At 69.7% G+C, this 57,671-nt stretch carries 39 protein-coding genes, 1 tRNA gene and 5 pseudogenes (1 of these 45 running past the window's edge); 26 read left to right on the top strand and 19 right to left on the bottom strand.

The features are described 5' to 3' along the window. The 8 genes in view from AB0J12_RS34940 to AB0J12_RS34905 are tightly spaced (at most 36 nt apart) and all read left to right on the top strand, a layout consistent with a single transcriptional unit that may run on beyond the window. A protein-coding gene (locus tag AB0J12_RS34940; RefSeq protein WP_363268681.1) for a hypothetical protein crosses the window boundary here: on the top strand, window positions 1–243 show its 3' end. It extends 930 nt beyond the left edge of the window; the window shows 243 of its 1,173 coding nt (coding positions 931–1,173); its start codon lies off the left edge, out of view; it ends in the stop codon at window positions 241–243. Further along, window positions 240–1,121, top strand: coding sequence for an LLM class flavin-dependent oxidoreductase (locus AB0J12_RS34935; RefSeq protein WP_363268680.1), 882 nt, complete (start codon window positions 240–242; stop codon window positions 1,119–1,121). Before AB0J12_RS34940 ends, AB0J12_RS34935 begins: the two co-directional genes overlap by 4 nt. 6 nt (window positions 1,122–1,127) lie before the next feature. Beyond that, window positions 1,128–2,945 (top strand): asparagine synthase (glutamine-hydrolyzing), encoded by a 1,818-nt coding sequence (gene asnB / locus AB0J12_RS34930; protein WP_363268679.1) that lies wholly within the window; start codon window positions 1,128–1,130, stop codon window positions 2,943–2,945. A gap of 29 nt (window positions 2,946–2,974) precedes the next feature. Continuing rightward, on the top strand, window positions 2,975–3,172 hold the full coding sequence (locus AB0J12_RS34925; protein ID WP_363268678.1) for an MbtH family NRPS accessory protein: 198 nt from the start codon (window positions 2,975–2,977) through the stop codon (window positions 3,170–3,172). A 36-nt stretch (window positions 3,173–3,208) separates the two neighbouring features. Further along, complete coding sequence (locus tag AB0J12_RS34920) at window positions 3,209–9,433, top strand: amino acid adenylation domain-containing protein (RefSeq protein ID WP_363268677.1); 6,225 nt, start codon at window positions 3,209–3,211, stop codon at window positions 9,431–9,433. After that, entirely contained in the window at window positions 9,430–12,669 is a 3,240-nt protein-coding gene (locus AB0J12_RS34915; RefSeq protein ID WP_363268676.1) for an amino acid adenylation domain-containing protein, read from the top strand. Before AB0J12_RS34920 ends, AB0J12_RS34915 begins: the two co-directional genes overlap by 4 nt. A 14-nt stretch (window positions 12,670–12,683) precedes the next feature. After that, window positions 12,684–13,949, top strand: a complete 1,266-nt coding sequence (locus tag AB0J12_RS34910) for an aminotransferase class I/II-fold pyridoxal phosphate-dependent enzyme (RefSeq protein ID WP_363268675.1) — start codon at window positions 12,684–12,686, stop codon at window positions 13,947–13,949. Then, window positions 13,939–15,561, top strand: coding sequence for an alpha-isopropylmalate synthase regulatory domain-containing protein (locus AB0J12_RS34905; protein WP_363268674.1), 1,623 nt, complete (start codon window positions 13,939–13,941; stop codon window positions 15,559–15,561). Before AB0J12_RS34910 ends, AB0J12_RS34905 begins: the two co-directional genes overlap by 11 nt. A 23-nt stretch (window positions 15,562–15,584) precedes the next feature. Here the strand turns inward: AB0J12_RS34905 and AB0J12_RS34900 are convergent, their stop codons facing one another. Then, window positions 15,585–16,340, bottom strand: coding sequence for an alpha/beta fold hydrolase (locus AB0J12_RS34900; RefSeq protein ID WP_363268673.1), 756 nt, complete (start codon window positions 16,338–16,340; stop codon window positions 15,585–15,587). A gap of 203 nt (window positions 16,341–16,543) precedes the next feature. On the opposite strand from AB0J12_RS34900, the gene AB0J12_RS34895 reads away from it, so the two are divergent. From AB0J12_RS34895 to AB0J12_RS34880, 4 genes are read left to right on the top strand one after another with little or no spacing between them, the layout of a single operon-like run. Next, complete coding sequence (locus tag AB0J12_RS34895) at window positions 16,544–17,410, top strand: hypothetical protein (RefSeq protein WP_363268671.1); 867 nt, start codon at window positions 16,544–16,546, stop codon at window positions 17,408–17,410. Between the two features lie 44 nt (window positions 17,411–17,454). After that, the gene (locus AB0J12_RS34890; protein WP_363268670.1) at window positions 17,455–21,492 is read left to right on the top strand and encodes an amino acid adenylation domain-containing protein; all 4,038 of its coding nucleotides are present in this window, start codon (window positions 17,455–17,457) and stop codon (window positions 21,490–21,492) included. A 53-nt stretch (window positions 21,493–21,545) separates the two neighbouring features. After that, a complete protein-coding gene (locus tag AB0J12_RS34885; RefSeq protein ID WP_363268669.1) occupies window positions 21,546–22,685 on the top strand; it encodes a Zn-dependent hydrolase in 1,140 nt (379 codons plus the stop codon). Further along, entirely contained in the window at window positions 22,672–24,327 is a 1,656-nt protein-coding gene (locus tag AB0J12_RS34880) for a DUF885 family protein (protein ID WP_363268668.1), read from the top strand. Before AB0J12_RS34885 ends, AB0J12_RS34880 begins: the two co-directional genes overlap by 14 nt. Here AB0J12_RS34880 and AB0J12_RS34875 read toward each other — a convergent pair. After that, complete coding sequence (locus AB0J12_RS34875; RefSeq protein ID WP_363268667.1) at window positions 24,311–25,528, bottom strand: MFS transporter; 1,218 nt, start codon at window positions 25,526–25,528, stop codon at window positions 24,311–24,313. The two genes, AB0J12_RS34880 and AB0J12_RS34875, sit on opposite strands and share 17 nt — an antisense overlap. A gap of 193 nt (window positions 25,529–25,721) precedes the next feature. Here AB0J12_RS34875 and AB0J12_RS34870 point away from each other — a divergent pair, with 193 nt between their 5' ends. The 4 genes and pseudogenes from AB0J12_RS34870 to AB0J12_RS34855 all read left to right on the top strand — a co-directional run. Further along, window positions 25,722–26,651, top strand: coding sequence for a DUF5937 family protein (locus AB0J12_RS34870; protein ID WP_363268666.1), 930 nt, complete (start codon window positions 25,722–25,724; stop codon window positions 26,649–26,651). Window positions 26,652–26,742: 91 nt separating this feature from the next. After that, window positions 26,743–28,137 (top strand): DUF6421 family protein, encoded by a 1,395-nt coding sequence (locus AB0J12_RS34865; RefSeq protein ID WP_363268664.1) that lies wholly within the window; start codon window positions 26,743–26,745, stop codon window positions 28,135–28,137. Between the two features lie 28 nt (window positions 28,138–28,165). Continuing rightward, entirely contained in the window at window positions 28,166–30,532 is a 2,367-nt protein-coding gene (locus AB0J12_RS34860; protein ID WP_363268663.1) for an amino acid adenylation domain-containing protein, read from the top strand. Window positions 30,533–30,570: 38 nt separating this feature from the next. Further along, window positions 30,571–31,071, top strand: a pseudogene (locus tag AB0J12_RS34855) (transposase family protein); the annotation flags it as partial. Between the two features lie 443 nt (window positions 31,072–31,514). Here the strand turns inward: AB0J12_RS34855 and AB0J12_RS34850 are convergent. The 5 genes from AB0J12_RS34850 to AB0J12_RS34830 all read right to left on the bottom strand — a co-directional run bounded on the left by AB0J12_RS34850 (window position 31,515) and on the right by AB0J12_RS34830 (window position 35,508). Further along, window positions 31,515–31,643, bottom strand: coding sequence for a hypothetical protein (locus tag AB0J12_RS34850; RefSeq protein ID WP_363268662.1), 129 nt, complete (start codon window positions 31,641–31,643; stop codon window positions 31,515–31,517). Between the two features lie 137 nt (window positions 31,644–31,780). Beyond that, the gene (locus tag AB0J12_RS34845) at window positions 31,781–33,178 is read right to left on the bottom strand and encodes an FAD-dependent monooxygenase (RefSeq protein ID WP_363268661.1); all 1,398 of its coding nucleotides are present in this window, start codon (window positions 33,176–33,178) and stop codon (window positions 31,781–31,783) included. Next, entirely contained in the window at window positions 33,171–34,364 is a 1,194-nt protein-coding gene (locus AB0J12_RS34840; RefSeq protein ID WP_363268660.1) for an MAB_1171c family putative transporter, read from the bottom strand. The genes AB0J12_RS34845 and AB0J12_RS34840 overlap by 8 nt, the downstream gene beginning before the upstream one ends. Further along, window positions 34,361–34,972, bottom strand: coding sequence for a toxin (locus tag AB0J12_RS34835; protein WP_363268659.1), 612 nt, complete (start codon window positions 34,970–34,972; stop codon window positions 34,361–34,363). The genes AB0J12_RS34840 and AB0J12_RS34835 overlap by 4 nt, the downstream gene beginning before the upstream one ends. Next, entirely contained in the window at window positions 34,969–35,508 is a 540-nt protein-coding gene (locus tag AB0J12_RS34830; protein ID WP_363268658.1) for a hypothetical protein, read from the bottom strand. The genes AB0J12_RS34835 and AB0J12_RS34830 overlap by 4 nt, the downstream gene beginning before the upstream one ends. A gap of 1,225 nt (window positions 35,509–36,733) precedes the next feature. Here AB0J12_RS34830 and AB0J12_RS34825 point away from each other — a divergent pair. Together AB0J12_RS34825 and AB0J12_RS34820 are read left to right on the top strand one after the other, a co-directional pair. Then, a complete protein-coding gene (locus tag AB0J12_RS34825; RefSeq protein ID WP_363268657.1) occupies window positions 36,734–37,381 on the top strand; it encodes a hypothetical protein in 648 nt (215 codons plus the stop codon). 192 nt (window positions 37,382–37,573) lie between these two features. Continuing rightward, the gene (locus tag AB0J12_RS34820; RefSeq protein ID WP_363268656.1) at window positions 37,574–38,095 is read left to right on the top strand and encodes an HAD domain-containing protein; all 522 of its coding nucleotides are present in this window, start codon (window positions 37,574–37,576) and stop codon (window positions 38,093–38,095) included. A gap of 234 nt (window positions 38,096–38,329) precedes the next feature. Here AB0J12_RS34820 and AB0J12_RS34815 read toward each other — a convergent pair whose 3' ends face one another. The 4 genes from AB0J12_RS34815 to AB0J12_RS34800 form a co-directional block, all read right to left on the bottom strand. Then, window positions 38,330–38,725: a DUF6009 family protein gene (locus AB0J12_RS34815; protein WP_363268655.1), complete on the bottom strand. Its 396-nt coding sequence runs from the start codon at window positions 38,723–38,725 to the stop codon at window positions 38,330–38,332. Beyond that, window positions 38,725–40,227 carry a phage/plasmid primase, P4 family gene (locus AB0J12_RS34810; protein ID WP_363268698.1) on the bottom strand — a complete coding sequence of 501 codons (1,503 nt, stop codon included), beginning with the start codon at window positions 40,225–40,227 and terminating at the stop codon, window positions 38,725–38,727. The genes AB0J12_RS34815 and AB0J12_RS34810 overlap by 1 nt, the downstream gene beginning before the upstream one ends. Before the next feature lie 23 nt (window positions 40,228–40,250). Beyond that, the gene (locus tag AB0J12_RS34805; protein WP_363268654.1) at window positions 40,251–41,366 is read right to left on the bottom strand and encodes a bifunctional DNA primase/polymerase; all 1,116 of its coding nucleotides are present in this window, start codon (window positions 41,364–41,366) and stop codon (window positions 40,251–40,253) included. A gap of 688 nt (window positions 41,367–42,054) precedes the next feature. Next, window positions 42,055–42,447 carry a DUF5701 family protein gene (locus tag AB0J12_RS34800; protein WP_363268653.1) on the bottom strand — a complete coding sequence of 131 codons (393 nt, stop codon included), beginning with the start codon at window positions 42,445–42,447 and terminating at the stop codon, window positions 42,055–42,057. 382 nt (window positions 42,448–42,829) lie between these two features. Between AB0J12_RS34800 and AB0J12_RS34795 the strand changes: the two are divergent. Together AB0J12_RS34795 and AB0J12_RS34790 are read left to right on the top strand one after the other, a co-directional pair. Further along, a pseudogene (locus AB0J12_RS34795) lies at window positions 42,830–43,016 on the top strand (UDP-glucose 6-dehydrogenase); the annotation flags it as partial. Window positions 43,017–43,134: 118 nt separating this feature from the next. Next, window positions 43,135–43,338: pseudogene (locus tag AB0J12_RS34790) on the top strand (NlpC/P60 family protein); the annotation flags it as partial. A gap of 193 nt (window positions 43,339–43,531) precedes the next feature. On the opposite strand, the gene AB0J12_RS34785 reads toward AB0J12_RS34790, so the two are convergent. Beyond that, window positions 43,532–44,263: an effector-associated domain EAD1-containing protein gene (locus AB0J12_RS34785; RefSeq protein WP_363268651.1), complete on the bottom strand. Its 732-nt coding sequence runs from the start codon at window positions 44,261–44,263 to the stop codon at window positions 43,532–43,534. Between the two features lie 208 nt (window positions 44,264–44,471). On the opposite strand from AB0J12_RS34785, the gene AB0J12_RS34780 reads away from it, so the two are divergent. Further along, complete coding sequence (locus tag AB0J12_RS34780) at window positions 44,472–44,687, top strand: hypothetical protein (RefSeq protein WP_363268649.1); 216 nt, start codon at window positions 44,472–44,474, stop codon at window positions 44,685–44,687. A gap of 110 nt (window positions 44,688–44,797) precedes the next feature. Here AB0J12_RS34780 and AB0J12_RS34775 read toward each other — a convergent pair whose 3' ends face one another. Together AB0J12_RS34775 and AB0J12_RS34770 are read right to left on the bottom strand one after the other, a co-directional pair. After that, the gene (locus tag AB0J12_RS34775; RefSeq protein ID WP_363268648.1) at window positions 44,798–45,835 is read right to left on the bottom strand and encodes a hypothetical protein; all 1,038 of its coding nucleotides are present in this window, start codon (window positions 45,833–45,835) and stop codon (window positions 44,798–44,800) included. Between the two features lie 176 nt (window positions 45,836–46,011). After that, a pseudogene (locus tag AB0J12_RS34770) lies at window positions 46,012–46,566 on the bottom strand (transposase); the annotation flags it as partial. A gap of 346 nt (window positions 46,567–46,912) precedes the next feature. On the opposite strand from AB0J12_RS34770, the pseudogene AB0J12_RS34765 reads away from it, so the two are divergent. Next, window positions 46,913–47,350: pseudogene (locus AB0J12_RS34765) on the top strand (DUF6233 domain-containing protein); the annotation flags it as partial. A 1,448-nt stretch (window positions 47,351–48,798) separates the two neighbouring features. Here the strand turns inward: AB0J12_RS34765 and AB0J12_RS34760 are convergent. After that, on the bottom strand, window positions 48,799–49,512 hold the full coding sequence (locus tag AB0J12_RS34760; RefSeq protein ID WP_363268647.1) for a TIGR02391 family protein: 714 nt from the start codon (window positions 49,510–49,512) through the stop codon (window positions 48,799–48,801). A 204-nt stretch (window positions 49,513–49,716) separates the two neighbouring features. Here AB0J12_RS34760 and AB0J12_RS34755 point away from each other — a divergent pair, with 204 nt between their 5' ends. Beyond that, window positions 49,717–50,490: a hypothetical protein gene (locus AB0J12_RS34755; protein WP_363268646.1), complete on the top strand. Its 774-nt coding sequence runs from the start codon at window positions 49,717–49,719 to the stop codon at window positions 50,488–50,490. Between the two features lie 78 nt (window positions 50,491–50,568). Here AB0J12_RS34755 and AB0J12_RS34750 read toward each other — a convergent pair whose 3' ends face one another. Both AB0J12_RS34750 and AB0J12_RS34745 read right to left on the bottom strand, forming a co-directional pair. Continuing rightward, window positions 50,569–51,126: an XRE family transcriptional regulator gene (locus AB0J12_RS34750; RefSeq protein WP_363268645.1), complete on the bottom strand. Its 558-nt coding sequence runs from the start codon at window positions 51,124–51,126 to the stop codon at window positions 50,569–50,571. A 12-nt stretch (window positions 51,127–51,138) separates the two neighbouring features. Next, the gene (locus AB0J12_RS34745; RefSeq protein WP_363268643.1) at window positions 51,139–53,370 is read right to left on the bottom strand and encodes a transcriptional regulator; all 2,232 of its coding nucleotides are present in this window, start codon (window positions 53,368–53,370) and stop codon (window positions 51,139–51,141) included. A 196-nt stretch (window positions 53,371–53,566) separates the two neighbouring features. Here AB0J12_RS34745 and AB0J12_RS34740 point away from each other — a divergent pair, with 196 nt between their 5' ends. Beyond that, window positions 53,567–54,520: a hypothetical protein gene (locus tag AB0J12_RS34740; protein WP_363268642.1), complete on the top strand. Its 954-nt coding sequence runs from the start codon at window positions 53,567–53,569 to the stop codon at window positions 54,518–54,520. A 302-nt stretch (window positions 54,521–54,822) separates the two neighbouring features. On the opposite strand, the gene AB0J12_RS34735 is transcribed toward AB0J12_RS34740, so the two are convergent. Together AB0J12_RS34735 and AB0J12_RS34730 are read right to left on the bottom strand one after the other, a co-directional pair. Next, window positions 54,823–54,896: transfer RNA gene (locus tag AB0J12_RS34735), tRNA-Met, on the bottom strand. Window positions 54,897–55,093: 197 nt separating this feature from the next. Continuing rightward, complete coding sequence (locus tag AB0J12_RS34730; protein WP_363268641.1) at window positions 55,094–55,582, bottom strand: hypothetical protein; 489 nt, start codon at window positions 55,580–55,582, stop codon at window positions 55,094–55,096. 132 nt (window positions 55,583–55,714) lie between these two features. Between AB0J12_RS34730 and AB0J12_RS34725 the strand changes: the two genes are divergently transcribed. Next, on the top strand, window positions 55,715–56,236 hold the full coding sequence (locus AB0J12_RS34725; RefSeq protein ID WP_363268640.1) for a hypothetical protein: 522 nt from the start codon (window positions 55,715–55,717) through the stop codon (window positions 56,234–56,236). Between the two features lie 55 nt (window positions 56,237–56,291). Further along, window positions 56,292–57,032 carry an SUKH-3 domain-containing protein gene (locus AB0J12_RS34720; protein WP_363268639.1) on the top strand — a complete coding sequence of 247 codons (741 nt, stop codon included), beginning with the start codon at window positions 56,292–56,294 and terminating at the stop codon, window positions 57,030–57,032. Window positions 57,033–57,671: the final 639 nt, after the last annotated feature.

Genomic DNA, 57,671 nt, shown 5'->3' with positions numbered 1-57,671 from the left:
TCGGTGCGCCGCGATACCCCCGCCGTACGGAACTTCCTGGTCGCCAACCCGGTGCTGGCCGAGGACCCGGCCGCGCCCGGCCGCTGGCAGGCCTTGTACTTCCACGACGCCGAGCGGCCCCCGCGCCGGTCGCTGCCCTGGCAGTGCCCCAACGTCACGGCCGCCCGGGACATCGACCTCGACGTTTTCCTGCACGGCGCCCGCCCCGTCGGCGCTCGCCGCACGCTCCGGGAGACGCGATGAGGACCGGCCTCGTCATCCTGCCCGACATGCCCTGGGACCAGGCCGCCAAGCAGTGGCGTCTGGCGGACGAACTCGGCTTCGACCACGCCTGGACCTACGACCACCTCACCTGGCGCGAACGCGTCGGGCAGCCCTGGTACGCGGCCGTGCCGACGCTCACCGCAGCCGCTCTGCACACCCGCCGCATCCGGCTCGGCCCCTTGGTCACGGGGCCCAACTTCCGTCATCCCGTCCCGCTCGCCCAGGAGTTCATGACCCTGGACGACCTGTCCGGGGGCCGTATGGTCCTTGGGCTGGGCGCCGGCACGGCCGGCATCGACGCGTCCGCCCTGGGAAAACCGCCGGACCCACCAGGCCGGATGCGCCGCTTCGCCGAGTTCACCGAGATCGTGGACCGGCTCCTGCGGGGACAACGAAGCACCCATCACGGCGAGTTCTACGACGTCGAGGACGCTCGAGTCGTCCCCGGCTGCATCCAGCACCCACGTGCCCCAATCGCCGTCGCGGCCACGGGTCCTCGGGGCATCGCGGTCGCGGCCCGGCACGCCGACATCTGGGTGACCAACGGGGCCGCCCCCTTCCCCCACCGGGCGCCGCACATCGACGACGCGGCCCTGGCGAAGCAGATCCGGACCCTGGACCGGGCCTGCAGCGGCCTCGGACGCGACCCCGGCACCATTCGCCGCATGGTGGTCGACACCGGGCGCGAGCACCCCGTCCTGTCCTCCGCGGACTGCTTCGCCGCCGCGGTCGAGCGCTACACCCGGCTCGGCTTCACCGACCTGGTCCTCCCCTTCCCCACGCCGGACGGCCCCTACCGAGGAGATCCGACAGTGCTCCACGACATCGCCGAGCGCCACCTCACCGAGGAGCGGTAGACCAGGATGTGCGGCATCACCGGCTGGCTCGACTTCCGGCGGGACCTACGCGCGCAGACACCCACCCTGGACCGGATGACGGCGTCCTTGGCGTCCCGGGGCCCCGACGGCTGCGGGACGTGGACCGCACCGCACGTGGCGCTCGGCCACCGCAGGCTCGCGGTGATGGACCCGCAGGGCGGGGCGCAGCCCATGACGGCCCGGCGCTCACCGGACGGTGAGCCGGTCGTCCTGATCTACAACGGCGAGATCTACAACACCCCCGAACTTCGCGCCCGGCTCACCGCTCGGGGACACCTCTTCGCTACCCGCTGCGACACCGAGGTGGTGCTGCGTGCGTACCTGGAGTGGGGGGCCGACTGCGCCGAGCGCCTCAACGGCATCTTCGCCTTCGCGGTTTGGGACGGCGACCGGGAGACCCTGACCCTGGTCCGCGACCGGCTCGGCGTCAAACCGCTATATGTGCACGCCTACCCGGGCGGGCTGCTGTTCGGCTCGGAGCCCAAGGCGATACTCGCCCACCCTCTCTTCAGCCCGGTCCTGGAGGCCGAACGGCTGCCGGTGGTGCTCAACCCCCGGCTGAAGGAGCCGGGCGGCTCCGTGCTGCGCGGACTGCGCGAGGTCTCCCCGGCCTCCACCCTGGTCGCCGACCGCTCCGGCACTTACGAGTTCCCGTACTGGCGTCTGGTCAGCCGACCGCACACCGACGACTGGGACACCACCGTCGCGACCGTCCGCGGCCTGCTGGAGGACATCGTGCTGCGGCAGCTGGTGGCCGACGTGCCGCTCTGCTCGCTGCTGTCGGGCGGACTGGACTCCAGCGCACTGAGCGCGCTGGCCGCCGCCCGGACCGGCCGCCCGCTCACCACGTTCGCGGTGGACTTCTCCGAGGCGGATCGACACTTCCACTCCACGGCCCTGCGTCCCGACCGCGACGCGCCCTATGCCCGCGAGGCCGCCCGGCATCTGGGCACCCGGCACACCGAGGTGGTGCTGGACTCCGCGGCCGTCGCCGCCGGCACGGCCGAGGCGCTGCGGGCCCGCGACCTGCCGAGCCTGGGCCAGTTCGACTCCTCAATGCTCCAACTGTTCTCCGCGGTCCGCCGGACCTCCACCGTCGCCCTGTCCGGGGAGGGCGCCGACGAGGTCTTCGGCGGCTACCCCTGGTTCCACACCCCGTCCCTGGTCGGCGCGGACACCTACCCCTGGCTGGGCGAGGGTCCCCGCCTGGTCGAGTGCCTGGCCCCCGACGTCCTGGAACGGGTCCGCCCCGAGGAACAGGAGCGCGACGGCTACGCCGCTCTGCTGGCTCGGGTCCCCCGTCTGGAGGGCGAGAGCGGCCTCCAGGCACGGATGCGCGAGGTGCTGTACCTGAGCCTGCAGGGCCCACTGCATCTCCTGCTGGACCGCACGGACCGGATGAGCATGGCCGTGGGTCTGGAGGTCCGGGTCCCGTTCTGCGACCACCGGCTGGTGGAGTACCTGTGGAACGTGCCGTGGTCCATGAAGTGCGCCGACGGCCGGGAGAAGAGCCTGCTGCGTGCGGCCGTCGCCGACCTGCTCCCGCCGGGCCTGCTCAACCGCCGCAAGAGCGCCTACCCCGCGACCCATGCGCCCGACTACACCGAGCGGGTCGTCGCCGGGGTGCTGCGGCTGCTGGACGACTCCGACTCGCCGCTGCGGGAGCTGCTCGACGCCGACCGGGTGCGCAAGTTCGCCGAGGGCGCGGGCGTCTCTGTCGCCTGGGCCAACACCGCGCACCTGCTCACCCCACTGCTGGAGACCGACGCCTGGCTGCGCGCGTACAACGTGCGGATCGTGTGACACCCGACGCCCCCACTCGAGGAGGAGACATGAGCGACACCTACCGCGTCGTCCTGAATGACGAGGAGCAGTACTCGATCTGGTGGACCGACCGCGACCTGCCGCTGGGCTGGCACGAGGAAGGCACGGTCGGCTCCCGCGAGGACTGCCTCCAGCACATCGAACGGGTGTGGACCGACATGCGCCCCCGCTCGGTGCGCGAGGCGCGGCGGACCGTCGGCCACTGAAGCAGATCCCCAGGACCGACGGACCAGGAGACGAACGTGGCGCAGCGTCTGGACCAGCTGTTCGCGAGGGCAGTGCGCGGACACGGTGATCGGACCGCCGTGACCTGCGGTACCGAGACGATGACCTACCGGCAGCTGGACGCGGCGTCCGCCCGTCTGGCTCGGCGGTTGCAGGACCAGGGGATCGGACCGGGCAGCCGGGTCGCGGTGTGCATGGACCGAAGCACGGGCCTGCTCGTCGCCCTGCTCGGGGTGGTGCGTGCCGGGGCCGCCTACGTGCCGCTGGACCCCGCGCATCCCGAGGAGCGGCGCGCCCACATCCTCGACGACAGTGCGGCGACCCTGGTCCTCACGGACACCGGCGTCGCCGAGGGCGCAGGCGGCCCCGGCGCCCCGCGTCCCGTCCTTCTGGTGGACGGCGACGCCGTCTACACCATCTACACCTCCGGTTCCACCGGCCGCCCCAAGGGCGTCACCGTCACCCACGGCGCCCTCGCCAACTTCCTGTGCTCCATGGCACAGCGGCCCGGTCTCCCGGACGGGGCCACGCTGGTGGCGGTCACCACGGTCGCCTTCGACATCGCGGCCCTGGAGTTGTTCCTGCCTCTGACCCTGGGCGGTCATGTCGTCATCGCCACCCCCGAAGAGAGCCGCGACCCGCGCGCGCTGGCCGGGCTGATCCAGTCGACCCGGGCAAGTGCTCTGCAGGCCACCCCGGCGACCTGGCGGATGCTACGGAGCGACGGCTGGCGACCGCCGGACGACTTCACCCTGTTGTGCGGGGGCGAGCCTCTTCCCCCCGACCTGGCATGCTGGTTCGGCGACTGCGGCGGGCGCGCCTGGGACCTGTACGGACCCACGGAGACCACCATCTGGTCCAGCACGGCCCTGCTGGACGGCACCGGGACCGTCGCGCGGTGGTGGCCGGTGGCCCGCACCACGTTCCACGTCCTGGACGAGGCCCTGCGTCCCGTGCCCGCCGGACAGCTCGGGGAGGTGTTCATCGGCGGGGCCGGACTGGCCGCCGGCTACCACGGCCAGCCCGCGCTGACCGCGGAACGGTTCCTGCCGGATCCGTACGACGCCGGCGCCCGTCTGTACCGCACCGGTGACCTCGGTCGGTTCCGGCCGGACGGCAGCCTGGAGATCGCCGGCCGGACCGATCACCAGGTCAAGATCCGTGGCCATCGTGTCGAACTGGGCGAGATCGAAGCGGCGGCCGTCGCGGTGCCGGGCGTCCGCATGGCCGTCGCCCATCCCTGGCCCGACCCGGCGGGGGGCGTGCGCCTGGTGATGTACGTCGTTCCCGGGGGATCGGCCGTGCCGTCGGCGGGGGAGCTGCGTGCCGCACTGGCCCGTACCCTGCCGTCGTACATGCTGCCCTCCCAGTTCGTTACGGTGGAGACGTTCCCTCTCACCCCGAACGGAAAGGTCGACCGGGCGCGGCTGCCCGAACCCGGCCACGGTGGCGACGACGGCGCCGGCGGCTTGCAGGCGCCCGCCACAGAGACCGAACGCTTCCTCGCGGACGCCTGGTCCGCGGTGCTCGGGGTGTCCGGCGTCGGGCGCCACGACGACTTCCTGGACCTGGGTGGTCACTCGCTTGCCGCTGTCGCGCTGAGCGCCCGCGTCCGCACCACCCTCGGCCGCGACATCAGCGTCGGAGAACTGCTGCGGCACCCGACCCTGGCCGCGCAGGCGAGCCTGCTCGAACAGGCCTCCCGCGTCACCGACGAAACCGCCGCGCCGGAGGAAGGGAGCGCCGGTGACCTTCCTCTGACGTCGGCCCAGCAGCGGGTCCTGTTCGCCGAATCGGTACGCACCGGTGGATCGTCCTACGCCACGTCCGTCGCCTACCGGGTCACCGGACCGCTGGACACCGACGCCCTCGACGACGCCGTTCAGACCGTCGCCGCCCGCCATGACGCCCTGCGCTGCCGCTTCCCCGTGCCGCCGCCCGGCGCTCCGCCGGTCCAGCGCATCGACGACACGGTACGCATCCCGGTGACCGTGCTGCCCGGCGGCCTCGCTCGCCCGGAGGCGGACCGGCTTTTGGAGGAGGCGGCCCGCGCCCCCTTCGACCTGGGGCACGACCCCCTGCTGCGCGTCGTGGTGGCGCGGACCGCAGGGCGGGAGGCGCTGATCCTGTTCTGCTGGCACCACCTGGTATTCGACGGCTGGTCTCTGGGCCTGTTCCTCGACGACCTGGACACCGCCTACACCGCCGCCCTGGTCGACGGGTCGCCGCCGAGGCCGCCCGCCGCCCGCTACGCGCGGGCCGTCGCCCTGCAGCGGGCCGTGCACGAGTCCCCGGCCACCGCCGCGCAACTCAGCCACTGGACTGAGCAGCTGGCCGGACTTCCCGAGCTGTGCACCGTGCCCGAAGACCGACCCCGGCCCGCCGTGCAGTCCGCGCGCGGCGCGCTCGCGACCGCCGAGGTGGAGGCACAGACCGGCCGGGCGTTCCTCCGGTTGTGCAGGTCCGGCCACGTCACCCCGTACACCGGACTGCTGACGGTGTTCCTAACCCTGCTCGGGCGGTACGCCAACAGCTCCGACGTGGTCGTCGGCACCCCCTCCGCGGGGCGCTCGCACGTCGAGTCCCAGCAGGTCGTCGGACTGTTCGCGAACACGCTCGCGCTGCGCGCGGATCTCGCCGGAGCACCGACGTTCGCCGCGCTGTCCGCGCGGGTCAAGGACGTCGTCTACGAGGCCCTAGAGCACCAGGACATACCGTTCGAACGCGTGGTGGAGGCACTGCGCCCTGAGCGCAGCCTCGGTCACAACCCGGTGTTCCAGGTCCTGTTCACGCTGGAAGGGCAGGAGGTGGGTCGCCTGCGGCTGGCCGGGACGCGCACCGAGCCCGTGCACATCGACGGCGGCGGGTCGCGCTATGACCTCGCGGTCACCGTCCGCGACGAGGAGGACGGCCGCCTCGGGCTCGCGATCGAGTACACCACCGACCTGTACGACCGGGAGACCGTCGAGGGCGTGCTCCGCCAGTACACCGGGCTGATCACGTACGTCTGCGCGGCGGGCGCGGAGGCCGACCTCTCGGCCGCGCTCGCCGCCGGTGTGGACCGCACGGCGACGGACGGCTGGAACAGCACGGCGATGCCGCCGCCCGCTGCCGACACCGTGCACGGACTGGTACGCCAGCAGGTCCGTACAGCCGCGGACCGGGTCGCTGTACGGTGCGGGGACCGCACCCTGACCTACGGCGGGCTGGGGGCGGACGCCGACGCCCTAGCCAGTGAGCTGGTCCGGCGCGGAATCGGCCCCGGCGACGTGGTGGGCGTCTACGCGGAGCGCGACCTGGCCCTGCCCGTCGCCCTGCTCGCCGTGCTGACCGCCGGTGCGGCCTATCTTCCCCTGGACCCCGGGTATCCGCCCGGCAGGCTGACCGCGATCCTCGACGAGGCCCGGCCGCCGCTGGTGCTCACCACCCACGCCACCGCCGGACTCCTGCCGGACGGCGGCCCCGAGCAGCTGCGCGTCGACGCCCTCGCCTCGGCGCCGGGCCCAGCGCCCGCCCTGCCGGTGGTGGTGCCGGACGACACCGCCTACGTCATCCACACCTCCGGCTCGACAGGCACCCCCAAGGGCGTGTGTCTGCCCCACCGGGCGTTGGTCGACCTGACCCAGTGGCAGCTGCGGGACCAGTTGGGCGGGGTGCGTACGGCGCAGCTGGCCTCGATCGGGTTCGACGTCCACTTCCAGGAGATCTTCATCCCACTGGCCTCCGGCGGCACGGTGCTCCTGGCCCCGGAGGCGGCCCGGCGCGACCCGGAGGCGCTGTTCGACTGGCTCTCGGACACCGGCGCCGAGCAAGTGATCTGCACGCCCACCCTGTTCGCCGGCTTCGCCGCCGAGGCCCGTCGGCGCGGGCACGTGCCCGCCGGGTTGCGGGAGGTCACCACGGCCGGGGAGCAGCTGCGGCTGACGGACGACGTGCTGTGGGTGCTGCGGCACGGCACATTCCACCTGCACAACCAGTACGGGCCGTCGGAGACGCACGCCGCGACCGCGCTGCCCGTCCCGGAGCCGGAGGACGAGGCCGCGATCCTGCCCCCGCCGATCGGGCGGCCCGTGGGCAACAAACGCGTCTACGTGCTGGACGAGCACGGACGGGAGCTGCCGGTGGGCGTGCCGGGGGAGCTCTATATCGCGAGCGACGGCATCGCCCACGGCTATCTGGGCCTGCCCCGGCAGACGGCGGAGCGCTTCCTCCCGGACCCCTTCGGTACCGTCCCCGGCGGGCGTATGTACCGCACGGGCGACCTGGGGCGCTGGCTGCACCGAGGAGTGCTGGAGCACCGCGGCCGGGTGGACGACCAGATCAAGCTACGAGGCGTCCGCATCGAGCCCGGCGAGATCGAGGTGCTACTGCACCGGCATCCGGCAGTGCGCAGCGCAGCGGTGGCCGTACGCGAGCCGCTGCCGGGCGAGCCGGTGCTGACCGCGTACGTCGTCCCTGAGCGCGACGCGGGGGAACCGAACGCGGGGCAGCTCCGCCGCTATCTCACTGAGCGGCTGCCCGTCTTCGCGGTGCCCACACGCTACGTCACGCTGGCCGAGCTGCCGCTGACCTCCAGCGGCAAGGTGCACCGGGCGGCACTGCCCATGCCCCCGCACTCCGGCGCCGTGGCGGAGCGGGTCGCGCCGCGGACTCCCGTCGAACGCGAGATCGCCCAGGTGTGGGCGGAGGCTCTGGGAGTCACCGACGTCGGGGCGCACGACGACTTCTTCATGCTGGGCGGCCACTCCCTGCTGGCCGCCCGGCTGGTGACGAGCCTCAACCGCGCCCTGGACACCGGCTTTCACCTGCGGGACCTGCTGGCCGCACCGACCGTGGCCGGTCTGGCCGCTACCATGGAACGGCGGCAGACGGCGCGGGACGCCGGACCCGGCACTCTCCTGCCGCTCGACGGCGATGACCACGAGGGGCCCGACCCGCTGTCGTTCGCCCAGCAGCGGCTGCTGTTCCTGGACCGGATGCACCCCGGCGACACCGAGTTCCTGCTCCCGCTGACGCTACGGCTGTGCGGCGATCTCGACCCGGATGCACTGCGGTGTGCGCTGGACGCGCTTAGCGCCCGCCACGACATCCTGCGCACCCGCTATCCCCTCGAACGGGGTGAGCCCGTACCGCGGGTCGATCCGCCCGGCAGCGTCCCCGTCACACGGGAGGACCTGTCGCACCTGGGCGGCGAGGACCGGGAGCGGCTCCTCGGCGACATCGCCGCCGCGGAACGCGACACCCCCTTCGACCTGGCGCGGCAGCACCCGCTGCGGGTGCGGCTCGTACGGCTAGCCGCCGAGGATCACCTCCTTCTCCTGACCTTCCATCACATTGGCGGTGACGGCAGATCGCTGAGCATCCTGCAGCGCGAACTGCTCGAGCTCTACGCGGCGCACGGCACCCCGGCCGGCGTGCCCGCCCGCGTCCCCCAGTACGCCGACTTCGCCCGCTGGCAACTCCGGTACCGCGACGAGGAGTTCCTGGCCCCGCTGGTGACGCACTGGCTGCAGGTCATGAACGGCTGGAAACCCCTGGACCTACCCACCGACCGTCCGCGGCCCGAGGTCTGGCAACCCGAGGGCGACACCCTGCACTTCGCACTGCCGGAGGGGGTTTGGCCGCGGCTGACCGACGCGGCCCGGCGGAGCGCGGCCACCCCGTACACGGTGCTGCTGACCGCCTTCGTCTCGGTGCTCGCCGAGTTCTCCGGACAGGACGACCTCGTGCTCGGCACACCAGTCTCGGGACGCGCGCACCCCCAGACCGCGACGATGGCCGGGTCCTTCGTCGATCTCGTGGTCATCCGCGCGGACGCCTCCGGCGCGCCCTCCCCCGGCGAGCTACTCGCCCGGGTGCGGCGGACCGTGCTGGACGCCTTCGCCCACCAGGAGCTGCCGTTCGACCGCCTGGTGCGGGAACTGCGTCCGTCACGCGATCTGTCCCGCTCCCCTGTCGTCGACGTCGTGTTCAACTTCGTCGAGGACACCGAGCCACTGCCCGCACCCGCCGGTCTGACCGTCACGGCCCGTCTCGCCCAGAGCCTCACCACCAGCCAGGACCTGGAGATGATCGTGCGCCGCGGCCCCGACGACGGCCTCAGCGCGGAGATCCAGTACGCCGCGGCCCTGTTCACCCCCGCGTCCGTCAGGCGGATCGCCGACGCGTTCCTCGGCGCGCTCGACGACCTCGCACCGGAGACGGAACGCCGCGCCACCCCCGCCGAAGGGAGCCCCGAGTGAACCCCGCAACGAACGACAACACCGTGGAAGACCGTCTGATCGCCCGCATGCGGGCCGTAAGGGCGGACACGGCCGCAGCGGCGGGCGGCGGGCTGCGGCAGGCACCGCTCTCCTTCGCCCAGCGCCGGCTGTGGTTCCTGGATCAGCTGGACCAGGAGGGCGTCGACTACATCCTCCCGGTGGCCTACCGGCTGCGCGGGACGCTGGACGTGAGGGCGCTGGAGCAGGCCCTGTCCGCGCTGGTGCGCCGCCACCACACGCTGCGCACCCGTTTCGCCTCCAGCCCGGACGGTGAGCCCGTGCAGATTGTCGAGGACCCCTGGCCGGTGCGCATCGACACGGCGGACCTGCGCCAGGTTCCCGACACCGAACGCGACGCTCAGGTGCAAGCGCTGGCGGCCCGGCAGGCGGACACCCCTTTCACGCTGACGTCGGGACAGCTGATGCGCGTGGCGCTCGCCCGCACCGCGGACGAGGAGCACATACTGCTGCTCGCCCTGCACCACATCGTCTCCGACGGCTGGTCGGTCGAGGTGCTGCTGCGTGACCTGGGCGCGCTGTACGCCGTTGCGTCAGGCATGCCGTCTGCGGCCGCGCTGCCAGAACTTCCCATGCAGTACGCCGACTTCGCCGTCGATCAGCTCCAACGCCTGACCGGGCCCGTGTTGGAGCGCCAGCTCGGTTATTGGCGGGAGAACCTGGACGGGCTGGAGCCGCTGGAGCTGCCCAGGGACCGGCCGCGTCCGGAGATCCGCTCCGGCGCAGGAGGCGAGGTACGGTTCTCGGTCCCGGCCGAGGTGACAGCCGCGCTGCGGGAGTTGGCGTCCCGGCACGACGTGTCGCTGTTCATGGTGGGGCTGGCCGCGTTCCAGGTGGTGCTGGCCCGCTGGAGCGGTCAGTCGGAGGTGACGGTCGGCTCCCCGATCGCCGGCCGCAACCGGGCCGAGATCGAGAACCTGATCGGATTCTTCGTCAACGCACTGGTGCTGCGCACCGATCTGAGCGGCAACCCCACCGTGGCCGAGCTGCTGGAGCGGGTCCGCACGACCTGTCTGGGGGCGTACGCGCACCAGGATCTGCCCTTCGAACGGCTAGTGGAGGAGCTGGCGCCGGAGCGGGACCTTAGCCGCAATCCGCTCTTCCAGGTCGTGTTCATGCTGGAGACGTCCTCCGAGCATGAGCAGTGGCCGCTGCCGGACTTCCGGGTGAAGCCCTTCACTCTCGACGGCGCCCGTTCCAAGTTCGACTTCTCGTGCGCGCTTACGGAGACCGTCGACGGCGCGTTCAGCGGTGAACTTGTCTACTCTGCCGAACTCTTCGAGCCCGCGACCGCCCGACGTATGGCCGACCACCTCGTGCTGGCCCTGCGCGCCATGGCCGCGGACTCGGGGCAGCGGATCGGCGAACTCGATCTGCTGTCCCCCCAGGACCGCGACCTCGTCCTCGGGGCCTTCACCGACACCCGCGTGCCCTACCGCGACGACGTGCCAGTGCACCGGCTGGTGGAGGAGCGGGCCGCGAGGACACCCGAAGCCGTCGCGGTGATGGACGGCACCGCACGCCTCACCTACGAGCAGCTGGACGAGCGCGCTGACCGGCTCGCGGCCTTGCTGTACACGCGCGGGGTCCGCCTCCAGGATCGGGTGGCGGTCTGCGCCGAACGCGGCCTGGACACCGTGGTGGCGCTGCTCGGGATCTGCAAGGCGGGCGGGGTCTACGTACCGATGGATCCCGACTATCCCGACGAGCGGCTGGCGTTCATGCTGCGGGACACCGACGCGAGCCTCCTGCTGACCCACGAACGCCACCGCGCCCGCCTTGAGCAGTTGGGCGGCGTACCGGCCGTGCTCCTCGACTCGGCCGACCGGGAGTGCGACGCCGGGGAGGTACCCGCCTCCGAGGTGGGGCCGGACGACCTCGCGTACATCCTCTACACGTCGGGCTCCACCGGCGAGCCCAAGGGCGTCATGATCGAGCACCGGTCGATCTGCCGGCTGGTCGACTCCACCGCCTTCGCCGAGGTGACCACGGCGGACGTGGTCGGCCAGACCAGCAACTTCTGCTTCGACGTCTACACCTACGAGTGCTGGGGCGCGCTCACCTCGGGCGCCACGCTGGCCGTCGTGCCCAAGGACGCGCTGGTCGACAGCGGTAGGCTCGCCGACACCGTGCGCGCGCTCGGCATCACCACCCTGTGGCTGACCGCGCCCCTGTTCAACCGCCACCTCACCGAACGCCCCGATCTGCTGGACGGGTTGAAGACCGTGCTGTACGGCGGGGAGGCGGTGGAGCGCTCGGTGGCGGACGCGGTCATGAGCGGGCCGTGGGCACCCGGCCGGCTCGTCAACTGCTACGGGCCGACCGAGACCACCGTATACGCCGTGTGCCACGCGGTGCGTGCCTCGGAGGAGCCCCGGCCCACCATGCCGATCGGCCGCCCCATCGACAACACCGAGGCGTACGTGATGGACCGGACGGGCCGACTGACACCCGTCGGGCTGCCCGGGGAGCTATGGATCGCCGGTCCCGCCGTCGGGCGCGGCTACTGGAACCGGCCGGAGCTGACGGCACGGCGTTTCGTCCGGCATCCCTTCTCGGACGATCCGGAGGCCCGGGCCTACCGCACGGGCGACCTGGTCCGCTGGCTGCCCGACGGGCGCCTGGAGTTCCTGGGGCGGCTGGACGACCAGGTGAAGCTGCGCGGGCTGCGTATCGAGCTGGGTGAGATCGAGTCGGTCGTGGTGGCCCACGAGGAAGTCGCCTCAGCAGTGGTCGTACTGCGGACCGTGGGCGGGGAGCCGCATCTGGTCGCGTACGTGGTGCCAGTATCGGACAGCAACGGCACCGGGCCGAAGCTGCGCGAGCACTGCCGCCGCAGCCTGCCGTCGTACATGGTGCCGACCTGGTTCGTCACGCTGGAGAGCGTGCCGCTGACACCCAACGGGAAGGTGGACCGCCGCCGACTGCCGCCGCCAGAGGCCGCCGAGGCCGACGACTACACCCCGCCCCGGGACGACGTGGAACGCGTCATGGCGGACGTCTGGTGCCAGGTGCTGGGGGTGGAACGTGTCGGCATCCACGACAACTTCTTCGACCTCGGCGGCCATTCGCTCCAGGTCGTGCGGATCACCAACCGGCTGCACGAGGCGGGCATCGACGTGACCTCCCGACATGTGATGGCTCATCAGACCATTGCCCGCCTGGCCGAGGCCATCGACCGCAAGCCCGCCGAGTAGGAGGCACCACTCTCATGCACCTCTCGCATTGCGGTACGAAGATGGCCGGGGCATCCGGACTGCGCAGCATCATGGAGGACGTCGCCCTCAGCGGCGCCGACACCTCGGCGGGGCCGTGGCTGAACCTCAGCGTCGGCAATCCGGCCGCCATCCCCGAGGTCACGGCCCTGTGGCGGGAGCTGGCGGGGCAGGCCCTGGCCGAGGACTTCGAGCGGAGCAGCGCCGTATACGGGCCCTCCCGGGGCAGCCGGGTGCTGGTCGACGCCGTGGTGGAGTACTTCCGTACCGGCCACGGCTGGGACATCGGCCCGGAGAACGTCGTCGTCGGCCCGGGCAGCCAGATGCTGTGCTTCGCGGCCGCCGCCCTGTTCACCGGCCCCGGCCGCGGCGGCGACCGCCGCCTGCTGCTGCCCCTAGTCCCCGACTACACGGGCTACCAGGGGCTGTGTCTGCACGAGGGCGGTGTCGAGGGCTTGGCGCCGCTGGTGCGCAGGGAGGAGGGGCACCGCTTCCGCTACGCCATGGACCTCGACGCGCTGCGCCGCCGGCGGGACATGGGCATGCTGCTGGTCTCCAGCCCCGGCAACCCCACCGGGCGGCCGGTGGAGCGCGCCGAACTGGACGCCTTGACGGAGGTGGCGACGGAGCTCGACGTGCCCTTGCTGATCGATCACGCCTACGGAGCCCCGTTCCCACGCATCGCCGATGTGCGCAGCGAGCCGGCCCCGCACCCCCAAGTGATCAACAGCTTCACGGTCTCCAAGGCCGGACTGCCCGGGGAACGCATCGGGTTCGCCGTCGGCGCTCCGCACCACATCTCCGCGCTGACCGGATTCCTCGCCAACTCAGTACTTCACGCCCCCCAGTTGTCCCAGGCGATGGTCGCCCGTGCCCTGGCCACGGGGCGGCTGGATCACGTCACGGCCACCGTCATCGGGCCGTACTACCAGAACAAGCGCCGGTTCGCGGAGAAGATGCTTCACGAGTACCTGCCGGAGGACCTGCAGTGGCGGCTGCACTCCGGCACCGGTGGGATGTTCTGCTGGGTGTGGGTGGACCACGACTGGTTCGACGACCTGGAGCTGTATCGCAGGCTCAAGGACAAGCGGGTGTTCGCGGTGCCCGGCCGTCACTTCTTCACCGACGCGTCCGACCCCGCGCTGGACGGGCACGGGCGCCGCTGCTTCCGCATTAGCCTCAGCGGTGAGGAGCCCGTGATCGCCGAGGGCGTGCACCGCATCGCCGAGGCGCTGCGGGAGATGGCGGCCGATGGAGCCTGACTCCCCTGAGACGACCGAGGGCTTCCACCTCCTCGACGCCACACCCCGCCTGGGCGCGCTGCACCCGGACATCGAACTGACCGTCGCGGACAAGCTGGCCCTCGCCCGGCAGCTGGACGGCTTCGGGGTGGGGTTCATCGACGGCGGCCGTCCCGGGGTCAGCGCGCGCGACACCGAGTTCTTCGCCCGCTGTGCCACCGAACCCGTCCTACGGCACGCCCGGCTCGTCGCGCACTGCTCCCCGCGCTCGGCCGACCGCGGCGCCGGTGACGACCTGCTGCTGAAGGCCGTACTAGACTGCGGCGCACCTGTCGTCAGCGTGGCGGTCACCGCCGACATCCGCCAGATCCCGCTCGCACTGCGCACCACACCGGACGAGAACGTGGCGGCGCTCCGCGAAACCGTCGCACATCTGTGTGCCCACGGCCGCAGGGTCTTCGTGGCCTGCGAGCACTTCTTCGACGGCCACCGAGCGGACCCGGGGTACGCGAGGGAGGTGGCGGCCACGGCGCACACGGCCGGAGCGGAAGTGGTCGTGCTGTGCGACACCAACGGCGGCACCCTCCCCGCTCCGACGGGCGCCGTGGTCGGGGACGTCCGGGCGCGGACCGGCGCCCGCCTCGGCATCCGGGCCCACGACGACAGCGGCTGCGCGGTGGCCTGCACCCTGGCCGCCGTCGAGGCCGGCGCCACGCATTTGGAGTGCACCGCCAACGGCTACGGCGAACGGGCGGGCTGCGCGGACCTGTTCCCGGTCGTGGCCGCGCTGGAGCTGAAACTGGGCCGGACCGTGCTGCCCGAGGGCTCGCTCGGCCGGATGACTGCGGTGTCCCGTGCCGTCGCCAGGACCGTCCGTCTGCCGCCCGCCGACCACCAGCCGTACGTCGGGGCCTCGGTCTTCGCCCGCCGCGTCGAGCTGCATCCCCCGGTCGCCGAGGCCTCTCCCGAGCTCTACCGGCACATCGCGCCCGAACGCGTCGGCAACGGCGGACGTACGGTCGTCGACGAGTTCGCCGGGCCCGCCGCGCTCGCCCTCAAGGCCCACGAGCTCGGCATCGACCTCGGCCAGGACGGCACGCTGCCCGACCGCGCGCTGCTCCGGGTGCGGGAGGAACAAGCTCGGGGCCGGTGCTTCGCGTTCGCCGACGCCTCCCTGGAGTTGCTGCTGCGTGAGGTGACCGCGCCCGAGGCGACCGAGGAGACCCGCCCCTTCACGGTCGAGGCGTGGCGGTCCCTGGTGGACCAGCGTGCCGACGGCAGCGTCCTGAGCGAGGTCACCGTCAAGGTGTGGGCCAAGGGCGAGCGGACCATCAGCACCGCGGAGGGGTCCAGTGCCGTGGACGCCCTGGACCGGGCGCTGCGTACCGCGCTGGAGCGGATCCACCCGGCTCTGGCGGCGCGCGTCACGCTGGTGGATTGGCGGGCCGTCACCGTCCGGCCGTCCATCGGCGCCGAGCCGGCCGGCGCGCTCACCCGGGTCCTGGCGACCTTCCGCGCGGATGACATCGACTGGGTGACGGTCGGCGCAGCGGGCGACGCCGTCGGCGCGTCGTGCCAGGCGCTCGCCGAGGGATACGCGTACGGACTGATGTGTCTCAGCGCCGGGCGGTGACGCCGGCCGCGCAACCGCTCGGGCTACGGCGCCACGGCCGCGCCGAGCCCCCGGTGCAGCACGTCCATCACCTCGTGCTCACGTGGCCGCAGGAAGAAGTGATCCCCCTCCAGCACCGTCATATGGAAGGCGCCCCGTGTGTGGTCGCGCCAACGGCGCACCGCGTCCACCGGCACCCGCAGATCCCGGTCCCCCACCAGCGCGGTCACGCCCGCCCGCAGTACCGGCCCGTCAGGTGAGCGATACGAGTCGATGAGTAAGTAGTCGTTGCGCAGCACGGGGAGGACGAGGGCGCGCAGATCGGGGTCGTCAAAGATCTCCTGGGCCGCCCCACCGTGCCGCTCCCCCTCAGCGACGATCTCCTCGTCGCTCATGAGGCGGGCGGGGACCACCGGGTCGGCGCTCGGCGCCGGACGCCCGGAGACGAACACATGCGCCGGATCCATGCCGCGGCCCTCCATGATGCGCGCCACCTCGTAGGCGGCGGCCGCACCCATGCTGTGTCCGAACAGCGCGGTGTCGCGTCCCGGTACCTCCGTCCGCGCAACGCCATCCGCGAACTCGGCTGCGAGGACGTCCATGCTGCTGATCATCGGCTCGTCGAAGCGGTTCTCACGGCCCGGGTACTGTGCGATCCACAGTTCGACGGACTCGTCCAGGAGCCGGCTCCACCGCCGGTAGTAGCCGGCCCCGCTCCCGGCGTGCGGCATGCAGACGAGGCGTCGGAGGGCGTGAGGGCGTGCCAGCGGGACCACGAACAACTCTGCGGGATCGGTCACTGGCTGCTCCAGTCAGGCGGAAGGAGGGGGCGCCCCAGCGTCCGCCCCGCTGGTTTCGACGCCCTATCGAAGGGCTATCACGCCCGCTCACCCGCGTCCTCGAAAGCCACAGGATCGTCGTGCGATACGCGGGCGATAGCGCAGCCCCGACACTCGGCCCGAGGAACAGACCGACCGGACGGACGAGGTGGAGGTCGGCGGAGGTGGGCAAGCCTGGTGTCGCCGTACCGCGGCGCTCGTACCGCAGCCCGACCGGGGCGCCCCCGTGCGGTGTCGTCCGCCTCGGCATGCGGGCTGGGGCCGGCTGGCGCCACGAGCCGTCGCCCTGCCGCGATGACCACCACATCGCCACCGCGTTCCGGCCCGAAGCCGGGGTGCATGTGTGTCTGCGGCCCGACGGGGCGCTTGCGGCGCTGCGGGCCGACTTCTTCGCCGACCGCTTCGCCCGCGCCGTCCGCCACCGCGGGTTCCCCGACTTCCCTCCGGCGCAGTTCCTCGAAGCGGTCGCGCACCTGGCGCACCGCTGCCGACCGCTGCTGCGCGGACCGGAGTCCGGCGTCTATCTGCGCCCGGACCTGATGGTCGAGGGCGGTCACGACCACTGGGTCTTCCGGCTCCGGGCGTATCTCCTGCCCTCCGCGTTCGGGATGGGTTTCCTGCCCCTGCACCTGCGCTGGGATCCGGGGGCCCGCGGTGGGCTGCATCTGTGCTGGGTCGACAGCGTCGGCCGGCGCCTGGTGCTCGCCCCCACCCCGGCGGACGACGTGTCGGCGCTCGCCCGGGCCAGCGTCACCGCCCTCGCCCCGCGCTGGGGACTGCGGGTGAGCGAGCGCAGCCTATCGGCGGCGCAGTGGTACCGGCTCAGCCGACAGGGACGGGTCGTGGAGGCCTTCGTGTGCGGCGGCCCCGCACTGGTGCAGCCGGTGGGGCGGATCGGACTGGGCGACGTGAGCTGGCCGGTGGGCGACGGGCAGCCCGGTCCCACCGTGATCAGTGCGCGCCGCCATCTCTTCCGTCTCCAGCGGGGCCAGACCGCGGACCCAGACCACTGGACGCTGCTGCTGCGGTGACACCCGGTCAGACCCAGTTGCCCTACCGACAAGGAAGACGCGTCATGGACGGATCGGCTCAGCGGACCGTGCCCCCTCGGGGCGCCCGCACGTACCCCCTCTCCCCCGCCCAGACACGGCTGTGGCTGCTGTCGATGGTCAACGAGGGCTCACCGGAGTTCAACGTCACCCTCGCCTGGCGGCTGCGTGGCACGCTGGACACCACGCTGCTGCGCCGGGCGCTGGAGGCGGTGACCGCACGGCACGAACCGCTGCGGACCCGTTTCCCCTTGACCGATGACGGCGCCGTTCAGCTGGTGGAGCCGGACGTCGCCGTGCCCTGGCGCACCGACGACGTGCGGGCGCTGCCGGCCGACGCGCGCGAGGAGGCCCTCCTGGAGGCGGTCCGCGCGGAAGCGCTGATCCCCTTCGGCCTCGCCTCGGCCCCGCTGCTGCGCTGTCTTGAGATCCGCCTCGCCGACGACGACCTCGCGGTGGTCCTCACGCTCCATCATCTGATTACAGACGGATGGTCCATGGGCATCCTAGTGAACGAATGGAGCGCGGCCTACGCCGCGCTGTCTGCGGGCAGGTCCCCACGTTTCAAACCGCTCGCCGAACACTTCGGCGACGATGCCGCACGGCGGCGAGAGCGGATCGACAGCGGCGCCCTCGGCGAGTCCCTGGCCTGGTGGAGGAAGCGGCTCGCCGGCGTGGAGCCGCTGGAGCTGCCCGCGGATCTGCCGCGAGCCAGGCAGCGGGACTGGCGCGGCGGCACCGTCGACGCGGTGTGGCGGGGCCGGCGGTACGAAGCGCTGACGGCCTTCGCCCGTGCCCGCCGGACCACCCTGTTCACGGTACTCGTGGCAGCGTTCACGACCGTCCTGTCGCGCTATGCGGGCAGCCGGGACATCGCTGTCGGGCTCCCCGTGGCGGGGCGGGACCGCACCGAGACGGAGGACCTGATCGGCCTTTTCTTCGACACCGTCGTGCTGCGCACCGACCTGTCCGGCGAGGTGACCTTCGCGGGTCTGCTGGAACGCGTCCAGGAGGGGCTGCTCGACGCCTATGAACATCAGGACGTGCCCTTCGAGAAGGTCGTCGAGGCGCTGGCGCCGGAGCGGGACGCCGGCCGCACGCCGGTGTTCCAGGTGTGGTGCGAGATGGACAACACCGACCGGCAGGAACTCGCGCTGCCCGGTGTCCGCGTCGACGAGATCGACGTACCGACCGACACCGCCAAGTTCGACGTGTCCCTGTCGGTACGCCAGCGCCCCAACCGGCTGGAACTGTCGCTGGGGTACCGCAAGGACCTGTTCACCCGAAAGACCGCCGAGCGCTGGCAGCAGTCCCTCGACCACGTCCTCGCCCAGGCCATGGCCCACGCCGAACGACCCGTGGAGCGGCTGGCCGTCCTCCCCGAGGAGGAGATCCGCAGGGTGGTCGACATGGGCCGGGGCCCACACATACCGCCCGCCGACGACGTGCTCACCCGCTTCGAGCAGCGCGCCGGGGCCTGCCCCGACTCCCCCGCCGTGGTCAGCGCGGGACGGACACTGTCGTACGCCGAACTCGACGCCCTCGCCGAACGGATCGCTCACGTGCTGCGCCGCTCGGGGACGGGCACCGAGGACCGGGTCGCGGTGTGCCTGGAGCGCGGGCCCCAACTCGTCGCGGCCTTCCTCGGTACCTGGAAGGCCGGCGCAGCCTACGTCCCGCTGGAGCCGGCCCACCCGGCCGAGCGGGCAGCCTACGTACTGCAGGACACCGGGGCACGGGTGGTCCTGACCCAGCGCGCGTTCGCCGACCGTTTCACAGACCTGGCCGCCGAGGTAGTATGCCTGGACACACTGGACCGGGACGACGCCGTACCCGAGCCCTCGACGCGGACGTCCCAGCCGCCGATCGGTCCGGCCACTCTGGCCTACGTCATCTACACCTCCGGATCGACCGGACGCCCCAAGGGCGTCATGGTTGAGCACGGGCCGCTGGCCAACTTCGTACAGTCGTGCGTGGACCGCTACGCCCTGCTCCCCACCGGCGGCGCGGCCCTCTTCGCCTCCGTCGCCTTCGACGCGGTCGTGCCGAACATCCTCACCCCGCTCGTCCTCGGGCAGCCCCTGCACGTGCTTCCTGAGAGCCTCGACCTGGCCGACCTCGGGACGGCACTCGCCGCGCACGGACCGTACTCCTTCCTCAAGCTCACCCCGTCCCACCTCAACCTGCTCGCCGAGCAGTTGACTCCGGAGCAGGCCGGGACACTGGCGGGCGTAATGGTGGTGGGAGCGGAAGCGTTCCCGGCCCGTACGCTACGTGCCTGGCGGAAGCTGGACCGGCAGTCGGTGGTGCTCAACGAGTACGGGCCGACCGAGGCGACCGTCGCCAACTCCCTCTACACCGCCCTACCCTGCGACGAGGAGCGGGAGGGGACGAGCCTGCTGCCGATCGGCAAGCCGATCGCCAACACGACCATGCATGTCCTGGACGACCGGATGCGGCCCGTGCCGGTCGGCGTCGTTGGCGAGGTCCACATCGGCGGCGGCTGCCTGGCGCGCGGCTACCGCAACATGCCCGCGCAGACGGCCGCACGGTTCCGGCCCGACCCGTTCTCCCGGGTGCCGGGTGCCCGTCTGTACGCGACCGGCGACCTCGGCCGTCTCCTGCCGGACGGTGACGTCGACTTCCTGGGGCGGGCCGACGATCAGATCAAGATCCGCGGCTTCCGCATCGAGCCCGGCGAGATCGAGCACGCGGCGACCCGACACCCGGACGTGATCGACGCCCATGTGGCGGCCGTGCCCACTGCGCACGGCCCGGAACTGGCCGCCTGGGTGGTGCTGCGGGACGGCCACGCCGAGGACTGGCGGGCGAACCTGCGCGCCCACCTGAGCCGTCTGCTGCCCGACCATATGCGCCCGGCCCACCACCTGTCCGTGACCGCCATCCCCCTGACACCACACGGCAAGACCGACCGCAAGGCGCTGCCCGCCCCAGAGCCCACGGCACGCATCGCCTCCCGGCCTCCCACCGGGCCGCGCGAGGAAGCGGTGGCCGCCGTCTGGCGGGACCTGCTGCGCGTGCAGTCGATCGGAGCCGACGACAACCTCTTCGCCCTGGGAGCCTCTTCGCTCATCGCCCTGCACGCCGTAGCCCAGCTGCGCCGCGAACTGGACCTCCGCATCGGGATGCAGGACCTGTTCGCCCGTCCCACCATCGCCGCCCTCGCCCAACTCCCCACCGGATTCGCCGCCGAGAAGGACCGGGCCGCGGCCTCGCCACTGGTGACGCTGCGGCCGGGCACCGGCGGCGTCCCGCTTTTCTGTGTCCATCCCAGCGGCGGCAGCGTCCACTGGTACACCACCCTGGCGGACGTCATGCACCCGGACGAGGGCCTGTTGGCCTTCCACGCCCTGGATCTGCACCGCTCGGCGAACCCGCCCGGCACGGTGACGGCCTTGGCCGAGTCCTACCTCAAGGAGCTCCGGGCCGCCCGGCCCCACGGACCGTACCGGCTGCTCGGCTGGTCCTATAGCGGGATGCTCGTGCTGGAGATGGCCACCAGGCTGCGCGCCGCCGGAGAACGGGTCGAGCCGCTAATCCTGCTGGAGCCCACCCTGCCCGATCCGCACACCGTCCGTGTGCTCACCTCCATCGCCCGCACCAACCGCCAGGCCGCCGCCCTCGTCGACGCCATAGGGAGAGCCGGCGCCCAGAACGACGACACCGGCCCGCTCCGCGCCGAACTGCGCCGCGTACTCACCGAGTCGGACCTGCCGGAGGAAGCCAGGGAGGAGGACTCCGCCGACGTGCTCCGCAACGCGGCCCTGCTGCTAGAGGCGTTCGTGGCGCACCATCCCAAACCCTACGACGGCGACGTGAAACTCCTGGTGACGCCCGAGTGCATGACTGCCGACACCCGTACGCCCTCCCAAGCCTCGGGCGTCTCCTACTCGCGCTACCTGGCTGACTGGCGGCGGCTGGTGCGCGGCTCCCTCAGCGTGCACGAGACACCTGGGGACCACATGACGATGCTCCACGCATCACAGGTCGGCGTCGTCGCGGACGTGCTCTACGGCCGTCGTACGGCCACGGCCCGGTACTGACGTATCCCGCAGCTCTCCGGCCACAGGCCGTTCAGAAAGGTTGGGACACCTTGATGACACCGAGGATCTCCGGCGCTCGCCTCCTGGAGACGCTGGAGCGTCTGGCAGCCTTCGGCGGTCGCCCCGACGGCGGCGTCGACCGTGTGGCGGGCTCCGTCGAGGACCTGCGCGCCCGCGCCTGGCTAGCCGGGCAACTGCGCGCCCGCGGCCTCGTCTCCTGGACCGACGAGACCGGCAACGTCTTCGGCCACACCCCCAATGTCCGCGGTGGCCGGCTGCTGGTTGGGTCACACACGGACACCGTTCCCGCCGGTGGCCGACTGGACGGGGCCTACGGGGTGATGGCCGCTCTGGAGGCGCTGACCACCCTGCACGAACAGGGACATCCTGCCGCCGACTCCCTGGAGATCGTAAGCTTCTGGGACGAGGAGGGCGCCCAGCCGGAGTCCTCGGGTGGCATGGTCGGATCCACCGCGCTGTGCGCCGGCCCGCACCTGGCCGACCTGTCCGCCTTCGTGGAACTGCACATCGAGCAGGGGCCGCGCATGGAACTGGCGGGCCAGGAACTGTGCGTGGTGGACGGCATCGTCGGCGTGGACCGCCATCTCATCCGGGTGGTGGGCGAAGCCAATCACGCGGGCACCACACCCTTCTCGCTACGCAGGGACGCCGGGCGGGTCCTGGCGCGCGCCACGGCCGGCGCTCACGACCTGATGCGGTCGGTCAGCGACACGCTGGTGGGGAACATCGGCTCGCTCACGCTCGACCCGGGAGCCCCCAACGTCATACCGGGAGCGGCCCAGTTGGTGCTCGAACTGCGTTCTCCTGACGAGGACGTCCTCACGCGCTGCGCCGACCTGGTCCTGCAGCATGCGCGGGCTGTCGCCGCCGAGGACGGCTGCACGATCGAGCACTGGATGCTCTCGCACAAACCCGTGGTCGCCTTCGACGAGGGCATACGCACTCTGCTGGAGAAGGTGTGCCGCAGTACCGGACGGCCCGCGGGATCGCTCTACAGTTACGCGGGCCACGACGCCGGCGTCCTGAGCGCGCACGTCCCGACCGCCATGGTGTTCGTGCCCAGCACCAGGGGCGTGAGTCACTCCCCGCACGAGCACACGGACGACCGGCTGCTGACGCAGGGCGCCCAGGTGCTCCTTGAAGCGGTGATCGCCCACCATGACAGTCGCTGATCATCCCGCGGGCCGGGCCGTCGCCCACCTCGCACGGGAGTTCTGGGCCTGGCGCGCCGCCCAGCGTCCGCACTCCCGGGACGACATCCCGCGGCTAGCGAGGCCGGCCGGCTGGACTCCGGACTGGAGCGCGGAGGGCGTGGCCGGACACCTGCGCATGCTGGCCGAGTTCCGCAAGGCCGTGGCGATCCGCACCCCCGGCTCGGCGCCGGTGCCGGTGAGGGTGGACCACCGGTTGATCGCCTCGGCCGTCGCCCGCGCCGGCTGGGAACTGGAGACCCTGCGGCTGTGGCAGCGTCATCCCGGCTTCTACGTGGATCAGGCACTCGGCGCCGTGTACGACCTGCTGCTGCCCCCGCCGCCGTTCGGCCCGGTCCGGGCGGAGGCCGTGCTCCGGCATCTGCGCGACGTGCCCAGGGTGCTGGGCTGGGCCGAGCGCAACACCCGGGACCTGGCCGAGGCGGAGTTCGCCGCTCTCACCGTCCGGGAGCTGGAGGAGATCGAGACGCGCTTGACGCGGGCCGCCCGGGATCTGGCCGCGCACCTCCCCCGGACGGCCCCGCAGCTGCTGTCGGCCGCCGACTCGGCCGCGCATGCCCTGGGCGCCTTCCGGGAGCGCTGGCGCAGGCGGGTCAACGGCCTGCCGCCCCACCAACCCGTGGGCGAACACGCCTTCCAGCGCTATCTGGCCGAGGTCGCCCTGCTGCCGTGGACCGTGGCCGAGGTGCGCGCGCTCGGCCGACGCGAGGACGACCGCGCGACGATGGCGGATCTGGCCGGGAGGCGCCACGGCTCCCCGGCCGCTGAGCCCGCGCTTCCCCCGGACACGGCGACGCAGTGCGCCCGGCACGCGGACGCGGAGAAGCAGATGCGGGCCTTCTACCGCGATCGGGCCCTGCTCGACTTGCCTGCCGACCTGCCCCGTTACCGCACCGCCCCGATGCCGGACTATCTCGCGGAACTGTGCTGGCTCGGCATCACCGACGACCTGACCGGCCCGGCCCGGCTCACCGAGGACGCGGTCAGCTATGTGCCGCCTCCCGGTCCGGATCTCCCCTACTTCGACCGGGCCAACGCGCAGGATCCCCGGCTCGGCATCATCCACGAGGGCGTGCATCACCATCAGTTGGCGATGTCCTGGCGCCATCCCGATCCGGTCCGCCGTCACTTCCACGACTCCGCCGTCAACGAGGGCATCGCCTTCTACCACGAGGAACTGGTGCTGCTGGCGGGCCTCTTCGACGACAGTCCCGTCTCCCGTCGCACCGTGCACAACTTTATGCGTCTGCGCAGCGCCCGGGTGGGGGTCGACATCGGCCTCGCGGTGGGTGACCTGACCGTACCCGAGGCGGCGGAGTCGCTGGTCCGCGAAGTCCCGCTGGACCGCGCGACCGCGCACCATGAGGCCGTCTTCTTCGCTCTGATGCCCGGTCAGGGTCTTTCCTACCAGGTCGGCAAGACGCAGGTGCTGGCCCTTCTGGCGGACGTCCGCCGCGCGTTCGGGGACCGCTTCGACCTGCGGCGCTTCCACAACCATCTATGGCGCAACGGAAATGTGCCGCTGTCGCTGCTGCGATGGGAGTACCTCGGCGACCGGGAGGAGCTGGACCGCGCCGACGCCCTCGTTAGGGCTGCGACTTGAGCACCCGGTACAGCAGTGCCGTGCAGAGCAGGGAGGCCGCCGCCGCCACAGTGATGCCCACCGATGGCCGCGTCAGCTCGGCGACCAGCCCGGTCAGGCCGGTGGCGACCCCCTGGCAGGACATCAGGCCCGAGGTCGCCAGCCCGAAGGCCTGGCCACGCGTGGCGACGGGCACCGTGCTCACGAACGGCCCCTGCAGGCACAGGCTGTAGCCGAACCCGGCGCCGGCCAGCGCAGCCAGAGCGGCGGCGACGACGACGCCGGGCTGCGCGGCGAACAGCAGATACGGGAAACCCAACAGGACGGCCAGCGGCAGCGTCCAGCGGGCGCGCTGACGCCGGGTGGCGAACCGGCCGACCATGACGTCACCGATGAGCATGCCGACCGCCGCGGCGGTGAGCAGTGCTCCGACCGCCTGGGAGCTGCCGATCTCGTCGGCGTAGGAGACCATCAGTGCCTCCGCGCCGACGATCCAGCAGGCCGGCAGGCAGAGGGCCAGCAGCAGGCGGCGCACCCGGACGTCCGCCCACAGTGCCCGGTTGACCGCCCAGGTGGTGGCGAATGCCCGGCCGGGGGTGACGGCGCCCGGCTCCTCCCCCCGAGGGGGCCGGACGCGCAGGCCGATGCGGAGTACCGCGGCGGACAGCAGGGCACCGCCGCAGACCACCCAGAGGGTGCCCATGGGCCCAAGCAGGGCGAGCAGACCGCCGCCGACGGCAAAGCCGGTGATCTGCGCGGCGCCGACGGTGACGTTCATCAGGGACTGGGCCTGCACGAACAAACGGGCACCAAGGAGTTCCGGGAGCAGGGCCGTCTTCATCGCGGCGGGCACCGGGTCGAGCAGGCCGTAGAGCATGGTCAGAGCCAGGACCCCAGGCACCGGCAGCACATCGAGCGCCAGGACCGCCGCTCCGGCCGCGCGGGCCAGGTCCCAGCCGACCATGGTCCACCGAGGCGGCAGCCGGTCCGCGAGCGAGAGCAGGGCGGCGCTGCCCAGGGCCTGCGGCAGCAGTCCCGCCACATAGGCGATGCCGGATAGCAGCGGCGAGCCGCTGCGGCTGTAGACGACCGTCGCCAGGGCGAGGGCCTTCATCACCTCGCCTAGGTTGAGCAGCGCGTGCCCCACCCACAGTGCCCGGAAGTCCCGTACACGGAAGACGTCCCGGTAGCGCGGCGGCCTGGTGTCGTCGTTGATCAGCATGTCGTGTCTCCTGGGACAGGCAATGAGGGCGGCGGCTCCGGGCGACCCCGGGGACAGCACCATGGCCGGGGCGGCCGGAGTCCCCTAGGGTTTCGTCCATGAACGAAAGGCCGACGGGGTGACGTTGCGGATCGAGGTGCGGACGGGGGACCTCGGAACCAGTCGTTTCGCGATCTCTCCGATTACCCAGGTCGTGGCGGCCCTGCTGGTCCTGTCCGGCCGGGTCACGTCCTGGACGGCGCGCCCGTGGGCGGACCGCCACCGGGAGCGCCTGCGTGCGCTGTGCGAGGCCGAGCCGGACGTAGCGACGGTGATGTCCGTCCTGCACGCCCGCGGCTACAACCCGGACTTCATCGCGCCGCCGCCCACGGGCAGCACGTCGACGTTTCCTCAGGACCTGGCCGCGGTGCGCCGGACTCCCGCGGAGCGGGCCCGGCAGGAGGTGGCGCGGGTCTTCGAGGGGCGCGCACTGCCCGCCGGGGTCGCCCGCGTCCTCGACTCCCCCGACCCCGTGGGCCGCTTCGCGGGCGCCCTGGCCCTAGCCTGGGAGGAGTTTGTAGCCCCGGATTGGGACCGGATGCGCGCCGTCCTCCAGCGTGACCTCGCCCACCGTGCCGACCGGCTGATCGCCGAGGGCTGGGACGGGGTGCTCGGCGAGTTGGCACCTACGCTCCGGTGGCGGACCGGGCCGGCCGGGGCCGTGATCGAGGTCTGCGGCATGCCGGACGAGCGCCAGGTTCTGCGCGCGGGCGGCATCCTCTACCTGCCCAACGTGTTCGACGCGCTGTGGGTCTGCCTGGACGAGCCCTGGCGCAACGCCGTGGTCTATCCGGCCGACGGGGCCGCCGCACTGTGGCCGGCGGCTCCCGCACCCCATCCGGCCGCTGCGCATCTGATGCCACTGCTCGGCCGGTCCCGGGCCCTGATCCTCCTCGCGATGGACGGTCCCGTCACCACCACCCAACTCACCCGGGCCCTGGGCATGAGCCTGGGCGCAGTCGGGGACCACCTGGCCGTGCTTCGCAGGTCCGGTGTGGTGGAGGGCACCCGCACGGGCCGCGCCGTCGTCTACCGGCGGACCGCCCTGGGAGACGCGCTGCTCGCAGGGCCCTGCGGCCACTGAGATAGCCGGCGGATTGGCGGCCGATGGGCCGAGGATACGCGGGCGCCGACCATGGGCCGGAACGAGTCTTCACCTGCTAGGAGGCCCGCCCGTGACGTCCACCGTCCCCACCGGTCCCGGTCTCGGCAGCACCGGGACGGCGCAGGTACCGGCTCTGGCCACAGCCGAGCCGTGGCTGTCTCTCAAGCATTCCGTCGGAGAGCTGCGAGCCTTTCAATGCGCGGACGGCTCGGTTGACTTCGAGGGCCGGCCCGACCGAGAGCGCATCGGGCGCCTGCTCGACGACGCTGTGGCCGCGGTGCAGGACCTGGCCGGGCTGCTGCCGCACGACGCGCTGTATCTGCACGCGGTGGCGAAGGACCTGCGCCGCTGGGCCGACGACGGATTCGGGGTGCCCGACTTCCTCGACTCCCTGGCCGCCTTCCGGCCCGCCGCACAGCGCACGGACGGCCTGCCCCATGTCGTGGTGTTCGCCACGCGCCTGATGAACGGCGATCCTGGGTCCTTCTTGGAAGCCTTGGCCGTGCGGGTGGTCTGGCCCCAGTGGCTGGCGGACGTAGAGCGCGCCGGCTACGACAACCCGCTCGTGGTACCACTGGCCTTCGAGGACTTCACCGACGGCTTCGACTCGCACACCGCCGTACTGTTCCCGGAGTCCGTGTCGGTGCGTTCCGCTCCACCTTCGTACGACTGGGGTGCGCTGTTCTGCGACCGCGAGGCCGCCCGGTTCGCCACCGTGGTGTCCGCCGCAGCCAAGACCCTGCGACTCGAGCTTCCGCAGGACGCCCGGGAACTGCTCACGGACCACGAACGCTGCATGCATGCCTTCGCGTTGTGGGACACCCTGCACGACCGAAGCCACAACAAGGGTTCACTCCCCTTCGATCCCTTCCTGGTCCGGCAGCGCTGCCCTCAGTGGATTTACGCCCTGGAGGAACTCCGCTGCGAGCTACGGGCCCATCGCGACGCCCGTCACCTGGAACGGGACGGTGTGCCGCAGGCGCGTGACGCCCAGTTCGCGCTCGTCCTCGACCGGTTGCTTCGTTTTCCCGTCACCGGTGAGCGTGACGGCAACTATGACGCGCTGTGCGGTCAGTTGCTGTTCGCCTACCTGCACCGACATCAGGCGGTCGACTGGTGGGACAACGTGCTGACCATCAACTGGGAGCGCGTGCCGACCGTGCTGGACATGCTGCTCGGCGAACTGGAGTCGCTCTATCGGTCCGGAGTCAACCGCCCGAAGGTCGTGCACTGGGCGGCCGCGTACGACCTCGTGTGCACCTATCTCTCCCCCCACCCCGCCTCGGCCTGGGCCCAGGGTGGTCGCGCCCTGGACCTCACGGAACCGCCCCGGAACCTCGTCGACGACGTACTTCCCGACGAGTTCCCACTCGGCCTCTTCTACGCGATGCTGGCGCGCCGCCTGCGCACCGTGGTCGCGTCGGTCAAGGGGATCACCACGCCGCTGGAGACAGCGCGTGGCTGAGCAGCGGGATCACTTGGAGGATCACTCGATGAGCAGTGAGCACACGACGCACGCCGGCACCGCCACAGCACCACCCGCCACCGACGCATGGAGCACATCGGCGACCGTCCGTCTGCCCCTCGCCACTGCTCGCGGTCTGCGGCTGGTGGCGCAGCGCGAGGGCCACGCCCCGGCCGCAGTGCCCCTCGCAGCCTTCTGGGCCCTGCTGCTGCGATGGAGCGGCCACGAGGAGGTGCAGGTCGACGCGGCGTCCGGGCCGCTGCGCTGCCGCACGGACGAGGACACCACGTTCCGGCAGCTGATCGAACAGGCCAGCCGAGTGACGCACGACGCCGGAGCTTGCTCCGTCACCTACGAGGCGACCGTCCCTCATCCGCTCGCGCCCGAAGCGGCTCCGCAAAAACTGCGGCTCGGTTGTTCCTGGGATGCACAGGAGATGCACTGGACGCTGCAGGGCCGCGCGGGGACGTTCGACGCGACCGAACTCCAGCGATTAGCCGCGCACTTGTCCGTCCTGCTTACCGATGTGCGGGAACGCCCGGAGCGCCGGGTCCAGGAGCTCGACCTGCTCACCGCCGAGGAACGGCGCTCCATCGTCGGCCCGTTCAACGACACGACGCGCTTCTACGACGACTCCCAACTCTTGCACCAACTGGTGGAGGCCCAGGTCAGGCGCACTCCCGACGCCGTCGCCGTGCGCTGCGGCGCCCAGAGCCTGACCTACGGGCACGTGAACGCCCTCGCCAACACCCTCGCACACCGACTGATGAGGCTCGGAGTCACCGTCGGCACGCCCGTCGGCGTGTGTGTGGGGCGGGGCGCCGAGCTCATCTGGTCCTTGCTCGGCGTCCTCAAGGCGGGCGGAGTCCATCTACCACTCGACCCGGACTATCCGGCCGAGCGGCTGCGGTTCATGCTGGAGGACGCCGGAGCAGCTCTGGTCGTCACCCAGGAACGGCAGCTGGGACGGCTTCCCGACGGCGTCACCACGGTCCTCGTCGGCAAGGACGGCGAGGCAACGGGTTTGCCGGACACCGATCCCGCGCCCCGGACCACACCCGACGACCTCGCCTACGTGCTGTACACCTCCGGCTCCACCGGACGGCCCAAGGGAGTACAGCTCACCCACCGTTCGCTGAGCAACCGCCTGCAGGAGATGCGGCGCCAATACGGCTTGACGGAGCGCGATCGCGTGCTGCAGTTCGCCTCCGCGAGCTTCGACGCGGCCGCCGAGCAGATCTTCCCAGCATTGATGTGTGGCGGCAGCCTCGTGCTGCGTGACGCCCCTCACTGGAGCCCTCAGGACGTCCTCGCCACCCTACACACGGCGCGTGTGACCGTCGCTGAGCTGCCCATCGCACTGTGGGAGCAGGTCATCCCCCTCCTGGCCGACGCGGGCACGGGTGAGTGGCTGCGGCTGCTCATCCTGTCCGGCGAACACATCTCGCCGGGTTCCGTGGCCAACTGGTTCGCCGTCACCGATGTGCCCATCCACACTACCTACGCGCCCACCGAGACCACCATCACTGCGACGACGTATGTGCTCGACCGGCCGGGCCCTGTCCTCATCGGCAAGCCCGTGGCCAACACCCAGGTCTGCGTCATGGACCGGGCCGGAGGGCTTGTACCGGTCGGCGTGCCGGGTGAGTTGTGGATCGGGGGCGTAGGGGTTACCCGCGGTTACGGCAACCGGCCCGCGCTCACGGCCGAGCGATTCGTACCCCACCCGTTCGCCAAGGGGGAGCGGATGTACCGTTCCGGGGATCTCGTACGGCAGTTTCCTAACGGCGGCCTGGAGATCCTGGGGCGCATCGACACCCAGGTGAAGCTGCGCGGCCAGCGCGTCGAACTGGGCGAGGTGGAGTCCACACTGGTCGCGCACGCCGAAGTGGCGTCCGCTGTGGCCGCCGTACGGGAGGACACACCAGGGGATAGACGGCTCGTCGCCTACTGCGTCCCGGCCCCCGGACACAGCGTCGAGGCCGGGGCGCTGCGCGAGCACTGCCGCCGTACCCTGCCCGGGTACATGGTGCCGGGCGTCATCGCAGTCCTGGACGCCCTGCCGCTGACCCCCAACGGCAAAGTCGACCGTCGCGCCCTGCCTGCCCCGGATATGGACGCGGATAAGCCGGGCGACGACTTCATGGCGCCGCGCAACGAGGTGGAGCAGGCCATCGCCGAGGTCTGGACGGAGATCCTCGGGGTGCGCCGCGTCGGAGTCCGGGACAACTTCTTCGATCTGGGCGGTCATTCGCTGCTCGCCACGCGCGTCACCAACCGCATCGAGGCGCTGACCGGGATCGCAATCAGCCTCGTCGACCTGTTCCGGGCGCCGACCGTCGAAGCGCTCGGCCGACAGGTCCTTCAGCGCTTCGCCGAGGAGGGGGAGTCCTGACGGACAGACCTTCCCTGCATCCGCCCAGCGCGGATTCGTCGCTCGGGCCGGTCTCTCGTCCCGTCGATGCTGCGGACCGGGCTGGGGATCGTGGGCGGCACGCTGGTCCAGGTCCGTGACCGCACGGTCGGCGCCTCGAGCCGCAACTACCGGTTCTCGGCGAAAGTGCAGGTCATCATCGACGCCGACACACGCCTAATGGTGACCGCAGCCCGTCCGGCTCCGGGCAACAAGGCCGACGCCCATGTCTGGCCCAACTCCGGGCTGCCGGAGCAGTGCCAGGGTGTCACGGTGCTTGGCGACGGCGCCTACATCAACACCGGCCTGCTCGTCCCGCACCGCAAACGACCCGGTCGGCCCCTGCTGGCGGGCGAGGAAGCCGACAACGCGGAGCATCGCGGGGTCCGTGCGCGGGCGAGCATGCGATCGGCCGGTTGAAGCACTACAAGGTCCTTCGTGATTGCCGACAACGCGGCGACGGCCTCCCCCACGCGGTGCAAGCCGTCGCACACATGCACAACCTCGCCCTGGCTGCTTGATCAACAGACCTGTAGTCGGGCTCTGACCTGCAAAATCACGGCATTCTGCAACACGCTTTCAGGCTGTCCCGTAATCGATCTAGAGGTGGTGAGCGGCCTAGCAGCAGTCTTGGTGGCCTGGCCCTTGGGATCAGGGCGCCGTGGCGAGCCCTACCATGCTTTCGTGACGCGCCCCTGGACGGTACGGAGGAGGGCCGATAAGTTTGCTGCGCGGCTCCTGCCAGCATCGAGCCGCGCATTCATACTCACCCTCACCCTCATATTCGCTCTCCTCCGGTGCCGGAGCAGGCGGTAGAGCCTGAGGGCAGCACTGGGCGAATGCCCCCACGGCGGCCCTGCGCCCGTGATAAGAGGCGCCACACGGGTGGGGGCCACCCCCGCCGACGAGGGGTGGCCCCACTGTACTGACGCCTGACTGTACGTCAGTTCATGCCGCGCGTGGGTCAGTGGTGGTGTCCGCCGTCGCGGCGGTGGCCCCAGGAGTAGTCGTCGACGAAGCTGCCGTAGTCGCTGCGCAGGGTGGCGGTGTCGCGGTCGTTGTTCCAGTCGTAGTTGCGGCGGTCCTGGAACACATCGTGGCGGGCGTCGCGGCCTTCGCCGGTGTGGACTCGGACGGTGAAGCGGCCGCCCAGGCGGTAGTGGTGCCCAGTCCGCTGCTGTGAGAGGTCGTCGCCGAGTGCGGCCCGTGGTCTGCGGCACTGCTAGCTAGTTAAGGCTGGATGACGGCGCGTTCGTCTTCTCGAAGTGGGGGTCCCTGCAGGTGGGACTTTTGTGGCCCAAACAGCATGGGGATGAGCATGTCCCGGGAGAAGAGGCGGGTGGCCGGCTTTTCCATGCTCATCACGTCCAGCAGTGCGCCCATGGCGCGCGGGTTGCGCGCGCCAGTTTCCACTGCCTTGTCGACGAAACGGGCCAGGAACCGCTCCAGGGGGGTGGGCGGGGTTTGCGAAGCGCCGGGGTAGAAGGCGTCTTGGCCGACGGCAAGGTCCCAAGCTGCGGCGACGGGCCGACCTGCGGCGCGTTGCAGGTGAAGCGCTGTGCCGCGTGCGGTGACGTCCTTGGAGCGCAGAACGTCGCGGACGGCAATGGCGCCTTGGGCGGCGACGGTGAGGCCGTGACCGTAGACGGGGTTGTATGCGGCGATAGCGTCGCCCATCACTAGGAAGCCATCGGGCCAGCGCTTCATCTTCTCGAAGTAGCGGCGACGGTTGGCGGTGCTTCGGGTGGTGATGACGTCGCTGATGGGCTCGGCCTTATGCAGCAGCCGGCCGATGATGGGATCGCCGAAGCCGAGCGCGAAGGGCACGAAGGCGGCCGGATCGGTGGTGGGTTCGCCCCCGCGGGTACCGGCCAGGGTGACAAGCCATTGGTTGTTCTCGATGGGGAGGATGATCCCGCCTTGGCCGGGGGCCTTGGCGGGATTAGCCTGCACGTTGACGAGTGGGAAGTTGTCGCCAGCCCCGGTCGGGGCTTTGAACAGGCGGGTGGCGTAGGTGACGCCGGCGTTCACTTCTCGTTCGGTGACCTTGGGCAAGCCAAGGCCGGCAAGCCACTGGGCTGCGTGGGAGCCGCGTCCGGAGGCGTCTACCACAAGGTCTGCTGGAAGGACGAAGTCCTGATCTGCTTCGCGTGCGTGCACGCCGGTGACATGTGTGGCGTCGCCTTCCAGGCCCAGTGCGGTGGTTGTCTGGCGGAGGGTGACGCGTTCGTGGTTGAGCACGCGTTCCCGTAGAACGAAGTCGAGCAGGTCACGGGAGCACACGAGGTTGCGATGGTGGGTTGACAGGAAACGGCGGAACCAGACCTCGTTGGGTGCTCGCGAGATCATGTCGCCCATGATGCGGACGAGGCGGGCGCCCTGGGCGACGGCCGCATCGGTGAAACCTGGCAGGAGTTCGTTGAAGGCGTTGACGCCTCCGCTCCACACCAGGTGGGCGTGGCGCGTTTGGGGGACGCCGCGGCGGGGCCCTGGGCCGTCGGGGAGACGGTCACGCTCGATGATGGTGACGTCGGCGAATTCTGTGAGCATGGCTGCGGTGAACAGTCCGGCTGCGCTGGCGCCTATCACGACTGCTGTGGGCCGGCGGGTGGTGCTGCTGTCAGGCATGGGTGTTCGAGCTTTCTGTCGTGGTTACCCGCTGGCGGATACGGTCGAGGGCGCCAGGGCGGTAGAACGCAGTTGAGATGGCGCTGAGATGTTCGGTGATGTGGTTGCTGATCTGCGGCAGCTGGTGGTTGTGGCGTGCTCTGCCGGTGTTGTAGCCGGTGATGGCGTCGCGGACGGCGACCGCGCCGGCGATCGCTCGGGCCTTGGCCTCGGTCTGGCTGTGCGCTGCCTGTGTATATGCCTTGCAGTACAACTCGGTGTCGAGGTAGGGAGCGAGCAGTCGCAGTGCGTCGTGGATGCGTTGCTGGCGCTGCAGGAGGCGAAGGTCGAGAGGGATCCAGAGGCCGAAGCGGGTGGACGCGGCGGCCGGTTCGAATACACGCAAGGCGCGGTGAAGTGGTCGCAGCCGCAGGTATTCGCTCTGGTCGCGAGCCAGGCGCTTCATTGCGGGGCCGGCCTGCGGAATGATGAAGCCGGCGGCCATCAGGGCCGCCTCCGTCAGCGCGAAGGGGGGTGCGGCCTTGGTGCTGAGCCAGTCCCAGTCGGCGCCGCCCCAGCGGGCCGTGATCGCGGTCAGTTTCGCCGCGTCGAACACCAGGCCGCTGGCGAAGCCGATCTGGAGAAGGACGACTCCCGTCTTCAGCCATGGGTTCTCCACCTCGTGGAACCACTTCCACAGCATGTAGACGGCGGTGAGGCAGGAGGCCACGTGCGCGCCAAGGTAGAGCAGGATGTGCTCACGCATCCAGGGTGTGTTGGCGTAGTAGGTGTCCAGGTCGTAGATACGCTCGTGAGGCGCGTCTGCCAGGATGAATGTCACCCACAGCGCGGCGATGATGCCGGCGTAGATCCAGTAGATGCGCCGGATCCTGCGGCGCCTTCGTGGGGAGGGCTCTTCCCTCCACCTCATGATCATGGTCAGGCCGGTGGCGCAGGATGCTGTGAGGAACGAATACGCCCACGGCGCGGCGATGTTGGGGACACCGGTGAGTCTGTTGAGGCGCTCGATGTTGACGGGGATGATCACCACCAGGGCTGAAGTGGCCCAGAACAGCAGGAGGGTGGTGGCCAGCACTTCCGGGTCACGCCAGGCGCGCAGGAAGGTGGGTAGCTTTAACAGCAGCGCGACTGCGAGCAGGACGGTGGGGACCGCGTAGGAGACGTGGAAGGAAAAGGATAAAGTCATGACAGTATGCGGCGGCCGCGGTTGATGAGGGACACGTTGATGCGTCCCTCGACGGTGGACTGGGTGAGGGGGCCTTCCGCGTAGCGGCCTTTCATCCAGGTGCGGGCCTCTCGGCCGAAGAGGAGGCCGAAGGTTTCCGCATCCACTTCGTGATCGTCCGCGGCGGCAGCCCGGGCGGCAACGGTTACGAGGGCGCCACGGGGGACTTCCTGGGAAGCAAGGATCTCTTGCACCGCCCGATGGACGGCTTCGGGCGCTTGGTCAGCGGTCAAGGCTCGGGCCGCAGCCGGCATTCCGGCCACATGATGGCCACAGTCGTGCTGCTCCTCGTGCCACAGCTCGTGCCCGAGGATGACCAGCTGTGCCTCCGGGACCATGTGTTCCTCGACCACGATGATGGAATGGTCGCCGCAGTCGAGCCGCATGCCGGAGACTGGGATATCGGGCGGGAAGGGTCGGAAAATCAGCTGGATCGGCCGCTTGGTACGGGCGGTCATGGCACGGCAGAACCCCTCCATCACCTCCTGCGGTTCGGCAGGGCGCCGAATGGTCCGGGCGGCCTCGCGGCCCAGCGTGGCCAGCAGGGACTTCATGGCCTTGGACGTCACTGGTCGCGGCCTTCCCTGGGAGGCACGACGGAGCGGAGGATCCCTTCGAGGAGGCGCTCCAGCTGCTCGCGGGTAAAGGAGCCATGCATGCGCAAGTCCGTCGCCCGTACTCCGTAACGGTCCATCAGCGCCAGCAGCGGATCGCCGCCCTCGGCGCACTGCAGCTTGTCCACTATGGGAAGCAGAGCACGGTTGAGGGCCTGGTCGGCCGGCTCCGTGAAGAAGGCCTCGCCTCCTTCGACGTTGAAGAACTGCACCAGGCCATGGAGGAGTTCGACGCTGGGCATCTTCTTGCCATCACACACCAGGCGCGCCCAGACTTCGGAGACCCCGAGGCTCTCGGAGATGCGAGAGGCGAGTTCGGACATCCGACCACCGCTGCCCTTGATGTAGGCCTGCGCAAGTGTCCTGATGCGGCTTCGGACACGGTCGTTGACGCTATCGGCGGGCGGCGTCGCCCCTCCGTGCAGTAGGGCAAGGACCGTTGCTTCTGGCAGTGCCGTCTGCTCGGCGAGCTTCTCCGGGTCAATCAGCACGGACTGGTCGAGTCCCTGCTCTTGGATGAGTGTGCGGAGACGCTGCAGCGTCTGAGACAGCGGTGGGGCTGCTTCCACCCTTGTGCTCCAGGAAGGTCGGGGGCCAACGGCAGTTGTGCACATGCCACTTTACGTGCCGATGCCCACACACCCAACGATCGTTAACTTTCCGAAAACCATCGTTGACACGCGGTGATCAGCCGTAGCAGTATCCCAGGGCAGCACAGACGTTCTACCCGATTACCAAAACAGCCTTGCCCGGGTTGGCCCGTGTCGACGCGGTGCTCCTGCATCGCGTCGACTGACAGCTCTTCACACACGGGCCCTGCCCGCACAACCTCCGCCCGGACTTCCCAAAGCCGGACGGAGCCGGCCGAGGATCCGACGCTGCCCCGAGTCCCCCTCTCGGGGAATGCCTCGGGACCTTGGCACGGCCGGCGGTGCCTCGGTGGGGACGGCACCGCCGGCCGTTTGACGGCATCAACAAACCGCTCCAACTCGGGGCCCTCCAACGCCTTGAGACGGGAGGAAACCGACGGGACAGCACCAACCAAACACCGTGAACAGCGCATTCCGGTTCCCCCCGGGGTGCTCTCTGACCAGCTACGCCAGCGGAGATACGGCCATGCCCCGTCCCATACTCGTATTCGGCTCCCCCGGGCCGGCCCCCTACAGCGAGTTCACTCTGACGCGAATTGCCTCCGCGCAACCGCTCCTCTTGCTCGACACGTCAGCACCTTCATGGATGCGGCCGCACCTAGCGGGGCACATAGAAGGCGACCCGACTGACCTGTCGCAGGTGGCTCGCGCAATCCGAAATCACGTGGCACGCCATGATCTGAGCGGAGTCCTCACCTTCCAAAGCCAGTATCTGGGGGCTGCTTCCGGCGTCGCCCGGCTGCTCAGCCTTCCCGCCGCCCCCAGTGAGACGCTCGTGGCCAGCACGGACCGGGTGGTTCTACGACGACTCCTCGAACGACATCACGTCCCTGTGTCTCGATGGTCGCAGGCCGACGATCCAGAGATGGCCGCCTACCAGAGTGACAGACTCGGCTACCCAGTCACCTTCAGGCCGAGGACGGGGACAAGCTTCCAGCCCGTCCAGGTGCGCAGCCGCAGCGAGGTGCCATCCGCATTCGAGCGGATTTCCCTTGCGTCCCTGGCACGCTCTGAACAGGGCTGGGATGGGGGCGTCTTCATAGAGCAGGACACGGAGGAGCCTCGTGTGTCTGCAGAGACTGTTGTCCTGAACGACGACATTCGGATCGCCGCGATCACCCATACCCTGCTCGGACCGCCTCCGGCCCGCCCACCGGTGCGCCACATGGTGCATGCTCACGACCCACTGCTTCACAACCCCGTGCTCAGGCACATTGTCGCGCGTGCCGTCCGCGCCTTGCGCATCACTCATGGCGTCGTCCACATAACCATGAGACTCACCCCTCGGGGCCCGAGAGTCACCGAGGTCGCAGCCCATCTGCCAGATGACCTCATCCCCCTCCTGGTCAAGAAGGCCACAGGCATTGACCTGCCCCAGGTAGCCGCGGAGATCGCTACCGGCAAGACACCGACCCTGGCACCCACATTGCATCGCGCGGCGGCCATCCACTTCGCCTACGCCGATCGCGGCGGACGCATCGAACTACTGCAAGTCCGACAACCCACGAACGACCCGCTAGTGGAGCGTTGCGTACTCACTCAGCAGCCAGGCTCACAGATTCAGCCACTGCCTCTCGCGGGCGTAGAAGACAGACTTGCCCACTGGGTCGTCCTTGGGCCGAACAAGACCAGCTGTCTCGACTCGCTTGACCAGGCAGCGCAGCGCATCCGGATCGCTTTTTCTGACGAGGCGCAGCAGTCTCGTGCGGCTTGAGACGGCGGCCCCTCAAAACCGCGCTAGCCTGCACGTATTCTGGCCGGTGTCCAACTCCTGCTCAGCTAGCGCGTCGTGTAAGTCGGCCTTCAGCACGGGAAGGCTGCGGACCAAGGTTACCCGCAGCGCCGCCAGCTCGGCCGCGGCCTTGGGACGCGGCGTGCTGGTCGAGCGTGAGCAGAAGGGAGCGGCATGAGTGCGCGCGAGGAACGCCCGCTGCTGTTCCTGGACGTGGACGGGCCTCTCCTGCCGTTCGGCGACGGCCCTCTCCTGCCGTTCGGCGACGGCCCTCAGCGCAAGTCGTCAGACACCGCGACAGATTCGCACCTGCCGCGGCTCGACCCGCGCATCGGGCCTCGCCTCGCGGCACTGCCGTGCGAGCTGGTCTGGGCCACCACCTGGGAGGAGGAAAAGAACACCGACATCGCACCGCGGCTCGGCCTGCCGCCCCTGCCGGTCGTGCACTGGCCGGAACCCTCCAACGCTCCGGAACGTGAGGACCAGTGGTACGGGCTCCACTGGAAAACCCGAACCCTGGCGGCATGGGCGGACGGACGCCCGTTCGTCTGGGTAGACGACGAGATCACCGACGCCGATCAGGACTGGGTGTCCACCCACCACCCCACCCCGGCCCTCCTCCACCGCATCGCGTCGTCCCGCGGCCTCACCAACGAAGACTTCACAGTCCTCGATAAGTGGCTGCGAGCCACTTGAGGCTGCCCGCGCTGATCCACAAAAATTGCAATTGCTCTCGACCTGTTCTGGTGCCGGGTCATGTCGAGGGTTTGCGAATACCACACGCTCTGGGCCCGTCGCAGCGCACTTGCCCTCGAAGCACTCCCGCAGCCGTGACCGTCAGGTCCTGGAAAGCATCCATCCGAACCGCGGTCCGGGACTGTTTACCGCGTTCCCCGAGATCCTGACAAAGGCGGCTGCAGAAGGTACTGATCACGCGGAGGTGCGGTGTTCGTGTATGGCGGGTGAGAGCGGGCCGCCTTCGGACCGCTCTGTCTTGACGCCTTTGAGACACGGTTCGAGGGTACGGGGGTCGACGGCTTCTGCGGGTGCGCTCTTGGCATAAAGCCCTTGGGGCTGGCTGTCGCGGTCGTGGGGCAGGAGCCAGAAGACGCGGCGGCGGAAGGTTCCGGAGGCGCGGGAGGGCTTTGCGGTGGTGCCGAGGATGGCGTAGCCGACCATGCGGCCATCGCGGTGGTAAGCGGGCTTGCCCTTGCGGGTGGGCAGGCGGTCCAGGCTCTGGCGGACGTAGTCCAGGGTGTCGATGTCCTCCAGCCACACGATGTCGGTCTCGTGGCTGATCTCGTCCTCGGTGATCAGGGAGCTCATCAGCCGGCTTCCCTTTCCTCGTCGGTGAGCAGTCCGATGCCCGGGTAGTGCTTGCGCTGGTTGGACAGGATCATCTCCTTGGGCGAGGCCAGGCCTACGAGTTCCCGGGTCCGGGCCGCGAACGCCCGGGATGACATCGCCGGTGCTCCTTCATTCTGGCACCAGGTCTTGTAGGCGGCGTAGAGGGCAGTCTGCTCGGCGCGCAGTTCGGAGGCCAAGATGCAGCATTCTTCGTAGAAGCGGCCGGTGTGGTCTTCGGTTTCGGCGTATGCGGTGGTGGCGATGCGGACGCGTTCGGGTCCGGTGAGGTCGCGGTTGCCGGCGAGGTAGCGGCGCGCTCCGTCGATGAGCCAGCCGAGGATGCCGGGGCCTTCCTCGGTGACGAGGATGTCCGCGAGGTTGTCGATCTTGCGATGGTCGGGGACGACGCGCTCGAAGGGGATCAGGCGCATGCGGCGCCAGAAGGCGAAGCCGCCGGTGCCGACCTCGGGACGGTGGTTGCCCAGGAGCCAGAGCTTGTGGGTGGGCTGGAAGCTGAAGAAGTCCTGCCGCATGCGGCGGGCTTTGATGCGGTCGCCGCCGGTGAGGTGCTTGACGCGGGCTTCGTCGAACTTGTCGCCGGGCTTGACCTCGGAGCAGACGATGACACGGCGTCCGTGGAGTTCGGCGAGGTCGGTGGGGTGGCCTTCGTAGGGCTTGGCCATGAGGAAGCCGGGCGGGGCGGCGTCTGCGTAGTCGCCCAGGAGTTTCATCAGCACGTCCAGCAGGACGGACTTGCCGTTCTTGCCCGAGCCGAACAGGAACGGCAGGACCTGGGCGCCGACGTCGCCGGTGACGGAGTAGCCGAGCAGCAGTTGCAGGTAGGCGATCATCTCCCGGCCTTCGGTGTCGTCGCCGAAGGTGTCGGTGAGGAAGCGCTGCCAGCGTGGGGTGGGCGCGGCTTTGGGGCCGACGGTGGTAGAGCGGGAGTGGAAGTCCTTGTTCGGGTCCGGGGCTCTGGTCACTCCGGTCCGCAGGTCGACGATGCCGTCGGGAGTGCACAGGGCGTAGGGGTCGGCGTCCAGGCGGGATGCGTTGAGGACCATGCCCGGGGCGGATTTGGCCTGAGCGAGCATGGCGTTCATGCCGGTGGTCGACAGGGCGCGACGGCGGTGCTTTTGCAGTGCGGTGGTGGTGAACACGCCTCGGGGGTCGTGGGTGGCGATGTTCTCGGCGAGGTCGCCGGCCGCCCACAGGACGGTGTCGTCCTCGTCGATCTGCCAGCGGGTGATGTCCCACCGATACCAGCCGATCCCGGGCACATGCCGGTAGTCACGGGAGTACAGCTTGACGAACAGCTTGGCGTTGCCGCGGTCGGTGAGGGTGTCGGGGAGCAGGCCGTGGGCGGTGGCCTCTCCTGACGCCGCGGCTCGTTCGGGGTGGCCCTGGGGCGGCAGGGGCAGGGACGATCCTTGGGCACGGATCTGGGCGGCGACGGCTTCGGGGTCGAACTCGAAGAGCATGTCAGGGTTGGGCGAAGGCGAGGTCACGGGCGCCTCCCGCTCGCGTGCAGGGGGTTTTTGAGGCCGGCGGTGAGCCCGCTGCGGATGATCTGGTCGATGCGACGGTCCTGGCCCGGGCGGGCTGCAGCCGCGGCGTCCCTCAAGGCCTGCTCGGCTTCGTCCTGTGGGAGGCGGCCGGCCGCGATGAGCCCGCCGATGGTGTAGGCGGCGCGGTTGAGGACGTCGGAGAAACCAGCGCCTTCGGCGACCTGGCCACAGGCCTCGACAGGAGCGAGGACCGCGGCGAGGGTCTGCGAGGTGCGGCCGCGGCCGCCGCCTGCGGAGAGGACTGCCTGCTGTGCTCGGGGCGGGACCTGACGGGGCGCCGGAACGGTCTGGGCCGGGAGGTGGCCGGTGCGCTCGAGTTCCTGGGCGAGCCACTCTGGCAGGGGCGCTGGCTCACGGCTGTCCCCGATGGGGGTGTAGGTACCGCTGTGGGTGGTGGTTCCGGGAGCGATGATGTAACTGCCGTGGGCGCGGATGTCGACCTGCCAGGCCAGTGCGCGGCCCGTGCCGGAGCCGACGGAGGACAGCCAGCGGCGGCTGCCGGTGACTCGGTACCAGACGTGCAGTCCGCCGGAGGGCGTGCGTACCCGCATGGTGGCCTTATCTTCTGCGGGGTTGCGCTGGCCTCGCAGGGCAGCCAAGACGGCAAGAGTGTGGAACCCACTGGCCAAGCCAGTGAGGTCGACATGGTCACCGATCGGGATGCCGGGCAGGATGCGGTCACGGGCTGGCGGCTCGGCGGGGTGCGCATCAATGTCGATGACAACCAGGCCTGCTGGACCGCAGGAGACACCGATCCCCATCTGAGGGTGCGCCCCCCACCACTGCTGGATGAGGTCCTGGTCGAGGGTGGCGGCGTAGAAGCCGTGACACCAGCGGCCTGCGGGCAAACAGGCGCAGCCGGCTGGCGGGTGAGGGTGAGCTCGGCAGTCCCGGCAGTTCGCGGCGGGTGTTTTCTGGCCTGGGGCGAGGGGGTGGACAGGCCAGCCCTGGCGAGCGCACCAGCGGGCTGTGGCGAGAGAGAGCTCAGCGACTGAAGACTTCGAGGCGGGCCGGCGTGAGTCGCTGGGGGAAAGCCCCAGGTCAGCAGACACATGCACCCCCTATCAGCGACTGAAGCGACTCAACGATGGACACAGCCTAGCGAACGGAACCGGTGGGAAAGGTGAGCACATGCCACTAAGGAGTAACTCCGTGTCGGCAGTGCGGTAGGTGATGGGCGAGCAGCGACTGAACCTGCAAGGCAGCGACCGGAGCCCGTCAGTCGCTGTCCCGATGACTCGAGCAAATGCGCAGGTCAAGCCAGGTAGGAGCGACGGAACAGCGACTGAAGCGACTCAAGGCTTCTATATATGACACACACGCACACACAGGAACGGTCTCATATACCCGAACTTCAGTCGCTTCGGTCGCTGATGAACCTTCGATGGCCGATCACACCCCCTCTGACCTGCGCTTTTAGTCCTTTCCAAACCAGCGACCGAAACTCCCCCGGTCGCTGGCCGTTCAGTCGCTGCCGCCCGCCCACACGATGAGGTGCATCACCGTCAGACATCGAAAATGTGCACGTAGCAGGGTGATTGGACAGGAATCGACCTGGTAAGGACTCCCAGCGACTGAAGCGACTGAGCCACGCGCATTCCTTCTCTTCGATCCATGTCTGCTCGACCGGGCTGACCGCCGTCACTCGTCCCGCTGGCGCGCGTATGGTGCTCGCCGTCTGAACCGACTTGCCGTGATGCAGATCCGGGCGGGAGGCGAACAGCCACATAAGCAGGAGCGCTACTGGTCCTTGCGGTCCGTGGCGGAGGCGAAGCCCAGCCATGTGTGGTGGTTGCCCCTCCAGCACCAGCCGACCTTCGGGGCGTTGCGCCGCTTGTGACCGTCGCGCCTGGTGCCGTTGCTGATCCAGATCGCCGGGGTGCGGGCGTCCAGGGCGCAGTCGGCCTTGCGCAGTCGGGACTCGATGGTCATGAAACACCGGTTCCGTTCGAGGACCGCCGGCTGCTGGAGCACCCAGTGGATGCCTTCGGTGGGCGGCAGCGGGGTGCGGTCCTCCTGGGTGAGCGCGGGCAGTGCGTCGGGGCTCCAGTTGGCCAGGTGGTCGCCGCGGTGCTGCAGGAGGACGGCCAGTCTCGAGGAAGGGGATGTGGGCGAGGCCTTCGATCGCAGCATCCAGAGCGGCTTGATCCTCAGCTTCGGGTAGCGCCTGGTACCTCACACAATGCAGACCGAAGAGTGCGTTCCTGACCTTTGGCTGTGGCATGTATGCAGGCGTTGATTGTCTCAGTGAGGACGGTCAGGTTCTGCTCTTCGAGCCGAACCCGTATAGCGGCGGATCGTGGGATGAGTGTTGGTTCCTCGACTCCGCCAGCCTCGCAGCGTGGCTGGAGACATGGCTCGCGGGGACGGGCTGGTTTGAGGAGGACGCCATCGACGGGGGCGACGTGGTCGAGCCTCAGCCATGGGAGCAGGCCGCGGGTCGGCTATCGTCTGGCGCTTAGCGAAACGGCAACGCTTCGTCCCGCCGTCGCCTCGGGCATGCTCACGGCTCCCTTCGGACCCGGCCGTCGTCGCGGTGAAGTCGACCGTTCCGGTCGGCACCGCACCCCGCGTCGGCGATCCTCCACGAGTTCGCACCCGTCGGCGACCGTATCGAGGTCGCCTGGAGCCCGGAGTTCTTGCGCGAGTCGTTCGCTGTCGAGGACACTCTCCGCCCCGACCGGCTCGTCGGCGGCGGTCGTCGCCGCCCTCGCCGACGCCGTGTTCACCGCCGGCGCCGCCCGCTTCCAAGGTCCCGGCCTGCTGGAAGTCTCCGGCACCGGCACCGGACCCGACGCCCTGCGCAAGGCGGCCACCCGGATGGGCACCCCCTACTCCTACGGAGGCGGCGGACCACTGGACCCGAGCACCGGCTTCTGCGACGGCCTCAACGGCTACCAGAACGGCACCTGCCCCGCCTCCTCCACCGTCGGCTTCGACTGCAGCAGCCTCGTCCAGTACGCGTTCTGGCCCAAAATGAAGCTGCCGCGCACGGCGGCCGCCCAGTACGGCGCCACCAGCGACCGAGCCGTCTCCCGCCAGGACCTCAAGCCAGGCGACCTGCTGTTCTGGTCCCACGGCGGCTCCGCCACGTCGCCATCTACGCCGGCGACGGCAACGTCCTGCACGCACCCCGCACCGGCCGCCACGTCGAAGTCGCCCCCCTCACCAGCGCCATGCCCGACGGCGACTACTACGGCGCCACCCGCCCCTGAACTCATCCAGGCCCGCTCCAGCGATCGGCCTGCGAGCGGGCCTCCCGAGCAAGGAGCTGCAGCTCCCTGTTGCCGGGATAGTCCTCGAGAGCCGCGAAAACCAGTACAGCCGGACCCCACGTCACGGCCCCCAAGTGAATCAAGCGCAGAACCCGGTTCCAGGCGTGAGCCGCGAGAGCGCGCTCCAACGTCTGCCGGTGAGTTCGCGGAAAGTCCACACGGTCCAGCAGCGCGTGGATGCTGTTGTCGACGAGGTAGAGCTGCGCCATGATCTTGGAAATCTCATCGGCTCTTTCGCTGAGGAGATCTGGGTGGTCGATGTCGAACCCAGCACGGTCCCGCAACGCTTCTAGAGCGCTGTCCCGTCGTGTGCCGGGACTGGCCTGCTCCTCCTTTCGCCCCTTGCGCACTTCCGCCAGATAGCTCCAGCGGTCTCGCCACGGCTGCAGGGCAGGAGCACGGAGATCGGGCGGAAGACACTCCTCGCCGAACTCGTTCCAGGACAGAAGCGTGCGGACAAGCCACATCAAGCGGTCAATCCCCACAAACCGCCCATTGAACGCGGCGCTCTGAGTCGCCGGAGGCAAGGCGGCCTCCGCGCCGAAGATCTCGACTGCCCTCTTGGCGATCCGGTTGTAGGAGGGATTGCCGCGCTGCGCCCTCAGTCTCCTCAGAGCCAGGCCCTGCGCCTGCAGCGTCTCCTCATAGGTGGACCCAGAAGCACCCGTTTGCAAGAAAACCCTCTTCCACTCACCACGCCACCGACGACTCATGTGCGCGGGTCATGTGACGGAACAGCACTGAACGCCGCCGAAGTCCACCGAACAACCCTGAACGCTACCGAAAACGTCGACGTTTCGGCCGCCTTTACCGACTTACGGGTAGCACCGAGACTGTTCACTCTGCTCGGGATTCAGCTCAACCTGAGCGCACCGTCGAGGCATGACGACTGACAACAACCAGGACCACCGCACTCAACCCTCTGAGGCGCCGTTCCTCACCCTCCACACGGCCGTTGTGCTGCTGACGGCCGCTGCCATCGGAGGCTGCATCGGCGTTTTGACGCTGTTCACGCATGTGCCGCTGGCCGCAGCAGTGATCGCAGGCCTCACAGCCACGGGGGCAAGCATCCCGGTCCTGCGATCCCTCATCCGATGACCTCTGCCGCTGGGCCGGCTGAGTTGCGCGCTGCACTAGCCAGAAACGCTGTGTGCCGCAGAGCCACAGGGCTGCGGCACACGGATGGTGCGCTACTTCGTCCCTTTCGGCTACCGGGTGCGTCCACGCGTCGACGCGGTTCCGGTCTGCCGGTGTGCGGCGACGCCGGTCTCAGCCGATGCTGTGTTCTTCGCCGCCGCCTGCGTAGGGCCCACGGTCGCCGACTGCGCGCGGGCCGCCGCCACCACCGGCGGTCTCGTCATCGATGCCTCGCCCGCCGGGCGCTGCAGCACGTCGTTCACCGACCCCACCAAGCGGTCCGCGAGCCCGCTCGCTGGTCGCTGACTCCAGGGCTCGTTGACCAGCCTGCTCAGGTGGGCCTGGACCGGCTTTCCTTCGCTCTCCATCTTGGCCATGCGGGCGGCCAGCAGTGGCCAGTGCTTGGAGTTCAGGATCAGGCTTGCCTCGCGGCCGTGGGACGGCAGAGCTTCCTGCACCCAGCGCACGTACCGCTGGTGCTCTTGCGGTGAGATCGCCAGCTGCCTCATCGCGCGCTCACGACTCGAAAGGTCCAGATCCCTCGGGATGTCCAGGCCGACCGTCAGCGGCCCGTAGGTCCGCAGCGCCTCCCGGCTGCTCGTGGCCGACGACGCCGCCAGCGATGTCAGTACGGCCTCTTCCACGCGCACGGCCGGAGGTGCGACAGCGGCCAGCAACTGCCGCACATCGCCCCCCCGCTCATCCAGCTTGGTGAGCGTCTCAGCGATCTGCGGCCACTGGGGAGAGGTCAGGATCGCCTCCCGGACCGGTCCCGCCGACAGCGTCTCTCGCAGCACCGGCTCCCACTCCGCCTGCCGACTCTGAGCGGCCTTGGCCAGCTCCGCCTCGTGCACAGTGGCCGCCACTTCACCCATCTGCGGGAGGACGACAGACAGGTCGACGCCCGCCTGCTGCAGGGCCAGCAGCTGCTGCGCCATCTGCGGCCAGTCCGCCCCCTGCATCAGCGCCGCCGCCAGATGCGGCGGGAGCTGATCCTGCACCCTTTTGCCCGCCTCGCGGGTCGCCTCGGCCTCCGGAGGAAGGGGCTGCTCGCTCCCCTTCATCTGGCGCTGGTGATGGCGCCGGATCGCGTCAGCGATGGTCGCCATCAGTCGAAATGCCATCGCGGAGGGTCTGTAGCGCCTCAGCTGCCGCTTCCGCGAACGGATCCCCCGGCATGGAAGGTGTCGCCATGTCTGTTCTCCCCTCGTTTTATCGGGCCCGCTTCGGACCCTTCTTCGGCTCATCGCCGGTCGCCCGCCGCGGGGGGCCTCTATGTCTTTCGTCAAGCGAGGCGTGGGGTTCTGGGTTCGTAGAAGGTGCCGTCGCGGAGGATCGCGAACAGCACGTTGATCCGTTGGCGGGCCAGGCGGAGAAGTGCCTGGGTGTGGGTCTTCCCTCGGGCCCGGCATTTGTCGTAGTAGGTGCGGGAGGCGGGATCGTGCAGCGCGGCGAACGCCGACAGGAACATCGCGCGTTTCAGTTGCCGGTTGCCTCCCCGTGGCGCGTGTTCGCCGTGGATCGAGGTCCCCGATGACTTGGTCGTCGGGGCGAGGCCGGCGTAAGAGGCCAGGTGGGCAGCGGTAGGGAAGCTGGTGCCGTCGCCGACGGTGACCAGCAAGGTGGCGGCGGTCCTGACCGTGACCCCTGGAATCGAGGTCAGGACCGCGGAAAGAGGGTGAGCCTCCAGCAGCTGTCCGATCTGCGCTTCCAGGGCTCGTCGCTGTTCGTGGACGGCCGCGAGCGAACGGGCCAGGGACGGGATCACCAGGTCGAGGGTGCCGGTGCCCGGGACCACGACGGTCTGCTCGTCGAGTGCATCGAACATCTCGTCGATCAGCGGGCACGGGCTGACCCCGGCCGGGAAGAAGGTCTCAGCGTCTCCAACGGCGCCTCCCAGGCCCGGTGACACCATCCCCCAGGTCATCCGATCGACAGGGGGGAACAGTCATGCCGGGCCCGGAGGCCAGCGGTCCTCTTGCAGGACCGCGCAAAACATAACGGGGGGTGAACACCTTCCGCTTCGCCCTCGTGAGGGCCTCCAGGAACTTGCCCCGGCCCGGGGACGGCCGCTGCTGCTCGTGCTCGCTCATACCTCCTAGGGATCACGGATCACTTGTGGATAGATTCCAGGCACCAGCGCAGGTGGGGGTGCTGTCGCGACGCCCGTCCGTACGGTGGGACACGTGACGACGTCCTCCGCCATCGCGCACCTGTGGTCCCGGCGGCAGGCGCCCGACGGCTGGAGGTACGAGGTCGGGCTCTCGGCCTACCGCAACGGCCCCGGCGACACGGTGGAACCTGCCGAGTACCGGGTCTGGGTGCGCGCCCCTGACCACGTGCGGCCGGTGGACGGTGTCTCGTACGACGACGTTCCGACCGAGCGCCTGGAGAAGCCGTCGACGGTGCGCGAGCTGCTGGGGCCGCGCCGGCCTTCCGGGGTCCTGCAGAAGCTGACCGACGGCCGCGGTCCCGGTCAGGGCATCATCCACGCCGTCGACTGCGAGGAAGCACCCACTGGGGCGCCGCCGCTCACCCTGGAGAAGGCGCTGGACGCGGCGGAGCACCCCGGCACGCGGCTGTGCTCGCTGTGCAGTGCGGCGGCAGAACTCGATCCCGTACTCGAGGAGTCCGAACATGGCTTCGACGGTCCGGAAACGGAGGCAGGGAACCCTCGTGATCGTCACACTGGCGGGATGAGCTTGTTGCACGCCGACGCCTACGACCCCGACGACATGATGGTGCATCCTCGCCATCAGGCGATGCAGCCGGTTCTGGCTCAGCTCATTCAGCAGCTCCGCGACTGCGAGACGGTCCAGGCCAGGGTCGATTTCCAACGGGACCTGCTCAACCGTCTGCTAGAGATCGAGAAGGACCGTGCGGGGTTCAAGCGTGCCGCCAAGCGGATGCGCAGCGGCAAGGGACCGCACCAGGAGGCGCCGGAGCCTCAGTCGGGCCGTGACCTCGCCGACGTGGCGACCTGGCGGTTCGAGCAGGACGTGTGCGACCGGCTGGCCCGCCAGCTGCGCTCGGTAGGTGACGCGCTGGCCTGGCGCGTCTTCGGCTTCCACCGCCCGTTCATCCTCGCTCTGTGCCGCAACCAGTCGCCCGGCCTGATGCACGGCAAGGCAGGGCTGCAGGCGGAACGCGAACATGTCGAGAGGGCCTTCAAGGAGGACGGTGCTTTCGCGCTCCTGCACGACCTGACCAACTGCCTGCGCATCGGCGACATCACGGTCTGGGACGGTGAGCACCCACCCCGCACGGAAGAGATCAAGACCAACCCGAACAACACCAGGAGCGCTCAGCTACGGCGGATCAACCAGGCCCGCGCGGCGGTGCTGGAAGGCGGACCACTGCCCGGGGACAACGCCTCAGAGCTCCTCTACGACCTGAACCTGCCGCTGCGCACGCACCTGGACGTGCTGTGCGATGCGCTCGAGCGGGCCGCGAACGAGGGCATCTACGCCACCGACGTTCCTGGTAGCCGGGCCCTGTTCGTCATCGACCAGTACGGATGTTCCCAGCAAGGACTGTCCTCCAAGCAGTTCAACGAACGTCTTCAGCAGACAGTCGACACCGCCCTGCAACGGGCCGCGATCGCGGTCGGACGCGAGGACCACAACATCCACGCCACTAGTCTCGACAGCACGGCCCGCGACCCGCTGCGGGTGCCGTGGGCGAACTACCCGCTGCATCCGGTGGCCTGCGCCCGTCTGATCGGCGACTACGCCGTGGCGACCGTGGAGACCTCCGGTCCCGTACTGACCCGCCTGCTCCAGGCCACCGGTCTTGACGCCCGCTGGGTCCGCCCGCCCGACAAAGTGGATCTCCAGCAGGGCGAGGTCATCATGGAGATCCACCAGCAGGAACGCCTGCGGTCGGTGGCACTGCCGGGCGGTCTGACGATGACACCGGGATGGATACTGCAGATGCGCCGCTCCGAGCTGGACCGCTATCTGATGGAGCTCCTGCAACCAGGCACGTGGGCCGCGGGCATCAAGCACGTCCTCGCCGCCCGTCAGGCCGGGCAGCCGTGGCCGCACTACCGCAACGAGCACGAGATCTGGGTCTAGGTGGCGCGCTCCACCACGCACTGCTCGATCCAGCGGGCCAGGACGCTCAGGGTCGCCAGGTGCTCCAGCGCCTCCTGTTCGGTCCAGGTCACCGCATCCTCGTGAGCGGCGACGTTGCGCAGGGCGAGGAAGGCGCCGGCCGCGAGGTACTTGGCGCCGTCCTGGCGGGCACGCCACGTAGGCGTGTTGCGGTCGCCGTCGAACCGCAGGCGCGGTTTCCCTGCCACAGGGTCCTTCATGTCGAAGGCCTGCATGCACAAGTCCGTCTCGCCGATGTCGTGACGCCCCAGCTTCTGCTGGAGCCGGCGGTTGACGGTGCGGGCAGCAGCCAGGACGGCGTCCTGCCGGGCCTCTGCGCCCCACAGCGGGGCCGCCGGCTCCCACACCCAGGGGTGGAACTGGTCGGCAGGCAGCGTGGGGGCATCCGGTACGAGACGGGCGGCCCATTCATCCATGTCGGCCAAAATGCCCAGGCCCCGGTGAACCTCGTTGCGGGCCATGACATCGCCCGCCATCTGATCCAGGTTGATCTTCTCGGCAAGCTGCGGGTCCAGGAGCCGCAGGATCTGCTTGACCGTGGCCTCTGCGCGGTGCAGCTGCTCATACAGCGCCGGATCACCCACATACTTGCCCGGCATTCGACTGTTCCTGTAGCGCAGGGCCAGGTCGGCAAACTCTTCAAGCTGCTGTCGCATCCAGTCTCGGTCCACGGCCGCATCCTAGGAGCGGGGCCTGACAGTCCCTGATCCGCCGGCTCGGCAAAGCCAGGAACAGCGACAAGGGACGGAGCCCAGAAGTGTGCTCAGGCGCCCCAGTTAGCAGGTTGAGCACTGCAGGCGACACTAGGTGGGCCCCGTGGCGTAGCAGCCGTCGGCGGTGCTGAGCCCTATGGCCCCCTTCGCTACGATCTGTTGATGTCTTGCGTCTTCTGCGGTAGCTCCCCCGTCACCAAGGAACATGTCTTCCCTCAGTGGCTGAACCAGTACCTTCCGCCAGGGCGACAGCAGACTGAACAGGCCCGCTATGGGGCGGGCGCCTACGACGTGACCAGACAGAGCATGGGCCTGGACTTCACGGTCAAGAAGGTCTGCGCCCCGTGCAACAACGGCTGGATGTCGAAGCTTGAAACATCCTCCAAGGACGTCCTCGAACCACTGATCATCCGGCAGGACCTTGATCTCGTCTCCCTCCAGCAGCAACGCCAGATCGCGCTCTGGGCCACAAAGACTGCGATGATGGCCGACCAGGTACAGCAGGAGCCCCTCCTGCCGTCCCATCAGCTCCGGAGGATGCGTACTCACCAGGCGATTCCTCGTGGAACGCGCGTCTGGCTGGGATCCTGCCCCGCACGGAACCCCACCGTCACCAGTCACACCGTGAGGATCGACCTCACAGGCGTATCGACTCCTGATTCTCCCCAGCCGGTCGGGTTCTTCTGCCCTATGAAGATCGGGCATCTGTGCATCTACGTCTATTTCCCGGCCGTGGACGTCGTCATCCAGCACGCGCCTGAGTTCCGTCTCTCCGTCGCACGGATATGGCCCCGCCGCTCCAGCGAACTGCCGTTCCCTCCACCCGTCCAGCCACGGAACGGGGAAGCCTTCGAGGCATTCGCTGACGCGTTTCGCCAGAGCCTCTATCTCTACACACCCGAGCAGGCGGCCGAGCATGGGCTCAAGGAGTCTTGAGATCGGGGCCAGGCCTGGCGACGCCGACTGACATGCTCAGTCACAAGAAGGCGGTTCGGGCCCTTGCTGCGGGGCGATCTACAGGTCGAACTCGAGGTGCTCGATGTCCGTGAAGCGGACCTCTTCCAGGCTTCCGGCGCGGCGGCCGCCGTCCTGGAAGTAGACCTCCTTGAGCGCTTCGGCCGCGATCTCCCGGAGCTGCTGGTCGGTGGCGCCGGCCTCGTGGGCGTCGAAGAGGCGGGCGGCGTAGACGGGCGGGAGGGCGACGGTCAGGTGCCGGATGCGGTCCTGGTCCGTCGACCCGATCGGTGCGGTGTAGCCCATGCGAGCGCGGGCGTCGATGACGATGCCGCCGGTCGTCGCCGCCTTCTGCCGGGCCTTGGCCCGGATCTGCGGCTGCCACCGCTTCTTCACCTCGCGCTCCAGGCGCGCGGCGAGGTCGGGGCGGGGCTTTTTGATCTGGTCCTTCACGTAGCGCTCGACGGTGCGTTGGGAGATCCGCAGCATCTGGGCGACCGCCTTGGTGGTCTTGAGCTGCTTGACCAGGTACCGCATTTGCGCGCCCGCGCTCTTGGGCGCCGGGCGGGTGAATGCCTTCTGCACCGCGGCTTCCAGGCCGTCCCCGAACAGGCTCATCGTCGCCTACTCCTACTCTCCGTTGTCGACGTCGGTGACGGTGCCGTCCTTGATGTACCGGGCGAGGTTGAGCTCCGGTGCGTTGAACCGCTCGCGGACCTCTTCGCCCCACAGCACGGACTGGGTGCCCTCGTGCTTGACCAGGCCGGGGTTGAGACCGAGTTTGAAGCCGCCGGGCAGCGGCTTGCCGTCGCGGTAGGGCAGGAAGTCCAGCGGTGAGGGTCCGTTGGCGGCGTAGACGACGCAGTCGGAGAGGATCGCGACCGGGTACTGCCCGGTGAGCGCCGCGTGCTTGACGATCTTGCGGTGCAGGTTGATCCGCGTGCGGGAGATGACCGCCGCGCGGATGTCCGGCCGCCACGTCGGCCGGGACAGGGCCCGCCACGGCTCGCCCGGCCGCCAGCCCTCACCCCGCGGGCGCTCGCGCAGCTTGCCCAGGCCGCCTTTGACCGTCGCCTTGATTGCCGAGACGACGATCGCCAGCTCCGGGTCGCGCTCCTTGTAGCCGTCCATCGCGGCGAGGAAGTCGGCCGGCTCCATGTCCGCGTAGACACCGAGGTCGGCCATCGTGGCGAGGTAGGCGTCCCGCAGTCGCTGGTACCAGCCGTCCAGGTAGCGGCCGTTCTCGTACCGGACCCACGCCTCGATCGGGCGCACCTCGTAGCCGAGTTCCACCGCGTAGGCGACGGTGGGCGTCGCGTACCAGGCCGGCCCCTCCGGGCGGTCGCCCTTCGGCGTGAACGGGGAGGGCAGCAGGCTGCCGTCCAGCTCCACCCACTCCTTGCCGACCTTCACCTTCGACAGGTCGACGTGGGAAAGGTCGACCAGCCACGAGCCGGGCAGCTTCGGGTCGAACGCGGGGGCCTTGACGTGCGTCGCCTCACCGAGGCCGACGTTCAGACCGTTCGCGCCGGCGGCGAAGGCCATGTTGACGTCGATGCCGACCAGGTGGCGCAGGGTGCACTCGGCATCGGTCATAGGCCGTGCCCAGTCGTACGCCTCTTCGAACAGCTTCTCGCCGGGGCCGCGGACGTGGAAGCGCGGCAGGTCGGCGAGGACCGGGTGGCCGTCGGGGGCCTCGCACGGCGCCGGGTCGACTGGATCCTTGCCCAGCGAGCCGGGATTGTGCTCGGAGTGTCGCTTGCCGTCGGCGTCCGGCTCGGAGGCCCGCGTCGGCGGGTGCAGGGCGGTCATCAGCTCCAGGCCGGTCACGGCGGTGGAGCCGCGCGGGGTCATCACTCGGGACGCGTACACGCCGAGGACGCGGGCGAGTTCGGCCGGTGGGAGCTGCCCGGCCTCGCCCCAGTGCCGGGTGTCCAGGGCGTGCCACGACGGGATGCACAACTGCACGCAGGCCCGCTCTGAGCCGCGGGCCGGGCGGTAGATCCGCGCCCACGGCCCGAAGCCGCGCTTGGTCAGCTTCCACTCCGCACGCGCGAGCTGCTTGATGACCTTGTGGCCCTCCGGGATCCGTCCGGCGTGCTTTTCCTCCTCCGTGAGCGTGACGGGGAGGCCGTAGCGTTCCAGGGCGGCCTCGGTGAGCACGAGCAGCGGGTCGGCGTCCTTGCCCGGCCCGGACAGCTTCGGCTGCCCGAGCTTCGCTTCGCGCAGCGTCCAGTCCACCAGGGCCGGGATGCTCTTGGCGGGGACGTCCAGGACCAGGCCGCCGGTGCAGTACGCCAGCACCTGCCCGTCTTCGACGTCGATGACCGCCAGCGGCCCGTTCTCGAACCGCGGGTCGACGCCGCCCGCCGGGGTGCCAGCCGGGGCCGCTTTCTTCGCGCCCGGTCGGCGTGACGTCGACGTCGGCCTGGTGGTGCGGGCCGGACGGGTTGCGGCGTCCGGAGCAGCGACGGGAGCAGGAGCAGAGGTCTGGGGGTTCTCGGTTGCTGTCATGGCCGGCGCCTCGGAGGCCCGGTCTTTGGAGAGAGTGCCGGCTTTCGTCGGGTCGAAGGCGCCGGTGAACGTGGCGGGCGCCGGGACGGCCGGCTCCTCCGGCGCGGGGTAGAGCTCCGCGAGCTGCTTGAGCAGCCGTGCGTACGCCTCACGCTCCGGGCCGCGCGGCTCGGTCGGCTTCTTCGTCGACTCCCAGCCGGACACCGTGGCCCGCCGCACCTTCAGCGCCGCGGCGACTTCGTCCAGCGTCAGCCCGTGCGCGGTGCGCAGCCGCTTGCGCTCCTCCGCCGACGGCAGCGCAGAGCGGGACGCGACCAGCGCGTCGACCGCATCGAACAACTCGGACATGGAACACCTCCTGACCCACACTCTACCCCGGATACCGTACCAATCGCGTGCATTTACCGTACAAATCACGTACGAAGTGCGTTCACTGGCTTCCAGGGTGGTTCTGACCAGGGAAGGGCTGGAAACCATCGCGTCACGCCAAGTCGTTATGGGGAGAAATGGGCGGTCGCACCGCTCGGGAGGCCAGGGGGGTCACATGGGGTGGAAAGACGCGTTCGGTGACGCGATGCACGAACTGGAGGCGATACACAAACAGCTTGAACGTCTCGACGATCCGACGGTCGGGCTGACAGCACTGCACGGCGACCTCACACAGAGCCGCATGAAGATCCTGGAACAGCTCCAGGCAGGCGTCACCGGATTGCGTGAGGAGAACCGGGAAGTCCGCCGACGCCAGGACCGGATGATCAACGACCTGAACGAGACGCGGGGCGAGCTTCGGCAACTCCTTGACCTTGTCGACGTCCTGCGTCCCTTCGCGCCGCGCGAGGGAACAGACGACGAGCCCGGCGAGGGTACGCAGGCGCATCCCGAGGAGACTGCGCAGCCGCCCCAGGCCGAGGACGGCTACGGCTTCGCCGCCCCTGCCGAGACTCATCCGCCCGTCTCATCCGACACCGACTCCCAGGGGGGAACCATGGAGAGCACCGAGCGCCGGCCGCAGCCTGAGACCGGGAACGACGACCAAGACCTGGCACTGAAGAACGCCATCGAGGCCGCCTACCAGGGCACCGGCACCTCCCCCGGGCAGCCCTCTGCTGCCACGCCGCAGGCCCCCGTCGGCGCGGAGGACCCGCGGATCGCCCACGGTGTCCTGCTGCTGAAGGCCGCCGGTGTGGCCTCCGCCGAACTGATCGCGCACCGCGACACCTGGGAGTGGCTCGCCGCCCTGGCCGTTGACCACAGCCACTTCCGCACCCCGCCCTCTGTCGAGGACATCAAGGAAGGCCGCGTCCAGACCGTCCTGTCCGGGCGCTCCCTCATCGCCCTGCTGATCGAGCTGTGGAACACCCGCTCCACCGCCACCCCGCTGCAGGGCGACTGGGCACTGGCCATGACCACCTACAACCGCATCTCGGCCGAACTCACCGATGTCACCGGACAAGGCGAGACCATCCGCATCGTCCTGGACGACGGTCTCCCCCACTAGGCCGGCGACTGACCAGCACGCACACGACAAGCAGACGACGGCTGCCCGATCGATCCCGGCAGCCGTCGAAAGCCCCTGATCAAAGCTGGAAAGGCCGAGGGCCGCCGGTGGAGACCGGGCGGCCCTCGGCTGAGGTCTAACCCCAGGCGTATGGCCTGCCTCCTTGGGAGGGCTTACCAGGAACACCGGCCAACAGCCCCGCCAGCCCAAGGTGCCGAGAATCGAGGCCGCCCGAGGCTACAACCACAGACCACAAACGCACGGGTCCCCGGCGCGCTGGCACCGGGGACCCGTGGGTTCAGTAGCGGGGACAGGATTTGAACCTGCGACCTCTGGGTTATGAGCCCAGCGAGCTACCGAGCTGCTCCACCCCGCGTCGTGTGCCCGACTCTACGGCATGGCGCGGCGTGGTTGGACCGTGGGATTACGGGTCATGTAGGTTCCGGGTCCGCGCTAGCAATGTCGGTCGATTTTTAGCAGTCGACTAGCGATCTTCCGGTTCGCGTTAGCGATACCTGCGGTCGGCGGTGATCAGCTCCGGGAACAGCCTCTTGGACGCGGTGCAATCCTCCGTCACCTGACCGGCGGCTCGACCAGCATTACGACGCGGTCCGCCTCGACGTCGTACCCGAGGACCGGACGGCTCCCGTCACCGCCCTCGGCATCCATCAGCACCGGCTTGCCCAACCGGCGACCGATCGCGGCGAGGAATCCGCACAGGACATCAAGTGGCTGCTGCCCCTGAATCTCCCGCAGGTCGACGTCGAAGTCGATCTCCTCTGCTGCGTAGAACCGAAAGATCGCCAACATGTCTTGCACCGGCCGAACCTCCAGATGAGGCTGCTCGGCGTCGGCCGAGCGCGACAGCACGGCCCTTGCCGGAGGCAGCGGCAGCGCTGTCGCGCCCTCGCGGTACTGAAACGCCCAGCCCCGCTCCACCACGAGGTCGAGAACCGCCTGCCAGTCCCTCTCCGAGGCGTTGGGCACCCACCCGTCCGGCAGCGACCCCATCACCTCGGGGTCGAAGAACCATCTAACGTCGTCCCACAGCAGTTCAACCACCGCCCAATCCTGCCTCCCCAGTGCACCCTGACCCACGGTTTCCATGTCCGCTGAGGGCTCGGCACCCGCAGCGGCCGAGGCAGCCCAAAGCCGTTCGACAGCCCATCGCCGCAGATGGCAGGCTCCCACCATATGGAGCTACTCGACGTCCTGACGGAACTTGCCCGGTCGGGGCAGCTGGGCCCGGTCGCGAACGGCGCCGCCTGGGGCGCGGTTACCGAGGCGCTCGGCGAGCCCTTTGAGGTGGTCATCGGGAAGCGCCGGTCATGGCCGCGTCTGTTCGCCTACGGCGACCTTGAGCTGAGCGTCTGCCGCTGCCAGAAGATCATCCTGATCTGCCTCCAGACCTGGCGAGATACCGTTGAACTCCCCGCGGGGCTGGTCGAGAAGCGGGCGTTCACCGGCCACCCCAAGTACGCCGAAGTAATCGAAGCTCTAGGCCGCGTCGGTTGCGCCTGGCAGCCATACACGTCCCTGACCTTCGACAACCAGTGCGCCATCCAGGCCACCCCCTCCGGCGTCGTCTTCGTCTTCGAAATCCCGGAAGGGGAAGACCCCGTCCTCAACGTCGCTGGCCCCCAGCCGCACCACCACGACTGTGCGGCCGCCACCCGCACCAGTGGGATGCCAGGATGTCCGGGTGGTCAGCGCTGAAGAGTGGATTCGAATCCGTCGCGGCCTGCGGCTCGGGCAAAGGTTCCGAGGGACGGTGACGGCAGTCCCGAGGCCGGGTGCGATCGGGATCTTCGTCGACATCGGTCTTCCGGTCGGAGGGTTCGTCGATGTTCTGCTTCTGCCGACGGTCGAAGAACGCTGGCCAGGGAAAGGAACCGAGGCCGAATTCGAGGTCTGGTGGGCCGATCAGCGACAGCAAGTGCGACTCAAGCCAGCTGACCCGCAGTTCCTGCGTGACGACTTCGCCCACTGGCAGGCGGATTGGCGGCCCGGCTGGCCAGAAGACCTGCCGGTGGACAAGGCATGGGTCGATGCGGCGGCGACGTATCTACGGGGAACTGGCGTGATCGAGGAGACACTGCGCTCAGCAGGCTGGCGGCCGGGACGGCACCTCTCGACGGACCACTGGCGCAAGACGCTCGAGAAGACCGGCCTGGTCCGCATGCACGATGCCGCTAAAGCCTTCCTGGCGGAGTTCGGTGGCCTAGATGTCCAGATCAGCGGCCCCGGGATCACCTGCGCCAAGACCCCCTTCAACTTCGATCCGGACACCCTGATCGGCGAGGAAGACCGCTTCGCCGACTGGAGTCACACCATCGGGCGCGCCATCTTCCCCCTCGGCGAACTCGATGAGGGCAGATTCTTCCCCGGCATCGACCAGAACAGTGAGATCTACCTGGTCGAGACCTGGCTGGCTACGTTCGGCGATGCCCAGGACGCGCTCGAGAAGCTCATCCTGGGCATCGCCCCAGAGCGGATCGAGACTGCTGACTGAACAGCCCCAGCCGGACCGGGCTCCACTCCGACGATGCTCCGGCACTCTGTAAGTCGGGACGGCTCCGGGCGGTCACCGTACGTCATCACAGAGACGTACGGCGACCGCCGATGACGTACGCGAGAAACACGGCCGGGCTCGCGCGCGTAGTCGCCGGTCTGCCTCTCTCAGCTAGGAGGCATGTAACAGCTCCGCGTCCATGTGCGGTTTCTGCCAACCCGCTCCTTCAACTCGTCCGGCATCAAGACCTCTCCCTGGGCATCCCTCTCAACCGGCTCGTCGGTCGGGACGAAGCGATGCCCCCATGTCTCTCTGTCGAACGGGGGGTGCTGGTGCTCCTTCCACGTGTGAAGCTGCCACCACTGCTCACCCGGGCACATGTGCCCGCCTCCAACAGCCATGGAGACGACGAGCCTAGGCACCACCCACCCCGGGGCGTAGATGGCCCAAGGAAGGGCGAGCAGCCCGAGCGCTACTCGAAGCCGACGCCCCGCGAGCCCAGTGCGCGCCGCCCGGGCCGCTGTTCGGCCACCTGCGGCTGCTGTTCCCTCTCGTGGGCGGCCGCCACCCCGCCGGCCGCCCACGGTCCGACCGGTCACAGCTTCAGGAACGCCATCAGGGCCACGAAGACAGCCGCGG

Source organism: Streptomyces sp. NPDC049915 (genome assembly GCF_040656475.1).
In the GTDB taxonomy this organism is placed as follows: Bacteria; Actinomycetota; Actinomycetes; order Streptomycetales; family Streptomycetaceae; genus Streptomyces.
This window is presented reverse-complemented; position numbering and strand designations above follow the sequence as displayed.

Bases quoted from the DNA above. Each gene is read 5' to 3' on its own strand.
- AB0J12_RS34935 (WP_363268680.1), top strand. From the start codon at position 240: ATGAGGACCGGCCTCGTCATCCTGCCCGACATGCCCTGGGACCAGGCC.
- asnB (WP_363268679.1), top strand. From the start codon at position 1,128: ATGTGCGGCATCACCGGCTGGCTCGACTTCCGGCGGGACCTACGCGCG.
- AB0J12_RS34925 (WP_363268678.1), top strand. From the start codon at position 2,975: ATGAGCGACACCTACCGCGTCGTCCTGAATGACGAGGAGCAGTACTCG.
- AB0J12_RS34910 (WP_363268675.1), top strand. From the start codon at position 12,684: ATGCACCTCTCGCATTGCGGTACGAAGATGGCCGGGGCATCCGGACTG.
- AB0J12_RS34905 (WP_363268674.1), top strand. From the start codon at position 13,939: ATGGAGCCTGACTCCCCTGAGACGACCGAGGGCTTCCACCTCCTCGAC.
- AB0J12_RS34890 (WP_363268670.1), top strand. From the start codon at position 17,455: ATGGACGGATCGGCTCAGCGGACCGTGCCCCCTCGGGGCGCCCGCACG.
- AB0J12_RS34885 (WP_363268669.1), top strand. From the start codon at position 21,546: ATGACACCGAGGATCTCCGGCGCTCGCCTCCTGGAGACGCTGGAGCGT.
- AB0J12_RS34880 (WP_363268668.1), top strand. From the start codon at position 22,672: ATGACAGTCGCTGATCATCCCGCGGGCCGGGCCGTCGCCCACCTCGCA.
- AB0J12_RS34875 (WP_363268667.1), bottom strand. From the start codon at position 25,528: ATGCTGATCAACGACGACACCAGGCCGCCGCGCTACCGGGACGTCTTC.
- AB0J12_RS34860 (WP_363268663.1), top strand. From the start codon at position 28,166: ATGAGCAGTGAGCACACGACGCACGCCGGCACCGCCACAGCACCACCC.
- AB0J12_RS34845 (WP_363268661.1), bottom strand. From the start codon at position 33,178: ATGCCTGACAGCAGCACCACCCGCCGGCCCACAGCAGTCGTGATAGGC.
- AB0J12_RS34840 (WP_363268660.1), bottom strand. From the start codon at position 34,364: ATGACTTTATCCTTTTCCTTCCACGTCTCCTACGCGGTCCCCACCGTC.
- AB0J12_RS34820 (WP_363268656.1), top strand. From the start codon at position 37,574: ATGAGTGCGCGCGAGGAACGCCCGCTGCTGTTCCTGGACGTGGACGGG.
- AB0J12_RS34815 (WP_363268655.1), bottom strand. From the start codon at position 38,725: ATGAGCTCCCTGATCACCGAGGACGAGATCAGCCACGAGACCGACATC.
- AB0J12_RS34810 (WP_363268698.1), bottom strand. From the start codon at position 40,227: ATGCTCTTCGAGTTCGACCCCGAAGCCGTCGCCGCCCAGATCCGTGCC.
- AB0J12_RS34800 (WP_363268653.1), bottom strand. From the start codon at position 42,447: ATGCTGCGATCGAAGGCCTCGCCCACATCCCCTTCCTCGAGACTGGCC.
- AB0J12_RS34780 (WP_363268649.1), top strand. From the start codon at position 44,472: ATGACGACTGACAACAACCAGGACCACCGCACTCAACCCTCTGAGGCG.
- AB0J12_RS34775 (WP_363268648.1), bottom strand. From the start codon at position 45,835: ATGGCGACCATCGCTGACGCGATCCGGCGCCATCACCAGCGCCAGATG.
- AB0J12_RS34755 (WP_363268646.1), top strand. From the start codon at position 49,717: ATGTCTTGCGTCTTCTGCGGTAGCTCCCCCGTCACCAAGGAACATGTC.
- AB0J12_RS34750 (WP_363268645.1), bottom strand. From the start codon at position 51,126: ATGAGCCTGTTCGGGGACGGCCTGGAAGCCGCGGTGCAGAAGGCATTC.
- AB0J12_RS34745 (WP_363268643.1), bottom strand. From the start codon at position 53,370: ATGTCCGAGTTGTTCGATGCGGTCGACGCGCTGGTCGCGTCCCGCTCT.
- AB0J12_RS34740 (WP_363268642.1), top strand. From the start codon at position 53,567: ATGGGGTGGAAAGACGCGTTCGGTGACGCGATGCACGAACTGGAGGCG.
- AB0J12_RS34725 (WP_363268640.1), top strand. From the start codon at position 55,715: ATGGAGCTACTCGACGTCCTGACGGAACTTGCCCGGTCGGGGCAGCTG.